The organism is Pseudomonas sp. SMN5 (assembly GCF_052041925.1).
Lineage (GTDB): Bacteria > Pseudomonadota > Gammaproteobacteria > Pseudomonadales > Pseudomonadaceae > Aquipseudomonas.
Window position 1 is genome coordinate 1 of sequence record NZ_JBKGGX010000004.1, and the last position, 57,671, is coordinate 57,671.

Consider the following 57,671-nt stretch of genomic DNA (forward strand, 5'->3'; position numbering starts at 1 on the left):
GGCGTGCACCGGATTCGACGAGCCCATGGCCGCATTGGCCGCCGCGCCCATCGCACTGCTGACCGCCATGGATGCGGCGCCACCCACCAGCATGCACGGCAGCTTGCTGAAGAACTTGCCCTTGCCACCCTTGAGCATCAGCAGCGCGGTCACCGCCAGTCCCACGCCCGGCGTCTTGCCACTGCGAATTTCACGCACCACCACCGAACCGCCGCCAATGGTGACGTTGGAGGAAATCAGCCCGGACGACACGACCTTGGCGTCGCAGGTGCTGCGGTCGCCGCTGCGCACGGCGGGCTGGCCGTTGATGGTGACCTTGTCCGAACCTTCGGCCAGGAACTGCGGCGGCATCGGCGGGTGCTTCATGCACACGATCATGTCCAGCGGCTTGGGCACGGCGCCGGGGGTGGGGGTGGCAACGGTGGGGCGCCACATCTGCGAGAAGAAGCTTTCGGCCATGTCCAGGTAACTGGGCTCGGCCTCGGGTTCTTCCAGCTCGGTGCCGGCCGGCGCGACATGGGACTGAATCGCCCCGGCGGCGCGGGCGGCGGGGATGTTGTTGGTCAGGGTGTCGGTGGCACCGGTGAGGATGTTGGCCTGCACCGTGGGCGGAAAAAGCGCGTTGCCGATGCCCTCGCAAATATCGTTCAGGCCCTTGTCCGCCCCGGTCTTGCTCATGGCCAGGCCCACCACGGCGCCGACGACCGCGCCGAGCAAAAAGCAGCCCAGGCCCCCGGTCGCCACCGTGATGCCGGTGGCGGCAACCACCGCCGCCGTCGCCACGGCCGTGATCGCAATGTTGGCCGCCACCTCCAGTACCCCGCCGAGGATGTCGGCCATCATCGAGGTGTGCTCCAGCGCATCGCCCAGGCGGGCGGCCCAGAGTGCGTCAGACATGCAAGAGGCTCATCAGGCGGGCAGGTCGAACTGCAGGGAAGCCTTGATGGCCGCCCAATGCGCAGCCTCGGCATCGCCGAGCTTTTCGGCCTTGACGTAGCTCAGGGCGAACATCTTGCGGGTGCCGGGCAGCACCAGGGCCAGTTGGAACTGGAAGACTTTTTCGTTGCCCTTGCTGAACTGGCTGCGCAGTTCGATGGCTTCGATTTCCTGGTTGGCGCCCACGCGCACCGCGGCGCCCGGTTGGCAGCGCAAGTCCTGTACCTGTTTCTCCAGGCGCCCCAACTGGTCGTCGAGGTTGCTTTGCAGGGTTTCGCCTTCGGCCAGCAAACTGCGGCTGACGATCAACGAAGTACCCAGTTCGGGAAACTTGAGGATGTTGATCGTCGCGTCCAGCAATTCACTGGGCGGTAGCTGGAACTGGAATTCATTGAGGCGGTAAGTCATTGCGCAAAAATCTCGTGGTTAGCCTTTGGACGACGGGAACGCGGCCTGGATGTTGGCATCGATGCTGCCCTTGACGCCCTGGCCGTCCGGGGTAGCACCCGGGCCGCCGCCGTTGTTCAGGTGCAGCACGCCGCCGGTGTTGAACTCGGCATCGCCGCTGGCATAGAAACTGATCTGCACGCCGGTCAGGTTGATCTGGCCGCTGGCGTTGAGCTCCAGGATGCTTTCACCGCACACCAGGCGCAGGTTCTCGCCCACCTCAATGACGTAGCTCTGGCTGATGCTGTCGGTCTTGCGCTGGCCCACCGACAGGATGTCCTCCTGCTTGACGATGCGCAGGCGGTTGTTGCCGATGGTCACCGTCTCGTTGTGGCCGATGCTCTTGTTGCGGTCATGGCCCACCGAGTGGCTTTCATCCACCTCGACCACGATGTCCTGGTTGCGCTCGGCATGGATGTACAACTGCTCGGCGCCTTTTTTGTCTTCCATGCGGATTTCGTTGAAATTCGCCGGCGTGCCACCCTTGCTCGAACGGCTCTTCATGCCGCTCTGGGTGGCGTTTTCAGGCAGGTCGTAAGGCACCGTCTGTTCAGCGTTGTAGACCCGCCCGGTGATGATCGGCCGGTCCGGGTCACCTTCGAGGAAGCTGACGATCACTTCCTGGCCGATGCGTGGGATCTGCATCGAACCCCAGTTTTTCCCAGCCCAGGATTGCGACACGCGAATCCAGCACGAGCTGTTTTCGTTGGACTGGTCGTGACGGTCCCAATAGAAATGCACCTTCACCCGGCCATACTGGTCTGTCCAGATTTCCTCGCCCTTGGGCCCGACCACCAACGCGGTCTGCGGGCCCTTGACGATCGGACGGTGGGTGATCGGCAGCGGGCGATAGCTTTGCTGGGCGTCGATGCAGGTCAGGCTGCTTTCGAACTGGGCCGAAGGCGCGCCGACACCGGTTTCGCCGCTTTCCTGGGACAGGTAGTAGCGGGCGCCGACGATCAGGTATTCACGGTTCTGGTCCTGGCGGCTGAAGCCGGTGAGGCTGAACAGATGCCCCGAACCCAGGCCCCGGGCGTTGCCCGCCAGCTCGACCTGTTCGTGCAGGGTCTGCAAGGCTTCGATGCGGGTGCGGGCGTAGTGTTCGCCGTCTTCGCTCTGCACGTAGGTGCCGGGATAGTCGTACAGCGGATAGTCGCCGGCGGCGTGGGGCCGTGGCATGGCCGAGCGCACATCGATGCGCGCGCTGGGGCGCTGGAAGTCATAGTCGTTGAGCTCCAGCGAGCCCGGCTGGACTTCCTGGGCCAGATGCCAGTCGTGAATGTGATCGCGCTCGCGATGCTGGTCATTCTTCGGATAGTAGGGCACCGAAGCGTAGCCGGGCGCCGTGGTGTGGGCCCCGTAGGCGTCGGCCAACACCAGCACGTGGCGGCCTTGCTCGTGGCGGAAGAAATAGTAGATCCCTTCCTGCTCCATCAGGCGGCTGACGAAATCGAAGCTGGTCTCGCGATACTGCACGCAGTATTCCCACTCGCGGTAGGGGCGGCTCAGGGCATCTTCGAAATCGGAAAAGCCCAGGTCGCGGAACACCTGCTTGATGATCTGCGGGATGGTCAGGTTCTGGAAAATCCGGCAATCGGAGGTACGGGTCAGCAGCCACAGCCAAGGCCTTAGCGTGGCCTGGTAACTGGCGAACTGGCCCTGGTCGACGTTCTGGCTGCAGCGCGCAACGATGCCGTGGAAATAGCGCTCGCCACCGCCGTCCAGTTGCAGGCTCACGCACATCGGCTTGCCGAGCAACTGGTTGAGGTCGATGGCGTTGTCCAGCGAGTGCAGCTGCAACTCATAGTTGAACAGCCTTCCCAGCTCTTCGCCGCCACCCATGTCCTTGAGCAACAGCACCTCCGGCCCCAGGGGGCTGGTGATCTTTGCCAGGCGTGAGGCTTGGTTGAATAACATCGGTGATCTCGTCGTTGTATGGGCTGCGCCGCTGTTTCCCTGAGGAAACCTGATCCACTGTGGGAGCGAGCTTGCTCGCGATGGCGGTGTGTCAGTCAACCGTAATGCCGGCTGTGACTACGCTATCGCGAGCAAGCTCGCTCCCACAGGGGCCGGTGTACCTTTCAGTCAGGCCGCGTCGCTGAAGTTGTATTGCAATTCGTTATCCACCGCGCTGATCCGCACGCCTGCCATGGCCTTGCCTTCGAGCATGCGGGTCAGGAATTCGCGGCTCATGTCCGGCAGCAGGCTGTTGGTCAGGATGGTGTCGATCATCCGGCCGCCGCTTTCGGTCTCGGTGCAGCGCGAGACGATCAGGTCGATCACCGCATCGTCGTAGTCGAACGCGACCTTGTGGGTGCTTTCCACGCGCTTCTTGATGCGGTTGAGCTGCAGGCGGGTGATGGCCTTGAGCATCTCGTCGCTGAGCGGATAGTACGGAATCGTCACCAGGCGTCCCAGCAGGGCCGGCGGGAAAATCTCCAGCAACGGCTGACGCAGGGCCTTGGCGATCTCTTCCGGCTCCGGCACGTTCTGCGGGTCTTTGCAGACGTCGGCAATCAGCTCGGTGCCGGCGTTGGTAGTCAGCAGGATCAAGGTGTTCTTGAAGTCGATCACCCGGCCTTCGCCGTCCTCCATCACGCCTTTGTCGAACACCTGGAAGAAGATTTCATGCACGTCCGGGTGGGCTTTTTCCACCTCGTCCAGCAGCACCACGCTGTACGGTTTGCGCCGCACGGCTTCGGTCAGTACACCGCCTTCGCCGTAGCCGATGTAGCCCGGTGGCGCGCCCTTGAGGGTGGACACGGTGTGGGCTTCCTGGAACTCGCTCATGTTGATGGTGATGACGTTCTGCTCGCCGCCGTACATGGCTTCGGCCAGGGCCAGGGCGGTTTCGGTCTTGCCCACGCCGGAGGTGCCGGCGAGCATGAACACCCCAATCGGCTTGCTCGGGTTGTCGAGGCCGGCGCGGGAGGTCTGGATGCGCTTGGCGATCATCTGCAAGGCGTGGTCCTGGCCGATGATGCGTTTTTTCAGGTGCTGGTCGAGGTTGAGCACGGTTTCCAGTTCGTTGCGAGCCATGCGGCCCACCGGGATGCCGGTCCAGTCGGCAACCACCGAGGCCACGGCCTGGTAGTCCACAGTCGGCAAGATCAGTGGGTTCTCGCCTTGCAGGGCGCTCAGGCGCTGTTGCAGGTCCACCAGTTGCTCGCGCAGAGCGTGGCTTTCGTTGTCAGAAGCTTCGCTGGCATCTTCGCTGTCCACCACGCCGACGCGCTCGCGCAGGGTCGCGCGGGTGGCGAGTAGTTCATCCACCAGGGCTTTTTCTTCGGCCCAACGACTTTCCAGCTCGGCCAAGCGCTCGCGCTCGGCGCTCAGCAGGCTTTCAGTCTGGGTCTGGCGCGAGCCGATCGCCACGCCGATGGCGTGTTCGCGGGCGATGATCTGCAGCTCGGTTTCCAGTGCTTCGATGCGTCGGCGGCTGTCGTCCACTTCAGCCGGCACGGCGTGCAGACTGATGGCGACGCGGGCGCAGGCGGTGTCCAGCAGGCTCACGGATTTGTCCGGCAACTGGCGCGCAGGAATGTAGCGGTGGGACAACTTGACCGAGGCTTCCAACGCTTCGTCGAGGATCTGCACCTGGTGGTGCTGTTCCATGGTCGAGGCCACGCCGCGCATCATCAGCAGCGCCTTGTCTTCCGACGGCTCGGCGACTTGCACCACTTGGAAACGACGGGTCAGGGCCGGGTCTTTTTCGATGTGCTTCTTGTACTCGGCCCAGGTCGTCGCGGCCACGGTGCGCAGGGTGCCACGGGCCAGGGCTGGCTTGAGCAGGTTGGCCGCGTCACCGGTACCGGCGGCGCCACCGGCACCCACCAGGGTGTGGGCTTCGTCGATGAACAGGATGATCGGTTTCGGCGAGGCCTGGACGTCTTCGATGACTTGGCGCAGGCGCTGTTCGAACTCGCCTTTCATGCTCGCGCCGGCCTGCAACAGGCCAACGTCGAGGCTGCGCAATTCCACATCCTTGAGCGACGGCGGCACGTCGCCGGCGACGATGCGCAGGGCAAATCCTTCGACCACCGCAGTCTTGCCCACGCCGGCTTCACCAGTGAGGATCGGGTTGTTCTGCCGGCGGCGCATGAGGATGTCCACCAGTTGGCGGATCTCTTCGTCGCGCCCGACAATCGGGTCGAGCTTGCCGCTGCGGGCCTGTTCGGTGAGGTCGACGGTGAAGCGCTTGAGCGCTTCCTGCTTGCCCATGGCGCTCGGGGCCATGGCGCCGCTGGCTTCGCCGGGCACGCTGCCGGCGTTGAAGCCGTCGCTGGCGGTCAGGGCGTTTTCCGGCGAGTCGCCAATGTATTCGTCGAAACGCTCGCTCAGGGCTTCGACCTTGACCTTGTCGAACTCCGACGACAGGCCCAGCAGCGCATGGCGCAGGCTCGGGGTCTTGAGGATGCCGATCACCAGGTAACCGGTGCGCACCTGGCTTTCACCGAACATCAGGCTGCCGTAGACCCAGCCGCGTTCCACGGCCTCTTCCACATGGGACGACAAGTCGGTGATGGAGGTCGAGCCCCGTGGCAGGCGGTCCAGGGCATCGGTCAGGTCGCGGGCCAGGCGTGCCGGCTCGACGTTGAACTGGCGGATGATGCGGTGCAGGTCCGAGTCCTGCAGTTGCAGCAACTGATGAAACCAGTGGGCCAGTTCCACGTAGGGGTTACCGCGCAATTTGCAGAACACGGTGGCGGCTTCGATGGCTTTGTAAGCCACGCTGTTGAGTTTGCCGAACAACGCGGCGCGACTGATTTCACCCATGCTCATGGCTCCTTGAGGTCTGTGAGGTGTTGGCCTGTTCGGCGTAATGCCGGGCCAGTATTAGATCGTTGGCATCGGTTTGCGGCTGGCCCAGCCAGGTATTGAACCCCAGGCGGAACTGACCGTTGAGTTGCAGCGCCGGGACTTCGGGCTGTTCCAGGACCAGGTTCAGGTCCCAGTCCAATTCGTGTCCCAGGTATTCGGCGACCCAGGCCACCAGCTCGTTGAATGGCTGCTGGCCGGGGAGCATGCCCATGTAGTCGACCAGCTTGAGCGGCCCCAGGCGAATGCGGAATTTGTGCTGGCGGTCCCACACATAGCGACCCAGGCAGAAGTCGGTGCCCAGCTGGTTGGCGCTGACGCCGACGCGGCTGCGCTCCGGCAGCTCCAGCCATTGGCCGACGTATTCCTCGATCTCCACCGGCAGCCCGAAGTACTCGCTCAGGATCGCCTTCAAACCATCGGGGTAGCGGGTTTGCGCCGCCAGGTGGCCGCTGTAGTGCAGCTTCGCGGTGTCCGGAATCAGGCCCTGCTCGAGCAGGCTCGGCATGCCCCGGCCACTGAAGGACGCCAGGCGTGCCGACCAGTAATCGTCGTCCGGGCGGTCGTGGCTGACCGTCGGCCGCGCTTCGGCCCAGGCCCGGTAGAACAGGCTGAGCAGGCGATGGTGGAACACGTCGAGAAAGCGCTTGCTGGTGCTGTCGCCATTGTTGCGTTGGCGTTCGCGCACGTACTCGGTGAGGTGCAGCGGCAGCGGGCCGTTGGGGCCGCCGAGGCCGAAGAAGAACTGCTCCAGGCGCGCCGGCGCACCATCGACGCCCGGTTGCACCGAAGCCAGGGTGGCCGGGGCGAAGGTGCATTCGGCCTGTTGTCCCAGGCGCAGCGGGTCATCGGCCAGGCGCAACGAATGGCCCAGGCGCGGCAGCTCGGGGGACTCGCACTCAATGCGCCGCAACGCCTGGAAGAAGTCGTATTCCCAGGGTTCCTGGTGCATCGCCTCCAGGGTACTCACAGGGTCGGACGACGTCCGGGCTTGGCTTTCCATCGCATGATCTCGCCGCGTTCGGTGGTACGGATCACCGTCTCGGTAAAACTGTTGATCGACACGTAGCGTGCCAGGAAGCGTTCGAACACGGCGCCGAGCAGAAACACGCCGGTGCCGCGAAACGCGTTTTCATCGAATTCCAGGGTGATCTCCAGGCCACGGCCGAACACGATCGGCCCCGGCATCGGCAAGCGGCGGGTGCAGGCCTTGCTGCTGACCTCGCGCAGGCCTTCGATCTGCAATTGCAGCGCCGCGTCGTTGCTGTCGCCGTACAGGCGCAGCAGCTCGCGCAGGGCGGCGGCGCCTTGGCCTTGTTCGCTCAACGACAAGTAGTTCAGCGACAACTGGCTGATCAGCCGCCAGGCCTTGGCATCGTGGGCATGGCTGGCCCGTGGACGACTCGGCCCGGCCACGCAGCGCACGGCGGCTACCGGCGCGCTGTCGGCCAAAGTGAAGTCGGTCTTGCCGTTGCCCACGCTCATGAACAGCGGCAGGTCACGGTTGGTGCACAACGCGGTCACGCCCAGTTGGCGCAAGTCGTGGCGATAGGGCGCTTGCTGGCTGTCTACCAGGCTGACGAAGGTTTCGCTGCCGATGTAGGTCGAGCGCGGACCGTTTCGTCGTTGATCGCTGGACAGCACCCGTGGCTCACGGCGCACGGTGTAGTAGGCCTGGTCGCGCCCGTAACGAGACGGATCGCGCACCGCGTAGAACGGCAGGAACGGTTGCTCCGGCCCGGTGCCGTGACCGGTGAGGCCAGTGAGCGAATGCACTTCGAAATCCATCGGCCGGGTGCGGTCGGCGATCACGTGGTGCTCGTTGACCCGCTCCGACAGGTGAATGCGGTCCAGGCGCCGGGGGAACAGATTGATCGCCGGGGTGCAGAACGGCAGGAACTGCGTCGCGCTCACGCTGCCTTCCAGGCTCGGATCGTGACGGTCGAACAGCACGATCAGTTCCAGTTCCTGGCCGTCGCAGCGCTTGACCGCCCGGCTCAGTTGGGTGAAGTCGACGAACAGGAAGCGCTGGGGCAGGGCGAAGTATTCCTGCAACAGGCGATAGCCCTGGAACGCCCGCGACACCACCGGCAGCGCCGCATCGGCATCGTCGAAACCTCGCGAGCGCAGTGCGTCCTGCGCCAGGCGCTCGACCCAGTCGCCTCCGGGCTTGCGGGCGAATACCGCGCAGGCGTTGCCGAGCAACTGCTCGTAAAGGCGGAAGGGTTGTTCGTCGGTGCCGCTGAGGTACAGCGGCAGGTTGTCCAGGGCCAGGCTGTTGAACGGCAATTCGGCACCGGTGCGCAGGGTGATGCGCAGGCCGGCCTTGGCTTTCGGTTCACTGGCGGCCAGGCGCCCGAGCACGGTGGACGGGTTGCCGAAGTATTCGGCCTGGCTGACCTGCAACGGCCACAGCGTCACCGCGTGGGCGGTGCGGTACTCGCAGCAGGTCTGGGTTTCGCGTCCCAGGGCGGCCCGCAGGACGGTATCCCGAGGCAGTTGGAAGCCACCGCTCAACGAGCCTTCGTCCGGGTCGGCCTGCATCTGCACCACGGTCATCGACGGCGTGGGCGCCAGATAGTGCGGGTAGGCGATTTCAAGCAAGTTGTGGGTGAACGTCGGGTACTCGGCATCGAGCTTGAGCTGCACCCGGGCGGTCAGGTAGGCAAAGCCTTCGAGCAAGCGTTCGACATACGGGTCGGCGCAGTCCATGCCGGACAACGTCAGCCGACTGGCGATCTTGGGGTATTCCTTGGCAAACTCCGCCGCGCTTTCGCGCACGTGGTGCAGTTCCTGGTTATACAGCTCCAGCAGGCGCGGGTTCATGGGCGCCTCCGCTGGTCAGCGTTGACCACCCGCACATGGCCGGTTTCCAGGTCCAGGTCGGTTTGCAGCATCAGGCGCAGCGGCACCGGCTGGGCCCACAGGTCGCCTTCGATCTCGAAGCTCAGGGCGTTGTGGTTCATCTCCGCCGTCGCCCGGGCCCGGACGCGCAGGGTGTGGCGCAGGATCCGCGGCTCGAACGTGGCGATGGCCTGGTGGATCAATGCTTCGAGGGCCGGGACGTCAACGTTCGACGCGCTGTTACCGGCCAGCGCCGGCAGCCCGAAATTCACCACTGAGGTGCCCGCCGGGGTATGCAGCGTTGCGTCGTGGCCGAGCAGGCAGGTGGTGTTGAGCAGCCACGCCAGGTCGCGCAGCACCGAGGCCTTGAGCTGGGTGAGCGAGAGCACGCGCTTGTCGGCGCTTTCCTTGGGATTGGTCGGATCGTCGTCGGTCAGCCGGTCCAGCAGGGACGGTTGCAGGCGATCGCGGGTGGCGATTTCGGTTACCACGTAAAAAGGGCCACGAAGTTCTTCTGATCGAAAGCGCCCGGCAGGCAATGACCACCGCCAGCTACCATCGAGGCTTCCAGCTGACCAGCCATTTTCCTGATCGCCTGGTACTGAGAACGGCATTCAGTGCTCGGCGCAGGTTCCGGTGCAAAGTGCTGGACGATAATAATCTGGGCGTTATTGAAGTTTTCGACGCGTGGTTTACCTTGGCGATCGACGCCCAGATGGCAAGGCCAGGGCATGTCCAGGGTCAACAGGCTTTGATCCGGTTTACGCAAGGCGCAGCGTTGATCGTGGTTCTCAAGGGTCAATACTTGACCGCCAAGATCGACCTGATTGTCTTGTGCGGTGGTTGTGTCCGGGGCCGTTTCGGCGCAGGCGTACAGACTCAACAGCACGCAACTCGACAGCAGTGAATGCAGCGTACGCTTGATCATGACAGTTCCCAGAACCAGACTTGTTTTGAGCGATGGGCCTGGTCTGCGAAGTCACCCGTGACCCTGCCGCGATTCCACAGATCGATGTGGTCGCCGGTACGCGCTTCCAGGGATTGCCCGTGCCGTGCAAAGCAGTCCTTGAAGAAGATGATCCCGGTCTTTTGAGCGAGCTTGCGCCGATCTTCGGCACTTCCAGAGAGAATCAGCGGACGACCCAGGTGGTGCCGCCAGAGCCAGTTGGCCAGCGATTCCGCGCCCCGCGCGTGTTCGTGCGCGCACTTGGGTTCGGTGTAGGTCGACTTGTTGACCTTGATGGTTTTCTCCGCGTTGAGCGTGACGCTCATGCGGATAGCGCATTGATTGTCCCAAGGGCCGTCGCAGGGCGTTGGCGTATCGGGATAGCTGTTCCACAAATTGATAAACGAAGGCTTGGCCATGACTCAGATACCGCGCTGTAGAGGATTGGATTCGAGCAAGCACCAAACACCCCCGGCGCGTGGCACCGGGGGCGTCTTCGATTACACCTTGGTGTTGGTGCGGATGTTCCAGCCGAACTTGACCGGACCGCCTTCCTTGGTACCGTCGGCTTTCTGCGGTTGGTAGTCCACCAGCACCTTGGCGAAGTTCAGGGTGACGTTTTCGGTCAGGCGATCATCGCTGCCCGAACCGCCAGTGCTCATGGAGGTGATGATCACTTCTTCCAGGTTGATGATCATGTACTCGACCTGGCTCTCGCCACCGGCCTTGCGCACTACCAATTTGACCTTGTCGATGTGCTTGCCGCTGGCGCAGTGCATCATCAGGTTCGGGGTGGCTTTGTCGACCCACTTGGTCAGCGACAGATCCTGAATATTCACCTTGCCCGCGCCACCGCCGGTGCCGGAGTGCATGTTACCGGTCTGGGACATGCCCCAGCTCCAGTTCAGGACGTCGATCTCGTCCTTGTGGGCCTTGTCCATGGACTCGCCCTTGATGTCGCCGATCTTGATGAAAATATCAACAGCCATGTTTTCTCCCTGTGTGGTTTCTAACCACATTGTTTGGTTGACGCTGACCTTGCGAATTCTGTGTTCAACAGCGATCTGCAACCGGATGAAGATCCCTGTGGGACACCCTTTGTGGCGAGGGAGCTTGCTCCCGCTTGGGTGCGCAGCACCCACAAGAAGGGGCCGCTACGCGCCCCAGCGGGAGCAAGCTCCCTCGCCACAGGGTTTGCTCCCACCGAGGGGTACCTAATTCAGCCAGTGCTTACGCACCCTTGGCCGACGGCAGTTTCGATACCAGGCGCAGCGACACGGTCAGCCCTTCGAGCTGGTAGTGCGGGCGCAGGTAGAACTTGGAGTTGTAGTACCCCGGGTTGCCTTCGACTTCCTCGACGATCACTTCGGCCGCTGCCAGTGGGTGCTGGGCCTTGGTGGTTTCGGTGGAGTGCGCCGGGTCGCCGTCGACGTAGTTGAGGATCCAGTCCTGCAACCAGCGCTGCATCTCGTCCTTCTCTTTGAAGGAACCGATCTTGTCGCGCACGATGCACTTCAAGTAGTGGGCGAAACGGCACGTGGCGAACAGATATGGCAGGCGCGCAGCCAGGTTGGCGTTGGCGGTGGCGTCCGGGTCGTCGTACTCGGCCGGTTTCTGCAGCGACTGGGCGCCAATGAACGCAGCGAAGTCGGTGTTCTTCTTGTGCAGCAGCGGCATGAAACCGTTCTTCGCCAGTTCCGCTTCACGGCGGTCCGAAATGGCGATCTCGGTCGGGCACTTCATGTCCACGCCACCGTCGTCGGTAGGGAACGTGTGGGCCGGCAGGTTTTCCACTTCGCCGCCGGACTCCACGCCGCGGATGCGCGAGCACCAGCCGAAGTGTTTGAACGAGCGGTTGATGTTCACCGCCATCGCGTAGGCCGCGTTGGCCCAGGTGTACTTGGAGCTGTCGGCGCCGTCGGTGTTTTCTTCGAAGGCGAAGGCTTCCACCGGATCGGTCTTGGCGCCGTACGGCAGGCGCGCCAGGAAGCGCGGCATGGTCAGGCCGATGTAGCGCGAGTCTTCCGATTCACGCAGCGAACGCCAGCCGGCGTATTCCGGGGTGGTGAAGATCTTGGTCAGGTCGCGTGGGTTCGACAGTTCCTGCCACGAGCCCATGCCCATCACGGTCGGCGATGCCGCAGAGATGAACGGAGCGTGCATGGCGGCGCAGACTTTCGACAGCTCGCCCAGCAGTTCCACGTCCGGTGGCGACTGGTCGAAGTAGTAGTCGCCCACCAGGCAGCCGTAAGGTTCGCCGCCGAACTGGCCGTATTCTTCTTCGTACATCTTCTTGAAGATCGGGCTCTGGTCCCACGCGGTGCCCTTGAATTTCTTCAGGGTCTTGTGCAGGTCGGTCTTGGAGATGTTGAGCACGCGGATCTTGAGTTGCTCATCGGTCTCGGTGTTGTTGACCAGGTAATGCAAACCGCGCCATGCGCTTTCCAGCTGCTGGAACTCTGGATGGTGGATGATCTGGTTGACCTGGGCGGTGAGCTTGGCGTCGATGGCCGCGATGATCGATTCGATCGACTTGATGGCGTCGTTGGACACCAGGTCGGTCTGCGCCAGGGCCTGTTCGGCCAGCGTGCGCACGGCGGTCTCGACGGCTTCACGGGCGCGTTCGGTCTTGGGCTTGAACTCTTGCAGCAGCAGGGACGCGAACTCGCTGGTCTCTTCTGTCGCGCCCAGGTTCTGGACGCCTTCGCGGGCTGTGTTGTCGGTCATGTCATTGATCCTGTGCTGGCTTCGGCGCGCTGGCCAGGGCCTGCAACAGCGCTGGGTCCTTGATCGCCTTCATGATGATTTCTTCGGCACCGGTCTTGCCGTCCATGTAGGTCAGCAGGTTGGCCAACTGGGTGCGCGCTTCGAGCAATTTGTTCAGCGAGTCGACCTTGCGGGCCACGGCCGCCGGGCTGAAGTCGTCCATGCTTTCGAAGGTCAGGTCCAGGCTCAGGTTGCCTTCGCCGGTCAGTTCGTTGGGTACATGGAAGGCTACGCGCGGCTGCATGGCCTTGAGGCGCGAGTCGAAATTGTCGACGTCGATCTCGAGGAACTTGCGGTCGGCCACCGGTGCCAGAGGCTCGGCGGGCTTGCCGGCGAGGTCGGCCATCACCCCCATGACGAAGGGCAACTGGACCTTCTTCTCGGCGCCGTAGAGCTCGACGTCGTACTCGATCTGCACTCGAGGCGCGCGGTTGCGCGCGATGAATTTCTGAGAACTTTGCTTCGCCACGTTGCTGCTCCTGGTCGCTTGAGCGACGGTGTTGGCGTCATCCGGTGGTACCGGCGACGTGACTGCGTGATCCGTTCGCTTTTATTCGCTATCTGGGCCGCGCAGGTTTTCAAATTGACTCATGCCGTCGGGAATCAGGTTGCGCACGATGGCCGCGAAGTCGGCGTGCACCAGATTCTTGGCCCGGTTCAACAGCACCGGCAGCGGGCTGGAGGGCTCATGACGGGTGTAGTAAGCGAGAATCCGGTCCAGGCTGCGCAGCACGTCGTCGCGGTTGTTGATTTCGCCGCTGACGCCGCTCGCGCTGGTCGCGCGCGGCGTGCTCGGTGCGCTGGAAGGTTCAGCGGTCGCTGTGCTGTCGTCGCTGACGGGCTCGGACAGATCACTGTCGCCGCTCTGTGGGGCGAACTGGCCGAGAATCTGCAAGGCCATCTTCAGCGGCTGCTTCAGTGGGCCGAGGTCCACGCCCTGGGCGGAACCGACCTGGTCGCTGACCTGTTGCTCGATGGCTTCGGCCGCGCTGCGGGCTTCCAGCAGCGCCGCCCGGGTGACTTCCAACTGCTCGGGGTCGCAGTCGCGCAAGGCACCGGCGAGCTGTTCGGCACCCAGGCTTTCATCGGCGAAGCTCTGCAGGCCGCTGGCATTGGCGGCGGCGCGCAGGCTGACGGCGCCGAAAGTCCGGGAGCGGGCCAGGATGCTTTCGCGCAGCAGGCGAATGGTGGTGTCGGACGTCAGGCCGGCGAGGGCATTGATGCGCACCGTGGGGTCGTTGTCGTCATCGGCGTCCAGGCGCGGATGCAGGTCGGCCCAATACTGCTTGAGCAGTTCGCTGATCAAGGTCAGGGAGCTGGCCAGGCCGGGAATGCCTTCCAGGGCCAGGGTGCTTTGCAGCAGGAAATGGGTGATGCGCAGGTCTTTGCTGCGTTGCAACAAGTCCAGGCTCTGTTGCCGGATGCTGCGCCACTCGGGCGGTTCGGCCGGCAGGATAGAGTCGCCCATGCTGCGCTCGGGTTGGCCCTTGGAGTCGCGCTCCAGGCGCAGGAAATCCGCGTCATACTCCAGGTCTTCACCGCACGGCGAAGTCGCGGAAACGGCGGCGAGCAGCAACGGCACATCCACTTGGATCGATCTCCCTATCGCCCACTGAAAAATGCGGGCAGTGCATACACAAGTTTCGGATGAAACTTCGCATGTTTCCTGAAGGTAGTGGCCCTATAGATGCTGGATGATCTTAAAGTGCCATCATTTATATTCAAGAAGTTGTGCATTTTTGGTGTAGTACTTATCGCTTGTCAAGGTAAGCTATTTCGCCTCTGTTACAGTTGTGAGGCGCTTAACAACCCTCGCGACTGACAGGTCGAGGACGGCACGGAAGCAGGCTTTTTGTCATGCAGGCCGGGTAATATCAGCCATCATGCTGGCAAAACGCCGTTTCCAGCGTGAGCGCCGGGGCAAAATCACTAGAATCACCGTGTGTGCGATCAGCAAAGAAGTGTTCAGCAAGGAGGCGAGATGCCGCTGTGTTTGACTATCACTAGTTATCACAAGATCACCCCGGGTCAGTGTTCAGAAAAGTCCATGGACCAGGGCGTGATGGCAATTGGCCGTAATTCCAATAACGATTGGGTATTGCCGGATCCCGAGCGCCTGGTTTCCGGCCAACATTGCGTTATTCAATATAAGGACGGTCGCTATTACCTGACCGATAACAGCACCAATGGTGTGGAGTTGGTCAAGGCCGGCATTCGTCTGCGCAAGGGTAACAGTGAGCCGTTGCAAGACGGCGAAGTGATCCGCATCGGCGATTACGAGATCCAGGCGCGTGTCGATTTCAGCCTGCCGGCTAGCGACAGCAACCCGTTCGCCGATTCGTCCAGCAGCTTCGAGGCCCTGATGGGGCGCCAGGCCGCCGCCACGAGTACGCCGGCGTCGATGCCCGTGCCGTCGCCGGCACAATTCCAGGGTGTGTCGGCCATGGACACCATGCCCGACCTGTTCGACTTCCTCACCCCGCCCAGCGTCCCGCCTGCGACCCAGCCCGACCATGTGCCGGCCCAGCAGCACGATTTCCGTCCACCGACACCGATCCCGCGTCCCAGCCCACCGCCCGTGATCGAGCCGGTGGCCGTCAACACCGCCTCGGTGATCCCGGAAGATTGGGACCTGCTCAGCGATAAGCCCGCGCCAGTGGCGATCCCGCCGGTGCCCGTTGCGCCGCTGCCGGTAGCGCCGCCCCCGGTGATCGAGCCGATCCCGACTCCCGTGCCGCCAATGCCGGTGGCTGAAGTCAGTCCGCCGAGCGAACCCGCACCGGTACCTGTTGCGCCAGTCACCCGCGCCGAGGCTCCGGCGGCTTCGTTCGACGCCGCGCAACCTGACCTGCTGCAGGCGTTTCTGCGCGGTGCCGGTCTGGATCAGTTGCGCCTGGACAAAGCCCAGGCCGAAGCGCAAATGGAGAACATCGGGCGCAGCTACCGATTGATGGTCGAGGGCCTTATCGATGTGTTGCGCGCCCGCGCCAGCCTCAAGGGTGAGTTCCGCATCCAGCAGACCATGATCCAGCCGGTGGAAAACAACCCGCTCAAATTCGCCCCGAATGTCGACGAGGCCCTGCTGTTGCTGCTGCGTCACGGCAACCAGGCGTTCATGGCGCCGGACGCGGCGGTGCGTGACAGTTTCGATGACCTGCGCGCTCACCAACTGGCGGTCATGGCCGGTGTGGAGGCGGCCATCAAGCATCTGCTGGCACGCTTCGAGCCGGCGCAACTGGAAGAGCGCATGGGCAAGCCCGGCGGGCTGTCGAGCATTTTCAACGGCTCGCGACAGGCCCAGTACTGGCAGCAGTTCACCGAGCTCTACAGCAACATTTCCCGGGAAGCCCAGGAGGATTTCCAGGACCTGTTCGGCCGTGAATTCAGCCGCGCCTACGAAGAACACAGCACCCGACAGCGACGCCGCTGAGCGTCGTTGCACATAACCCGAACAAGCCAAACAACGGATAGCTCAAACGTCATTGAGGACGCAGGATGATTCACAGGTTTTTACTCGCAGTTGCCACCGCGCTTCTGTTGACGGCGTGCGCCAAGGATGCGGCCCCACCGCAGCCCGAAGAGGCTGAGGCCGACACTGCCGCCGTCGAGCTGCACTTCCACGCCATTGCCGGACTGAACCCCGGTGCGACCGGCCAGCCGGCCCCGGTCCGGGTGCGCATTTTCGAATTGAAAAACGCCGCTACCTTCGGCCGCTCCGACTATTTCGCCCTGGCCGAACGCGCCCAGGCGACGCTCGGCCCCGACCTGATCGATCAGGACGAAGTGCTGATCCAGCCCGGCCAGCAACTGAGCCTGCAACGCGACCTCGATCCCTCGACGCGTCATATCGGCATCCTGGTGGGTTACCGCGAACTGGACCAGTCGCTGTGGCGCACGGTGCTCAACGTACCGGCACGCCAATACACCGAATACCAGATCAGCCTCGACGTGCGCGCCGTGCGCAGCGACGTCGTCGGCGCCCCATCCAGCCCTGCCCAATAAGCAATCGGAGCCCCCATGTCCTGGAACAATCGTGTGGTCTGGTCGGAAGGCATGTTCATTGGAACGCAGCACTTCCAGCAGCATGACCGTTACCTGGAAAACCTCATCGACGCCCGCAGCCGCCCGCTGTCGGCTGGCGCCTGGGGTTTTTCCGAATTGCAGATCGACCAGGGCCTGCTGGCCCAGGGCAAGCTGGCGATCATTTCGGCGCGGGGCCTGCTGCCGGATGGCACGCCGTTCAATATTCCTCATGATGACCTGGCGCCGACCCCGCTGAATGTCGATGACAACCTGCGCGACGGCCTGGTGTACCTGGCCTTGCCGCTCAAGCGTGCCGGCGCCCGTGACACCGTGGACGAAGGCGAGCCCCTGGGCGCTGCGCGCTACGTGAGCCAGGTCAGCGAAGTGCGCGACGACAACGCACCGTTCGAGAATCGTGCGCCGGTGGCCTTGGGCTCGCGGGCACTGCGTTTGTTGACCGCCCAGGATGGCATCGGCGACTACGCCGCCATCGGCGTGGTGCGGATCAAGGAAAAGCGCGCCGACCGCGCTCTGGTGCTGGACGACACCTACATCCCGCCGGTGCTGGATGTGGTCGCTTCCAAGCCGCTGGCGGCGTTCCGCAGTGAATTGCTCGGCCTGCTCCACCAGCGCGGCGAAGCCCTCGCCGGGCGGGTGGTGGCGTCGGGTGCCGGTGGCGCTTCGGAGATTGCCGATTTCATGCTGCTGCAACTGGTCAACCGCGCCCAGCCGCTGATCCAGCACCTGAGCCAGTTGAGCCCGCTGCACCCCGAGCGCTTCTACAGCGAACTGGTGGCCCTGGCCGGGGAGTTCTCGACCTTCACCGCATCCGGCCGACGACCGCAGGAATTCCCGCAATATCAGCACGATGACCTGGCGCTGAGTTACGCGCCGGTGATGCAGGCCCTGCGCGAAGCCTTGTCGATGCTGATCGACAGCAAGGCCACGCCGATCCCGATTGTCGAGAAAGCCTACGGCATCCATGTGGCGATGCTGGCGGACAAGACGCTGCTCGACAGTGCCAGTTTCATCCTGGTGGTGCGCGCCGATGTCCCTGCCGAAACCCTGCGCGGGCGCTTTGGCCAGCAGAGCAAGGTCGGCTCGGTGGAGCACATTCGCGACCTGGTCAACCTGCAACTGCCGGGCATCGGCCTGCTGCCATTGCCAGTGGCGCCACGGCAACTGCCGTACCACGCCGGCTCCACTTATTACGAGCTGGACCGCGGCAGCGACCATTGGCAACAACTGAGCAACTCCGGTGGTTTTGCCTTCCACATCGCCGGCCAGTTCCCAGGGCTGAACCTGGCGTTCTGGGCGATCCGAGGATAAAGCGCGATGAGCAACGACGATCGTACCCAGTTCATGCCAACGCCCGGCGGCCGTGGCGCGGACCCGTTCCGCCCCGATTCCGGTCGCCCGCAACCGGCGCCTGCGGCCGCGCCATTGTCGATGCCGGCTGCACCGGTGCTGACCGGCAAGGCCCGGGGCCTCAATCCGCTGGAGAGCGCCGCCGGCCCGCTGCTGGCTTTGCTGACGCGTTTGCGCAGCACCATTTCCCACCCGGCTCCGGCCAGCCTGCGGGCGCAACTGCTGGCTTACCTGCGCCAGTTCGAAGAGCGCGCCGAGGCCGCCGGCGTGGTACGCAATGACGTGCTGCTGGCCCGCTACGCCTTGTGCACCGCCTTGGATGAAGCGGTGTTGAGCACCCCGTGGGGCGGCACCAGCGACTGGGGCAAGCAGAGTCTGTTGATCACTGTGCACAACGAAGCCTGGGGTGGCGAAAAGGTTTTCCAGTTGCTGGAGCACTGCCTGCAAAGCCCACGCGAACGCTTGTATCTGCTGGAGCTGTTGTACCTGTGCATGTGCCTGGGTTTCGAAGGGCGCTACCGGGTGATGAACGACGGCCGCAGCCAATTGGAAGCCTTGCGTGAGCGCACCAGTGCGGTGATCCGCAGCGCCCGTGGCGACTACGAGCGCGAGCTCTCGCCGCACTGGCGCGGGGTCACCGTGACCCGCGACCGTTTAGCGCAATTCATGCCGCCGTGGATCGCCGTGGCCATTGGCGTGGCGTTGCTGCTGGCGCTGCTGTTCGGCCTGCGGATGAAACTGGCGTCCGACGCCGAGCCGGTGTTCAAGAACATCCATGCCCTGGGAGAAATTCCGGTGCAAGCCATCGACCGTCCCGTGGTCCAGCCCAAGGTCATCGAGCGGCCACGCCTGGCCGGGTTCCTGGCCGATGAAATCAAGGCCGGACGGATCGCCGTGGAAGACGCCGTCGACCGTTCCGTGGTGACGATCCGTGGCGATGAACTGTTCGCCTCGGGCAGCGCCAGCATCAAGGACGATTTCGAACCGCTGATGCTGCGCATCGCCGACGCGGTGCGCAAGGTCAAGGGTCAGGTACTGGTGACCGGGCACAGCGACAATCGCCCGATCGCCACCCTCAGGTTCCCGTCCAACTGGGCCTTGTCCGAAGCCCGCGCCCGGTCGGTGCTGGAGATTCTTTCGGCCAAGACCGGCCAGCCCGAACGCTTCAGTGCCGAGGGCCGCAGCGATACCGAGCCGTTGGCCTCGAACGCCACGACAGAAGGCCGTGCGCGCAATCGTCGGGTTGAAATCACAGTGTTGGCGGAGGGGGTCGAGTGAAGGCGTTTTTCAGTTTTATGATCCGCTGGGTCATCCCGTTGCTGGGCCTGATCGCCCTGAGCCTGATCATCTGGTTCGTCGGCCCGCTGCTGGACTGGCTGGTGCCCGAAGGCCGTCGCTGGGCGTTGATCGTCCTGGTGTTCGCGGTGTGGATCGCCTACCGGGTGTTTCGCATCATCCAGGCCCGCCGGCAGGCCGCCGAGGTCATGCGCAGCCTGGCCGAGCAGACCCCGCCCGACCCCACCAGCATTGCCACTGCCGAAGAGCTCGAAACCCTGCGCCAGCGCATGGACGAGGCCCTGGCGCTGCTCAAGAAAGCCAAGCTTGGCGGTGACGAGCGTCGCAACCTCTACGAGCTGCCGTGGTACGTGATCATCGGCCCGCCGGGTTCGGGCAAGACCACCGCCCTGGTCAACTCCGGGCTGCACTTCCCACTGGCCGCGCAACTGGGCGCCGGTGCAGTGCGCGGCGTCGGCGGTACGCGTAACTGCGATTGGTGGTTCACCGATCAGGCGGTACTGCTCGATACCGCCGGCCGCTACACCACCCAGGACAGCGACGCGACTGTCGACAAGGCCGCGTGGCTGGGCTTCCTCGGCCTGCTGAAAAAACAACGGGCGCGGCGCCCGATTGACGGCGCGTTCATCGCCATCAGCCTGTCCGATCTGCTGCTGGGCAGCGATGCCGAGCGCGCCGCCCATGCCGCAGCGATCCGTCTGCGGATCCAGGAGTTGTACACCCAGCTGGGCGTGCGCTTCCCGGTGTACCTGATGCTGACCAAGCTCGACCTGGTGCCGGGGTTCATGGAGTACTTCGACACCCTGAGCAAAGAAGAACGCGCCCAGGTATGGGGCATGACCTTCGCCCTGGACGACGGCAAGAGCAACGACAGTCCGCTGGCGCACCTGCAAAGCGAATTTGCTGGCCTCGAGCAGCGGCTCAACGAGCGTCTGGTGGAGCGCTTGCAGCAGGAACGCGACCCGGCGCGGCGCGACCTGATCTATGGTTTCCCACAGCAATTCGGCGCCTTGAAGGACTGCCTGCAAAGCTTCCTTGAAGGTGTGTTCAAGCCCAATGCCTTCGAAGAGCGTGTGCTGTTGCGCGGCGTGTACTTCACCAGCGGCACCCAGGAAGGCAGCCCGATCGACCGCTTGATCGGAGCGATGGCCCAGAGCATGAACCTGGACCGTCAGCACCTGGCGCGCCAGACCGGCACCGGGCGTAGTTACTTCATCGAAAAACTGTTCACCGCCGTGGCCTTCGCCGAGCGTGGATTGGTGGGCGTAGACCCGAAAGTCGAGCGCCGGCGCAAGTGGATCGCCCGTGGTGTGCTGGCCTCAACCGTAGTGCTCGTGCTGGTGGTCGGCTCGTTGTGGTGGGTCAGCTACCGCGCCAATCAGGCCTATATTGCCCAGGTCGACCAGAAGGTCGCGCCCCTGGGTCAGGCCGTGCAGAACCTCAGCCCGGCACAACGTGACGTGCTCGCGGTGTTGCCGCTGCTCAATGCCGTCAAGCATCTGGCCGACGATGCGCCGAGCTGGGCCGAAGGCCTGGGCCTGTATCAGGGCGACATGCTCGAAGCCGAGTCCGGCAGCGTCTATCGCAAGCTGCTGATCGCAGTTTTCGCGCCACGCCTGCTGACGCGCATCGAAGAGCAGCTGCACGGCGGCGGCAATTCGGATTTCCTTTACGAAGGCCTGAAGGCGTACCTGATGCTCGCCGACAACGAGCACTACGACCCTGATTTCATCAAGGCCTGGATCGCCCTGGACTGGGATCGTAGCCTGCCGCGAGACTTGCCGGCCGAGCAGCGCCTGGCCCTGAGCGAGCATTTGCAGGCGCTGTTCGAGCGCCGCCCACCGAACGCCCGCCTGGACCCACGGCTGATCGAAGACCTGCGCCGGCAACTGCAACAACTGCCCGTGGCCCAGCGCGTCTACGATCGGATCAAGCGCCAGAAACTGCCCGAGGGCATTCCGGACTTCCGCATCAACGAAGCCGCCGGGCGAGATGCCGCGTTGGTGTTCAGTCGCAAGAGCGGCAAGCCGCTGGGCGAACCCTTGAGCGGGCTCTTCACCGTCAAGGGCTACCGTCAGGGCTTCTTGCTCACCAGCCTGAGCCAGACCGGGACCCTGGCCGAAGAGCAGTGGGTGCTGGGCTTCGAGCAGGCCGACCAGCAGAACGTCGCCAGCCTCGCTGCCGATGTACGCCGCCTGTATTTCCAGGACTACCAGCGCCAGTGGGACGCCTTGCTCGCGGATATCGACTTCGTGCCGATCACCAGCGTGGCCCAGGCTGCCGACGTGCTGCGGGTGATTTCCGGACCGACCTCGCCGTTGAAAAAACTGCTGGTGGCCGTGGCGAAAGAAACCGACCTGCAACAGGACGAACGCCTGCTGGCCGCCCAAGGCGTGCCGGCGGAAGGCGGGGTGGACAAGCTCAAGGAGCGCCTGGGCAGCTTGCTCGGCCAGGAACAGGCGACGCAAAACGCGCCGGCCCAGAGCGATGATCCGATCACGGCGCACTTCGCCGAGCTCAACAGCATTGTCAACAAAAACGAAGGTGAACCGGCAGCCATCGACGGCCTGCTGGCGGACATGAATGCCCTGTATGTGCAGGTCAGCGCCATGGTCGGTGCCAGTGGCGATGCGCTGCTCGGCGAGGCGAAGAATCAGGCTACGGCCGCCGCGACCCGGGTCAGCCTCAATGCCGAACGCCAGCCGCCGCTGGTCCAGGGCCTGGTCAAGTCGGTGGTCAATTCCACCACCAACACCATGATGGGCGGGGTGCGCAATCAACTGAACGCCGCCTGGACCAGCGAAGTGGTGAACATTTATCGCCAGTCCCTGGCCGGGCGCTACCCGATGTCGCCGGGCAGTGCGCGGGACGCGACCCTGGATGACTTCGGTCAGTTCTTCGGGGTCGGCGGGGTGATGGACAATTACTTCCGCAAGTACCTGCAGCCCTACGTCGACACTTCCACGCCGACCTGGCGCTGGCAGCCGGGCGCGGCGCAGAAGCTAGGCATCGCCCCCGGCGTGTTGCAGACCTTCCAGCGCGCAGCGGCCATTCGCGATGCGTTTTTCCGTTCCGGCGGCACCCAGCCGATGGTGCGGTTCGAGCTCAAGCCAGTGGCGATGGATTCGACCATCACCCAGTTCCTTCTAGACCTGGACGGCCAGCAATTGAGCTACGACCACGGCCCGAGCCGGCCGACCGCCATGCAATGGCCCAACCCCGGCAGCATCGGCGTGGTGCGGATCTCGATCATGCCGCCGTCCTCCAGCGGCCGTTCCGGCATCACCCTGGATGGACCATGGGCCTGGTTCCGCTTGCTGGAACAATCGGACCTGACCGCCGGCAACTCGCCGGACCGCTTCAACCTGCGCTTGCGGGTCGATAACGCCAGTGCCTCTTACGAATTGCGGGCCAACAGCGCCTTCAACCCGTTCAAGAGCCGGGTGCTCAGCGGCTTCAGCCTACCGGAGCGGCTATGAGTACGCCGGGCTTCTATGGAAAGTTGGCCAGCCGTGGAGACTTTGTCAGCCGTGGCTTGCCCCAGAGCTTCATCGCGCCGTGGGATTCCTGGCTGGCGGCGGGTCTGCTCGCCAGCCAGACCAGCCTCGGCGAGCGGTGGCTGGACGCTTATCTGGTCAGCCCGCTGTGGCGCTTTCTGGTCGCGCCCGGCGTGTGCGGGCCGGATGCGGCGGTGGGGGTGGTGATGCCGAGTATCGACCGGGTCGGTCGCTATTTCCCGCTGACCGTGGCGTTGCTGCTGGAGCCCGACGCGGATCCGGCGTCGGTGGTCGGCGGTGCGGACGACTGGTTCGAGCGGGTCGAGAATCTGCTGCTGAGCACCTTGAGCGTCGAGGCCAGTTTCGAAGCGTTCAACACGGAGTTGGAGAGCCTGGGCGGCCCGCAATGGCGGCAACGCGCCCCGGGCGGGCGCTTCGCCGGCCTGCATCGCTTCGAGGCCACCGACCCGCAGGCGCGCATGAGTGCGCTCGCCGAGTCGGCCTGTGAAGGCGCCAGCCTGTGGTGGGGCCAGGGTTCGGAGCGCATCGCGCCCGGTTTGATGCGGTGCCAGGGCCTGCCGGCCGCCGCTGATTTTGCGCAATTTTTGCTCGGCCAAGAGGGTGTTGTGTAGATGCGTCCAAGTGCCGGAAAAGCATTCAAGTCTGCAAGCAAGAGCCATGTCGGCATGGTCCGCCAGATCAACGAAGACGCCTGCCTGGACCTGCCGGAAAACGGCCTGTGGGTGGTCGCCGATGGCATGGGCGGGCACGCCGCGGGTGATTACGTCAGCAGCCTGATCGTCGATAGCCTGCGCAACATTGCCGTAGGGCGGTCGCTGGACGAATACGTCGCGGCGCTGCAAACCGACCTGCTGCGGGTCAACGCCGCCGTGCGCGAGGAAACCGCCAACCGGGGCGTGACCATGATGGGCAGCACCGTGGTGGTGCTGGCGACCCGTGACTTGCGCGGCATGTGTCTGTGGGCCGGTGACAGCCGCTTGTATCGCCTGCGCGACGGGGTGCTGGAAAGCATCTCCCGCGATCACAGCTATGTGCAGGATCTACAGGACAGCGGCTTGCTCAGCGAAGCCGAAGCGCGGGTGCACCCAAGGGCCAACATCGTCACCCGCGCCATCGGCGTCGAGGCCCAGTTGAACCTGGCCCTGGTCGAGCTGCTGCTGGTGCCCGGCGACAGTTACCTGTTGTGCAGCGACGGGTTGAACAAGACCGTCGAAGATGAAGAGATCCGCGAAGTGCTGAGCCACGACGAGCCCGGCGAAATCGCCAGCAGCCTGGTGTCCCTGGGCCTGATGCGCGGTGCGCCGGACAACATCACCGTGGTGGTCGTGAAGGTGCCGTCATGAAGTCCGCCATGAACATCCAGATCCCCGGCTACGACATTGAAGGGGAGATCGGCGAGGGCGCGATGGCGAGCGTCTACCTGGCGACCCAGCGTTCGCTGGAGCGCAAGGTTGCGCTCAAGGTCATGGCCGCCGCGCTGGCCGCCGACCCGACGTTCTGCGAGCGCTTCTTGCGCGAGGGCAAGACCCTGGCGCGCCTGTCGCACCCGCACACGGTCACCATCCATGACATCGGCAACGTCGGTGAGCTGTATTACATGGCCATGGAGTACCTGCCCAACGGCACGCTCAAGGAGCGCATCGCCGCCGGCCTGTCGCCGGAGCAGGGCCTGGTCTACATCCGCCAGATCGCCTCGGCGCTGGGCTATGCCCATGGCCTGGGCCTGGTGCACCGCGACGTGAAGCCGGCCAACATCCTGTTCCGCGCCGACGGCACGGCGGTGTTGTCGGACTTCGGCATCGCCAAGTCCCTGGACGACCGCACCCAGTTCACCCAGGCCGGTTTCGCCGTGGGCACCCCCAGCTACATGAGCCCGGAACAGGCGCGCGGCCAGGACATCGACGGCCGCGCCGACCTGTACGCCTTGGGCGTGGTGCTCTACGAAATCCTCGTGGGCGAACTGCCGTATACCGGCAACGATGCGCTGTCCACAGCCCTGGCCCACCTGACCGAGCCGCTGCCGGAATTGCCGGTGCACCACGGGCGTTTTCAGGAGGTGTTGCGCAAGTTGCTGGCGAAGGACCCGGCGGAACGCTTCCCGGATGCCGCCGCGTTGCTGCGGGCGCTGGATAACCTGCCGGCAGATTCCGCCGAGGCGACACTGATCCGTCCGCTGCCCTTGCCGGTATCGAGCAAACCGGCGAGCGATGACCTGGCCGGTTTGACGCCGATGTCCATCGACATCCCGAGTGGCCCCGCGCAGCCGACGCCGCCGCCAAAACCGCCGGCGCCGAGCGTCAGACCGATCCCTCAATCCAGCGTCTCGGAACAGCGCAAGGGCCCGGTGTTCGCCCTGGCTGCCGTCGCGGTGGCCGTAGCGCTGGCATTGGGTGGTGCGGGTTACTGGTGGTTGTCGGGGAATGACGGCGACACCAAGAAGCCGCCGGTGACCTCGACCGCGTCGTCCAGCAAGCCACCGGTCAAGGCTCCTGAAACGCCTCCGGCAAAGAATCCCGAAGCGCCGCCGGTCAAACCGCCGGTAACGCCCCCGGTGAATCCGCCAGACACCGCCCAGGCGGATGGCGGCCAGCGCCCACTGTTGATGGCGGGCAAGAAAACCCTGTTCCAACGGGTGCTCACCAAGCCGGGCGCGACCCTGGCCGACGAACCGGGCGCTGTTTCCGGCAAGGCGCTGCCGGCGTTTTCCGTGCTGTACGTGTACCAGCGCAAAGACGTCAACGGCAGCCCGTGGGTACGCGTCGGCGCCGCCACGGATGGGCGCAGCGACGGCTGGTTGCCGGCCGCCCAGGTCAGCGACTGGAAGCAAAGCCTGGTGCTCAAGTTCACCGAACGCTCGGGCCGTGCGCCGGTGATGTTCCTGCGTCAGCCGGGCGAGGTGGAGAAGCTGCTGGCGAATCCTGCCAACGCCAGGAATGTCCTGCTCAAGGCGCAGCAAAGTCCGACGGACAACCAGCAGGTGCTGGCCCTGGAGCCGGCCGCCAGTGCGGTGCCGCAGAACCAGTTCTACCTGTTGCCGATCTTCGATTCCCGCGAGAGCTTCGATGACAACGGCCAACCGGTGCAGTTGCTCAACGTGGCGTCCATCGACCCCGGCAATTCGCCCAAGGCCACGGGCAACACACCGATCACCACCGCCAATGCCGACGCGTTCCGCACCGCCGTGGTGTTGGTAGTGGACACCACGGTATCCATGCAGCCCTACATCGATCAGGTTCGCGATGTGGTCCACGAACTGCAAAGCCGCATCGCCGAGCGCGGCGAGCTGGACAGCGTCAGCTTCGGCCTGGTGGGCTTTCGCAGCAGCATCAAGAAAACCCCGGGCCTGGAATACGTCGCCAAAACGCTGATTACCCTGGAGCAGGGCCGCGACCCGCAGCGCTTCCTGGAAATGGCGCGGCAGGTCAAGGCCTCCACGGTGTCGAGCCATTCGTTCAATGAAGATGCCTTCGCCGGTGTGATGGAAGCGGTGCAGGGCATGGACTGGTCCGGCTATGGCGGGCGCTTGATCCTGTTGGTCACCGATGCGGGGGCCTTGCGCAAGAACGACCCGTTCGCCGCGACCCAGATGAACGAGGCTGAAGTGCGTCAGGCCGCGCTGGGCAAGCAGATCAAGATCTACGCCTTGCACCTGCTCAGCGACGCCGGCAAGAAAACCCACGCCGGCGCCCAGAGCCAGTACCGCACCCTGACCGCCGACGCCAACCCGCAGATCGGCGACCTGTACATTCCGGTGCCGGGCGCCGATGTGCATAAGCTCGGAGAGCGGGTCGATGAGATCGGTTCAGTGTTCGCCGACCTGGTGCATCAGGTGCGCAGCAACAAGCCGCAAAGCGTGCCGCTGTTAAGCGCGGCGCCGAGCCTGACCGACAAATCCACCGCAGTCGGTTATGCGATGCACATGGACTTCCTGGGGCGCAAGACCGCCAGCCAGGCGCCGCAACTGGTCAGTGCCTGGACCGCCGACCGCGACCTGACCAACCCGGCACTGCCGGCGTTCCAGGTTTGCGTGATGCTGACCAAGCTGCAACTCAACGACTTGCAGCAATCGTTGAAACTGATCGTCGACGCGGCCCGCAAGACCCAGAGCTCGCCCAAGGATTTCTTCCAGGAAATTGCCAGCGCCAGTGCCTACATGAGCCGCGACCCGTCGGCGTTGCGCAAGGGCGGCAACCTCGCCGACGGCGGGATTCTCGGCGAATACCTGGAAGGGCTGCCGTACCGCAGCAAGTCGCTGAACATGACCCAGGACTTGTGGCTGTCCTTGAGCGTGGCCGAGCAGGAAGATTTCATCGATGAGCTGGAGTCGAAGATCCGCCTCTACGAAACCTTCCACAACGACCTGGCGAACTGGGTGCGTTTCGGCGATGCCGAGCCGGGCGACGCCCTGTACCGCGTTCCGTTGTCGACGCTGCCGTGATGCTGAACATGAACGCCGTGCACAAGAGCCGGGGCGCCGGCAGTCAGCGCTACAGCCTGGTGATTCCCCGGCTGCAACTGCGTGCCGGTGAACAACTGGCGGTGGTCGGTCCCAGCGGTTGCGGCAAGAGCACGTTGCTCGATCTGCTGGCGCTGGTGCTGGCGCCGGATCAGGCCGGGCAGTTCGATTTCACGCCGGCCAACACGCCGCTGGACATCGCCGGATTGTGGCGGGCTTCGCAGCAAGGCACCTTGGCCGAGCTACGCAGCCGGCACCTGGGTTATGTGCTGCAAACCGGCGGCCTGCTGGGTTTCCTGGATGTGCGCGGCAACATCGAATTGTCGCGCAAGCTGTTGGGTTTGAAGGATGACGACAGCGTGACGCGCCTGGCCGGGCAGTTGGACATTGCCGATCAGTTGGACAAGAAACCGGCGGACTTGTCCGTCGGCCAGCGACAACGGGTCAGTTGCGCCCGAGCCTTGGCCCATGGCCCGCGGCTGTTGCTGGCGGATGAACCGACCGCGGCCCTCGACCCTTTGAACGCCGAGCGCGTCATGCAGCTGTTGGTGGCCCAGGCCCGGGAGCACGGCGTATGTTGCGTCGTTGCCACCCACGACGAAGCGCTGGCCCGCGCCAGCGGCTTGCAGGTGCGGCGCATCCATTGCCGACGCGATCACGACGGCGGCGTCACCGCCACCCTCGGGGAGGCCTGCTGATGCGCAGCTCCCTGGTGGCCTCGCTGGCCTGGCAGGACTACCGCAACGATGCATGGCTGTCGGCCTGTTCGGTGCTGGCGTTGGTGGCCGTGGTCGCGCCGCTGCTGGTGCTGTTCGGCCTGAAATTCGGCCTGGTCACCAGCTTGACCGAGCGTTTGCAGAGCGACCCTGCCACGCGGGAGATCATCCCGTTGGGCGGCGGTCGTTTCAGCGCCGCGTTCATCGAACAACTGGGCCAACGCAGCGATGTGGCGTTTGCCTTGCCGCGTACCCGGCAGATCGCGGCGACCGCCGACTTGAGCGGCGACGCTGCAGCCGTCACGGTGGAAATGATCCCCACGGCGGTCAACGATCCGCTGCTCGATCATCTGCCGCTGCCCCAGGGCCTGGACCAGGTGGTGCTCAGCCAGACCGCCGCCGAAAAGCTCGGCGCCAAGACCGGCGATTGGCTGACGGCCAGTTTCGGCCGGCAAGTGGCCGGGCGTAGCGAGGCCCAGCGCACCCGGGTCCGGGTGTTGCACGTCCTACCGTTGGAAGCCTTCGCCCGAGACGGCCTGTTCGCACCCCTGGCCTTGCTGGAAGCCGCCGAGGATTACCGCGACGGGCGCGCAGTGCCGGCGTTGAACTGGCCGGGCGATGCGGTGGGTGCGGCCGAGCAACGGGTGTATCCGGCGTTTCGGCTGTATGCGCGCAGCCTTGGCGATGTCGAGCCGCTGCGGCAGTATTTCGCGGCACAGAATCTGTTGGTGTCGACCCAGGCCCAGACCATCGCACAAGTGCAATCGTTGAGCCGCAACCTGTCGATCGTGTTCTGGATCATCGCCGGGCTGGCCTTGACCGGGGCGTTCGCGGCGATTTTTGCCGGCGCCCTGGCGGCGGTCGAGCGCAAGCGTCGGGAATTGTCGGTGTTGCGCCTGCTGGGGGTCTCCACGGCGGCGCTGTTGCTGTTCGTGGTGTTGCAGGCGCTCTACAGCGCCACCCTTGCGGCCCTGTTGAGTGCCGGGCTGTACGGCCTGGCGCAGTCGGGCCTGAACTCATTATTTGCGCAGATGCCCGGCGAGTACGCCAGCCATCTGCTGTTGCGTCACTACTTGCTGGCCCTGGTGGCCGTGCTCGGCGTCAGCGCCGTGGCGGCGGCCTGTGGCGGCTGGCGGGTGGCGCGCATCCAGGCCTCTGAAGGAATCCGCGATGTATAAGTTATTGGGCGCCGCCGTGGCGCTGAGCCTGGCCAGTCTGGCGGCTCTGAGCAATATAGCGAGTGCGGATGAAGGCACTGACAAACTGGACAACCCCAAGCCGTTGCCCGATGACGTCAGCCTGCCGCTGCCGTGCGAAGGGCAGATGGTATTCCGTTACGTCTACATCCTCGCCCAGGGCACCCTGGACGACCGCGAGATCAGCCTCGGCTATCCGTTCAGCGAGGGCGAGGCCGGTTATCAACAGTCGTTCATTTCCGGCTACCGGCGCGACTTCATCAACGGGCAATTCACCCTCAAGGATTTGCCCAAGGACTGGAACCACACCATCAGCCCGCTGATGCCCAAGACCGACGCCAAAACCCCACTCAAGCCGATGCTGTACTTCATCGGCAAGTACGAAGTCACCGCGCGCCAGTACGCCCAGGTCATGGCCCAGGCGCAGTCCCTCGCCAGCGGCGAACCCGCACCGGCCTGCGAAGCCCTGCTGGCCGAGCTGCCCCAAGGCATGGCCGGGCGGCTGCCGAAAGTGAAGCTGTCCAAGTTCGAGGCCGAGCGCTTCTCGGCGGTGTACAGCGCCTGGTTGATGAAATACCACAAGGACCTGCTGCCGGTGAGCGGCCGCGGCACGTCCGCCGAAGACGGCGGCTTGGCCTTCGTGCGCTTGCCGACGGAAGTCGAATGGGAATTCGCCGCCCGGGGAGGGCAGGCCGTGAGCCGGCAGGATCTGGAAGGCCGGTTGTTTCCCCGGCGCCTGGAAGGCAGTGAAAGTGACGGACCGCTGGCCGACTGGGCAGTGTTCAACCAGGTCGCCGGCGGCACCGGGCAGGCGGCGCGGCTGATGCCCATCGGCACTAAATTGCCCAACCCTATCGGCCTGTTCGACGTGGTCGGCAATGCCGCTGAAATGGTCCAGGAATCCTTCCAGCTGGTGCACGCCGGTCGGCGCCAGGGCGCCTATGGCGGCTTCGTGGTCAAGGGCGGCAACTACCTGGAAGGCGAGGGCACGCTGTTCACCGGCATGCGTCGCGAGTATCCATTGTTCGCCGCCGACGGCACCGAGCAAAGTAACGAAACCACCGGCTTCCGGGTGGCGGTCGGGGCGTTGTCGGCACCGCGCTCGCGTTACAAGGAACTGTTTGCCCAGTGGCAGAAGGAAGGGCGCCTGGCGTCGTTGACCGACGCCATTGACGACGCCGAGGACCCGACCAAACGCCTGGACAGCATCATCGCCGCCAGCGCCGACCCACGCCTGCAAGCCGAGCTGGGGCTGGTGAACGAAGAGCTCAAGCGCAACGTCTCGTTGATCGCCCAGCAGCGCGAGGAAGCGGCCGGCAACCTGATCCAGTCTTCGGCCCTGGTGGCCGAGACCGTCAACAACTACAACATCCGCCTGACCAATCTGCAGCGCAGTCATCAGGCGGCCGTGGACGCCAAGGACGAGGCCAGCGCCACGCTGTTCGCCACGGCCATCGACAACGGCCGAAGTGCGTTGGACGGCGCCGTGGCGATCTATATCGACAACCTGGCGACCGGCACGCGCTACACCGATGCCGTGATCCAGGCGCAGTTTCAACGCATCAAGGAGGAGTTGGAGCGCAAGCCGGTACTGGGCAAGAGCCTAGTGGCACGCGCCACGTTATTCGTTCGTCATGTCGGGGATTATCGTCAGCAAAAACGAGCCGACCCGGCGGCGATATTGAAGGAATTGCTCGCATCGGGCGCTCAGAGGTCTTGAGCGCTCGTTGTCAGCGAGCTTGGAAGGGACTCAGGCGGCGATGGGGCCGCGCTGAGCTGGTCAAAAACTTAAAACGAGAACACAACTATGCTTTTCTCCCGTAAACCTTTTGCTTCGGTTTCCAAGCGTAACTTGCTGCTGGTCGCTGTCGGCTTCAGCACCGTCCTGACTGGCTGCGCCACATCGCCGACGTCCAAGGTCGCGTCCAGCACCAAGGTCGAGTACTACCCTAACTGCTACGAGCCGGTGCAGCACCTGCGTGCCACCGAGGGCAACATGACCCAGTCGGTCGTCACCGGTGCCGCCGTCGGTGCTGTCGGTGGTGCGCTGCTGGGTGCCTTGACCGCCGACAAGGAAGACCGTGGCCGCAACGCCGCCATCGGTGCCGCGGGCGGCGCCCTGGCCGGTGGTGCAGTGGGGTACTACAACGAGCGCCAGAAGCAGATCGCCGATGACAACCAGCGCATCGCCTCCTACGCCGCCGACGTCAACAAGCGCGTGGGCGACATCGACCGCAGCACCGCCTACGCCAAGGCTTCCCAGCAGTGCTATCAGAGCGCGTTCACCAAACTGGTCGCCGACCGCAAGGCCAAGACTGTCAACGACACCGAAGGCCGCAAGCGCCTGGCCGAAATCGTCGCCGGCCTGAAAGAGTCCAACGACCTGATCGTTGCGGTCAACGGCAAAGCGTCCGAAGACCTGAACAACTACACCCAGGCTTACGAAAAAGACCTGCAACAAGTGGGCGTGCAGCGTAACGACGTCGTGACGGTGGCTACTGCTGACACTACGCCGGTCGTGGCTCAGACCACCACCAAGAAAAAGAACAAGATCGTACAGCCGGCCAAGAAGAAAGACTTGCCAACCGTGCCGAAAGAAGCGGTCACCACCGAGAAAACCCTGCAGACCGCCAAGGCCAAGCAGGATGAAAGCAAGCAGGTCGCCAGTGCCGGCACCAGCCAGGTCAACAGCATGTGCAAAAACCCGGACCTGGGCGACTGGGCACCGGTTCCTTGCCCGAATGTTTGATTGAGTGGTTGCTGCTGATCATTTGATCACGGCATAAACCCTGTGGGAGCGAGCCTGCTCGCGATGGCGGTCTGATTGTCGGTCGCGGTTTTGTTGACCGGGTACATATCCATTGCTGCGGTCACGGCGGCTGGCGGTTTCGCCCTGACGGCGACTTACTTTCTTTCAGACGCCAAAGAAAGTAAGCAAAGAACGCTTGGCCCCACCACTCGGTGCCTCGCCTGGGCTCGGCATGCCCTCACTCCGGCATTGCTCCATGGGCCCGCCGCGAAGGGCCATCCATGGCCCAGCGCGGCTATCCCGGCATCCATGCCGGGATGCCCACTGCGCAATGCCTGCGTTCGGCCTTCGTGGTTAACGGGGCTCCAAGATCAAAAGCCAAAGCAAAAGCGAGGCGGCCTAACGGCCGACCTGGCTTCTCGCGGCTGTATCTCAATCCAATTGTGGGAGCGGGCTTGCTCGCGAAGGCGCCAGCCCAGACACCCCCAAACCCGTGGCGAGGGAGCTTGCTCCCGCTCGGCTGCGTAGCAGTCGTAAAACCGGCGCATGCGGTCTGTCTGGAAAAATGCAGGGGCCTGCTTCGCAGGCCAGCGGGAGCAAGCTCCCTCGCCACGGTGAGGTTGTGTGGCGCTGAATTAGGGATCGACCCTGATCCCCAGTGGGAGCGAGCCTGCTCGCGATCACGTCAGCCAGACTGTCACTATTACCGGATGATTTCTCCTCGGTCCCGGTGATGTTTCCATGCGTTTAATTTCGTGACTTAGCGGTCATCATGCAAGAAAACCTATTCATCTTCTTCCAATAAGATCCGATGATGGCGTTCCGTCAAAGAATCGTTAAACTGCGCCTGCATTCATCTTTCTCCTCGAGGCGCTGTCGATGAAATTTCGTTTTCTGTTGTGGATGCTGGGGCTGTTGATGGGCAAGGCCAGCCGGACCAATCCGGCGTTCCAGCAACAGTTGGGCGACAAGGAGTTGGTGTTTCAGCTGCAAACACTGGACGGCAAGGTCGCGCGGCATTTCATCGTCAAGGATCAGCGCATCACTAGCCAGTCCGGCACTTATCCGACCCCGGCGTTCGCCATCGCGTTCAAGGACGCGGCCTATGGTTTTGCGACGATGCAGGCCAAGAACAAGCAGTTGGCGTTCATGACGGGGATCCAGGACAAGTCGATCCAGATCAAGGGCAACCCGGCGTTGGTGATCTGGTTTCAGGGATTGACCCGGTATTTGAAGCCGAAGAAACCGAAAGCCTAGCGACTACCCCCGTGGCGAGGGAGCTTGCTCCCGCTGGGTGGCGCAGCCGCCCCAAATGGGCTTGTGTGATCTTCCCGCAATTGTGTGTCGGCGGGTTTACGACTGCTGGGCAGCCGAGCGGGAGCAAGCTCCCTCGCCACAGAAGCTCAGTCGCCTTCAGTCGTCAGGTTGGGCCAGGCGCAGCTTTCAGCTATGGAACTGCGAAGCCAGTTCCCGCAGCAACACCTCAGCCTCCAGCACCTTGCTGACGACATCGTTGGCCTTTTCCCGCGTCAAACCCACACGTTCGAGCAACGCATCGGGGATTTCCTCGTCCGGGCCCGAGCCGATGCTGCGCGCCCGGAGCAGGCGCACGGCCAGGCACACCAGGTTCGGGTAGGCGGCGTATTCGCCGTCGTAGTGCGGGTCATGCTGGAAGCGCAGGGCGGTGGCCAGTTCGTCGGGCATGTCCCAGTAGCGCATCAGCCAGGAGCCGATCTGCTCGCGACTGATACCCAGCAGGTGCTGTTCCACGTAGCTGTGGCACAGGTGAGGGTTGACCTCCAGGTGCCGGCACATCAATGAGAAGTGCGGCGGGAACACGTGGGCCAGCAGCAGGTAGCCGAAGTTGTGCAGCAGGCCGGAGAGGTAGGTCAGGCCGCCTTCAGGGCGCTGGGCGCGCGGCATGGCACGGGTCAGGCCTTCGATGACGGCGGCGGTGTAGATCGACTGCTGCCAGTACGGCGTGGTGTGTTGCGGGTGGTCCTTGGGCAGGCTCAGTGTCTTGCCCAGGGCCAGGCCCAGCGCCAGGTTGATCACCAGGTCGAAGCCCAGCACCCGGACGATGGCGTCTTCCACCGAGCGAATCTTGCCCGGCGATGCGTAGTACGGCGACGCCGCCCAGCTCACCACTTGCGCGGCCAGGGCCGGGTCGGTTTCCACCACGCCGGTGATGTCATCGATGGTTGCGTCCGGATCGACCCGCAGCTTAATGATTTTCTGCGCCGTTTCGGCCAGCGGCGGGATCTCGATGGTTTCTTCCAGGCGCTGCTGGATGCGGCGCGCCGTGAAGGCCTGCACCGCCTGGGTGATTTCCGCGCGGTCGTCGTGCGGACGGTCGAGGTTGGGGGTGATGTTGCTCACGGCTTCGCCGAAGGTGGCGGCGCTGGCCTTGGTGAGCATGGTCTTGAAGGCTTCGCTGGTGACTTCCAGCAACAGCCCCGGCTCGCCGGAGTTGATCAGCAGCTTCGGTTCGCGCAGCAGGCTTTCTTCGTACAGGCAGGGCGAGCTGGTCAGTGCCGGCAGGCCGGGCAGCAGGCTCAGGCTGTGTTTACCGAGCATGCGTTCCAGGCGTTCGGTGGGCACCGCCGTGAGTTTGCGCCCGGTGAGTTCGGCCAGGCGGTTGAGGTCCAGCAGCTGGCTTTGCGGAAACAGCACCATGAGCGCGCCGACGGCGTCGTGCAGCAGAACCGCCTGCACCTTGCGGGCCGGGTTCAGGCCGGGGCGTTCGAGCACTTCGTCAAAGCCGATGCCTAATTTCTCGAGCAGCAGCCGAATTACAGACGGAGCGTGCGGGATTTCGGGGGCGAGGGCAGCTTCTGTCATGGTCTGTATCCGTTTTCCTACAAGTTGGTCAGTATAACCAGCTTGTCCGGCACGCGGGTCCTGAAAACTGAGCGCGTGCTCACACTTGGCCGTATTGCTGCCCATGACGCAGCCAGCGATCCAGCAGCGGGCTGACGTGATCGGGCCAGCGTTCCAGCAGCGCCTGGGCGGCGTCGCGCACGGCGGGGAGCAGATCGGCGTCGCGCATCAGGTCGGCTACCTTGAATTGAAGCAGACCGGTCTGCCGAGTGCCGAGCATTTCACCCGGACCGCGCAATTCGAGGTCTTTTTCGGCGATGACGAAGCCATCGTTGGTTTCACGCATGATGCCCAGCCGTTGGCGACCGATTTGCGACAGTGGCGGGTGATACAGCAGCACGCAATGGCTAGCGGCGCTGCCCCGGCCGACTCGCCCGCGCAACTGGTGCAACTGCGCCAGGCCCAGGCGCTCGGGGTTCTCGATGATCATCAGGCTGGCGTTGGGCACGTCGACGCCGACCTCGATCACGGTGGTGGCGACCAGCAGTTGCAGGGCGCCGGCCTTGAACTCAGCCATCACCGCGGCTTTCTCGGCGGGCTTCATGCGGCCGTGGATCAACCCGACCTTCAACTCGCCGAGGGCGGCGGTGAGGTCCTCGAAGGTGGTTTCGGCCGCCTGGCAGGTCAGTTCTTCCGATTCTTCGATCAGCGTACACACCCAATAGGCCTGCCGACCCTCGGCACAGGCGCTGCGCACGCGCTCGATCACTTCCACCCGTCGGGTATCGGTGACCAGCACGGTATTGACCGGCGTGCGGCCGGGAGGCAGTTCGTCGAGGATCGAGGTGTCGAGGTCGGCGTAGGCGCTCATCGCCAGGGTCCGCGGGATCGGCGTGGCGGTCATGATCAGTTGATGGGGGCACATCCGCCCACCGACGCCCTTCTGGCGCAGGGCCAGGCGCTGTTGCACGCCGAAGCGGTGTTGTTCGTCGATGATCACCAGCGCCAGGTTCTTGAACTGCACTTCGTCCTGGAACAACGCGTGGGTGCCGACCACCATCGGCGCGCCGTCGGCGATCTGCGCCAGGGCCGCCGCACGGTTCTTGCCCTTCAGCTTGCCGGCCAGCCAGGCGACTTCGATGCCCAGCGGTTCGAGCCAGCGCTGGAAGGTGATGAAGTGCTGCTCGGCCAGAATCTCCGTGGGCGCCATCAACGCCACTTGATAACCGGCTTCCAGAGCCTGGAGCGCGGCGAGGGCGGCGACCACGGTCTTGCCGGCGCCGACGTCGCCCTGGATCAGCCGCAACATGGGTTCGGGCTGGCTCAGGTCGTAGGCGATTTCGTTGCCGACCCGCTGCTGGGCGCCCGTTGGAGTAAAGCCCAGGTTGGCCAGGTAGCGCGCCGGCAGCTCCCGGGCCTTGGGCATGGCCGGGGCGCGCAACGAGCGCAGGCTTTCGCGCAAGCGTTGCTGGGACAGTTGATGGGTCAGCAGTTCTTCAAAGGCCAGGCGATGCTGGGCCCAGTGATGACCCAGGGCGAGTTCGTCGATATCGGCATCCGCCGGCGGGTTGTGCAGGTAGCGGATCGCGTCGGCCAGCGGCGCCAGTTGATAGTCCCGGGCCAGTTCGGTGGGCAGCCAGTCGGGCAGGCTGGTGGGGCCGAGCAGGGTCAGGGTCTGCATGCACAGCTGACGCAGGCGCTGCTGGGTCAGGCCCTCGGTGAGCGGATAGACCGGGGTCAGGGTTTCATCCACCGGCGGCGGTTCGTCGCCAGTGATGGCGCGGTATTCCGGGTGGTAGATCTCCAATCCCGACGCACCGGGTCGCGCCTCGCCGTAGCAACGCACACGAGTGCCGCGCTTGAGGCCTTCCTTTTGCGCATTGCTGAAATGATAGAAGCGCAGGCTGAGCCCGCCGGTGCCGTCCTGCAAGCGCACTACGAGGCTGCGGCGGCGGCCCATGACCACGTCGGCACCGCTGACGGTGCCTTCGATCACCGCATCCTGCCCCGGACGCAGATGACCGATGGGTACGACACGGGTGCGATCCTGGTAGCGCAGCGGCAAGTGGAACAGCACGTCCTGGAGGTTTTCCAGGCCGACCTTGGCCAGTTTTTCGGCCATGGCTTCGCCGACACCCTTGAGTGCCGTGACCGGCACCTTCGACAGCTCAGTCATGGCAGCGGCTTACTTGGCGGCGGGCGGCTTGGCCACGGAACACAGGCGGATCGAGTCAGCGAGGATCTCGATGGCCTTGGGTCGCGGGAAGCTGGCGCGCCAGGCGATGGCAACGGTGCGGAACGGCGCCGGCGGCGTCAGCGGGCGGACTTCGATTACGCCGGGTGCGTAGTGATGGCTGTCCACCGCCGACAGCGGCAGGATCGAAATGCCCAGGCCCGAGGCGACCATGTGGCGGATGGTTTCCAGTGAGCTGGATTCCACCGTGGTGTGCTTGGCGCCTTCGCTGCCCTTGGTCAGCGTCGGGCAGGCTTCGAGGACCTGGTCACGGAAACAGTGGCCTTCGCCGAGCAGCAACAGACTCTTGTCGTTGAGCAGGCCGGTGTCGATGGTTTTTTTCTGGGTCCAGGGATGCTGGGCCGGCATCAGGACGTAGAACGGTTCGTCGTAGAGCGGCAGGGTCAGCACGTCGGCTTCGTTGAACGGCAGGGCGATGATGATCGCGTCCAGTTCGCCATTGCGCAGTTTGTCGCGCAGCACGTGGGTAAAGTTTTCTTCGATGTACAACGGCATCTGCGGGGCGACCCGGTGCAGTTGCGGAATCAAGTGCGGGAACAGGTACGGGCCGACGGTGTAGATCGCGCCGACTTTCAGCGGGGCGGTCAGCTGGTTCTTGCCGGCCTGGGCCAGCTCACGGATGCCTTGGGCTTGCTCCAGGACTTTCTGTGCCTGGGCAACGATGCCTTCGCCGACCGGCGTCAGGCGCACGGCACTTTTGCTGCGCTCGAAAATCAGCACGCCGAGCTCGTCTTCGAGCTTTTTCACACCCACCGACAAGGTCGGCTGGCTGACGTGGCACCGCTCGGCCGCATGGCCGAAGTGCTGCTCTTGGGCGAGGGTGACGATGTAGCGTAATTCTGTGAGGGTCATGGCGAGCGTCCGTGAAGTTGCGAGCCAAGCATACCGGCTGCAATCGATAGACGCACGTTATCAGACTGCGGGGTCGGTGCGACACCGGGTAATGTTGGCAGCGTCGTTGCCGGATATGAGTCAGCTACCTTTCGATGCCTCTGTCATGTACCCACTGTGGCGAGGGAGCTTGCTCCCGCTGGACTGCGTAGCAGGCCCCTGATCTGGCTCTGGCTGCTACTGCGCGCCCAGCAGTTTTGGGGCCGCTTTGCGGCCCAGCGGGAGCAAGCTCCCTCGCCACAGGGTTCAATGTGTCTTCTGATCAGCGCCGACGCTTGTCGATGGAATACACAAACGGTGCCGTCAGTTCGATAGTGCCATTGGTCAGCAGCTCGGCCGGTGGCTTGGGCAGCGGTTGGGCGCGGCGGATCATCTCCAGGGTGGCACGGTCCAGGGAATCGGTGCCGGAACTGCCCACCAATTCGAACGACAGCACGTTACCCTCGGCATCCACCACGAAGCGCAGGCGGTTGGTGCCTTCCTTGTTCATCTGCTGGGCCCGGGGCGGGTACTTCTTGTACTTGCCCAGGTGCGCCAGCAGCGTGCCTTGCCAGTTGGCTTTGGCTGCCATTTGTGCGGGCGAAGGGCCGGGCGCCGGTTGCGCCGACTTCTCGGTCGGTGCCTGGGTCGGTTGGGTATCGGCGGGCTTCTGCTCCGACGGCGGTTCCTTCGGCGGCTCCGGCTTTTTTTCCACCGGCTTGGGCTTGGGCGGTTGTGGCTTTGGCTTGGGCTTGACCGGCTTGGGCACCGCGATTTCAGCCTTCGGCGCTTCGGCGAGTTTGGGCAGCGGCAACTCTTCCACCGGTTCCGGAGGGCGCGGTGGGGTGACGACTTTCGGCGGTGCAGGCGGTGGCGGGGCGGGAACCGGTGCCAGCTCGACCATCATTGCCTGGGGCGGCAACTCGATGGGCGGGCGGGACGTCCAGTTCAGCGTCAGAGCGATGGCAAGCGCGTGCACGCCCAGCACCACGGCCAGGCTACCGCTGTAACGCGTCAGCTTTTGGCGCGTCGTGATCATTTCTTCGACGCCGTCTCGAGTCCGACCAGGCCGACCTTCAGGTAGCCGGCGCCGCGCAGCGCGTCCATCACGCTCATCAGGTCGCCATAGTCCACGCCCTTGTCGGCCTGGAAGAAGATCGTCGTGTCCTTCTTGCCCTGGGTCTTGGCATCGAGGACGGCGCCGAGGTTCTCGGTCTTGACTTCGTCTTCGCCCAAAAACAGCCGCTGGTCAGCCTTGACGCTGAGGAACACCGGTTTCTCCGGCCGTGGCGAGGGCTTGGCCGTCGAAGCGGGGAGGTCGACCTTGATGTCCACGGTGGCGAGCGGAGCCGCGACCATGAAGATGATCAACAGCACCAGCATCACATCAATGAACGGTGTGACGTTGATTTCGTGGTTCTCGGCCAGATCGTCGTCTGCGCCTTCTTTCAAATGCAGGCCCATGGCCGATTACCCCACTTTCACCATGTGCGGTTGCGAGCCGCGTTCGGGCGGCAGGTGGTCGAGGTCGCGGCTGACCAGCAGCAGCACTTCGGCCGAGGCGTCGGAAACCTGCGCCTTGTAGCCGGCGATGGAGCGGGCGAAGACGTTGTAGATGACCACCGCCGGGATCGCGGCGACAAGGCCCAGGGCGGTCGCCAGCAGCGCTTCAGCGATGCCGGGGGCCACGACGGCGAGGTTGGTGGTTTGAGTCTTGGCGATGCCGATGAAGCTGTTCATGATGCCCCATACGGTGCCGAACAGGCCAACGAACGGCGCGGTGGAACCGATGGTGGCGAGCACGCCGGTGCCGCTGCTCATGTTGCGACCGCAGGCGGCGACCAGGCGCTCAAGGCGGAAACTCACGCGCTCCTTGATGCCTTCCTTTTCGCGGCTATTGGCCGATAGGCGCATCTCTTCGAGGGCGTCATGCACCAGCAGGTTGGCGAGGGTGCCTTCCTTCGCCGCACTGGCGCTGGCTTCCTTGAGGGTGGCAGCCTTTTTCAAGGCGGCGATCTCGCCGCGCAGGCGACGCTTGGCCCCCAGCAGTTCGAAGCCCTTGGCGATCCAGATGGTCCAGGTGATGATCGAAGCGATGGCCAGGCCGATCATCACGGCTTTCACGACGACGTCGGCGTTCTTGTACATGCCCCAAGGGGACAGGTCGTGGGCCATGCCGAGGGTATTGTCGGCCTCGAGCACTTCAGGCGCGTCGGCGGCGGTGGCTTCGACGGCCTGGGCCGGAGCGCTGGCCGTCGGTGCTGCATCCGGGGCGGCCGTTTCGGTAGGAGCCTGGGTGGCCGTCGGTGCGCTGGCGGGGGTCGTTGCGGGCGTCTGTGCATCGGCGAACGCAGCGACAGGTACCAGCAGCAGGCTGAACAACAGGGCTGCCGCGGCGCCCCAGGCGCGAGGTCGGTTGGTTGGCGAAGCGGAGGATAGAGAGTGTTTCATGCTGGCCGGACCTGAGAGGAAAAGAGAGTTGATGTTCTTCCAGGCCTCGTGGGCCGAGAACAAAAGTGGGGGGCATTATTGCAAGTAATTCTTGTTAACAGAAGTAATAGAGTATCTTTTTTTCTCGCATTGCTAGCCGTCCATCCCCTCCGGGGGCTAGTCTGGGGCTTTACCAGAGGAGTTTTGGATGTCTGCGCCTTCTGTTTTGATCGCCGGTTGCGGTGATATCGGCGGCCGCCTGGCCAGCCAGTTATTGGCCGAGCAATGGCAGGTGTATGGCGTGCGTCGCACGGTTGCAAACCTGCCAGCCGGGGTCATCGGGGTTGCAGGCGATTTGTTCAGTGAGCAGTGTCCAGCCGACTGGCCGACCGGGCCGCTGGATTATCTGGTCTACAGCGCTGCTGCCACCGATCATGACGAGGCGGGTTATCGCCAGGCCTATGTCGAAGGTTTGCAGCATGTGCTGGGCTGGTTGAAGCAGCATGGACAGCAGCCCAAGCGTTTGTTGTTTGTCTCCAGCAGCAGCGTGTACGGGCAGCAGAAGGGCGAGTGGGTCGATGAGACTTCGCCCACTGAAGCCAGCGGTTACTCCGGTCGGTTGATGCTCGAAGCCGAGCAGGTTGCGCTCGACAGCGGCATCCCGGCCAGCCGCGTGCGTCTGACCGGCATCTATGGTCCGGGCCGCGAATGGTTGCTGAGTCAGGTGCGCCAGGGCTATCGCGTGGTGATCGATCCGCCGCTCTACGCCAATCGCATTCATGCCGACGACGCGGCTGGGCTGCTGGCGTTTCTGCTGGAAGCGGATCGACAGGGCAATGCGCTGGACGATTGCTACCTCGGCGTCGACGACGCCCCTGCGCCACTGGCCGAGGTGGTGGGCTGGCTGCGCGAGTACATGGGTGTTACCGAGTGGGCCGAAGACGCCAGCGTGCGCCGCGCCGGCAGCAAGCGCTGCAGCAACGCCCGAGCCAAGGCCTTGGGCTGGACGCCGCGTTATCCGAGCTTTCGCGAAGGGTATGCGGCGATTCTGGAAGGGCGCTGCTGATTTTCCATACGCCACATACCCTTGTGGGAGCGAGCCTGCTCGCGATGAGGCCCTCCATCCAACATCTCCGTTGGCCGGAATGACGCTATCGCGAGCAGGCTCGCTCCCACAGGAGGGATATCTGTTCGGGCTATTGCTTCTCCAACACCCAACGCCGATCACCCGGCGTAAACGATGGCATTTCATCCGCCAGCGCCGCGTTCACTGTCTGGAAGATTTCCAGCGTCTTGCCATTGCGGGCGAAGATCCAGGCATTGCCCTGGCCGTTCTGTTGTAGCCAGATGTTGTCGTTACCGCCGCTCATGGAGGCGCAATCGCCGGCCAGGCACAGTGCGTAACGGTCGGCGCCGGGCAGGCCGCTGACCTGGCCGTCGGGCTGGAACTGCACGCTGGCGCCTTGGCCGGGGCCGTTGACGATGTTCCAGGTGCCACCCAGGTAGGCGGCATACAGCGCCCGCTCGAAGCTGGCGCCGATGGGCGCGCCTTCTGGAACCTGGACCTGCGCCCGATCGAACAATTGCTGCGGTTCGTTTTCAGTGGCGGCCTGGCTCAACTGATCACCGTCACGCTTCAGCTCACTGGCGGAGCTGCCGTAGAACTCGACCTTCCACGCCCCGTCTTCTTCACCCAGCAACTTGCCTTCGACATTTTCAAACCCGTTGGTGTAGCGCGCCTGGCCGGCACGGGTGTTGATGTCCCACTCCAGGTTCGGGCCGTAGGCTTGCAGCGCTTCGCGAAGAGGGCCGCCCTTGGCGGCAGCGTCGATGGCCGCCTGGTTGATCCAGGTGCCGCTGATGTCACGATCGGCCGGGTCGCTGGCGCAACCGCTCAGAAAAAGGGCAAGCAGCGAGAGAGCAAGCGCTTTGCGCATGGCGGAATCCTTTCAAAACGAAAACGGCGCAGCGGGAAGGCTGCGCCGGGCGTGTTACTCGATGACCAGGATGGCATCCATTTCGACCTGCGCACCCTTGGGCAGGGCCGCCACGCCGATGGCCGCGCGGGCCGGGTACGGCTGTTCGAAATATTTACCCATGATCTCGTTGACCTTGGCGAAGTGGCTCAGGTCGGTAAGGAAGATGTTCAGCTTGACGATGTCCTTGAACGAACCGCCAGCGGCTTCGGCCACGGCCTTGAGGTTCTCGAACACCTGCACGGTCTGGGCTTCGAAGCCTTCGACCAGCTCCATGGTTTTCGGGTCCAGCGGGATCTGGCCCGACATGTACACGGTGTTGCCCGCCTTGATCGCCTGGGAATAGGTGCCGATGGCAGCCGGGGCCTTGTCGCTGTTGATGACGGTTCTGGTCATGTATGACTCCTTGTTGTGGAAGGGCTACGCGCGCATGCGGGTGATGCGGATGACGCCGGTCAGGGCGCGCAGTTTCTTGATCACGCGGGCCAGGTGCACGCGGTCGTGCACGCTGACCACCAGTTGGACGACGCTGATGCGGCCATCGCGTTCGTCCATGCTGATTTTCTCGATATTGCCGTCGGCGGCGTTCACGCTGCTGGCCAGCAGCGCGATCAGGCCGCGCTGGTGCTCCAGCTCGACCCGCAGCTCGACATTGAATTCGCCGGTGACATCCTTGGCCCAGGACAGCTGGATGCATTTTTCCGGGTTGTGGCGGATTTCGCTGATGTTGCGGCAGTTTTCCAGGTGCACCACCATGCCCTTGCCAGCGGAGAGGTGACCGACAATCGGGTCGCCCGGAATCGGCGTGCAACACTTGGCGTAGCTGAGCACCAGGCCCTCGGTGCCACGGATTGCCAGCGGCCCTTCGGGGCTTGGCAGCTGTTCGCCTTCACCAAGCAGGCGACGGGCGACGACGTAGGCCATGCGATTGCCCAGGCCGATGTCTTCGAGCAGGTCCTCGACCAGTTCGAGGCGGTATTCATGGAGCATCGCCTGCACGCGCTCGGGCGGGATCTTGTCCAGCGAGCTGTCGAAACCGTTCAGCACTTTGTTCAGCAGGCGTTCGCCCAGACTGATGGATTCGGACCGGCGTTGCAGTTTCAGGGCGTGGCGAATGTGCGTGCGCGCCTTGCCGGTGACCACGAAGTTGAGCCAGGCCGGATTCGGTCGTGCGCCGGGTGCGCTGACGATTTCCACCGTGGAACCGCTTTGCAGTGGCTCGGACAACGGTGCCAGGCGCCGGTTGATCCGGCAGGCGATGCAGCTGTTGCCGACGTCGGTGTGGACCGCGTAGGCGAAGTCCACCGCCGTGGAGCCTTTGGGCAGCTCCATGATCCGGCCCTTGGGCGTGAAGACATAGACCTCGTCCGGGAACAGGTCGATTTTCACGCTTTCGATGAATTCCAGGGAGTTGCCGGCGCGTTGCTGCATTTCCAGCACACCCTTGACCCACTGTCGGGCCCGGGCATGAGTGCTCTTGGGTTGTTCGTCGCCGCTGGATTTGTAGAGCCAGTGGGCGGCGATGCCGTTGTTGGCCATCTCTTCCATTTCGCGGGTGCGGATCTGGATCTCGATCGGTACGCCGTGCATGCCGAACAGCGTGGTGTGCAGCGACTGGTAGCCGTTGGCCTTGGGGATCGCGATGTAGTCCTTGAAGCGGCCCGGCAACGGTTTGTACAAATTATGCACGGCGCCCAGCACGCGGTAGCAGGTATCGACCTTGTCGACGATGATACGGAACGCGTAGACGTCCATGATCTCGTTGAAGGCCCGACGCTTGCCGCGCATTTTCTTGTAGATGCCGTAGAGGTGCTTCTGCCGGCCGCTGACCTCGCCTTCGATGCCGTCGATAGCCAGGCAGTGGCTCAGCGACTCTTCGATCTTGTTGACGATTTCCTTGCGGTTGCCCCGGGCGCGCTTGACAGCCTGGTTGATGCGCGCCGACCGCATCGGGTGCATGGCCTTGAAGCCGAGGTCTTCGAACTCGATGCGGATCGCATGCATGCCCAGGCGGTTGGCGATGGGCGCGTAGATTTCCAGGGTTTCCTTGGCGATGCGCCGGCGTTTTTCGCCGGACAGCACTTCCAGGGTGCGCATGTTATGCAGGCGGTCGGCGAGCTTGACCAGGATCACCCGGATGTCGCGCGCCATGGCCATTGCCATTTTCTGGAAGTTTTCGGCCTGGGCCTCGGCCTTGGTCTCGAAGTTCATCTGGGTCAGTTTGCTGACCCCGTCGACCAGTTCGGCCACGGTTTCGCCGAACTGCGCTTGCAGTGCTTCCTTGGCGATGCCGGTGTCTTCGATCACGTCATGGAGCATGGCCGCCATCAGGCTCTGATGGTCCATGTGCATGTCGGCAAGAATGTTCGCCACCGCAAGCGGGTGCGTGACGTACGCCTCGCCGCTGCGGCGGCGTTGGCCGTCGTGGGCTTGTTCGGCGTAGAAATATGCTCGGCGGACCAGATTGACCTGGTCCGTGCCGAGGTAGGCCGATAAGCGATCGGCGAGGGCGTCTATGCTCGGCATGATGACTCCTGCCGTCTGCTGTGACCCCGCGCCGTGCTACGTCGACCAGGCATAGGCTTAGACCGCCTCGTTGGACTCGTCCTCGAACGCTGCGAACAGCGGTTCGTCCTCGACGATTTCAGCGTTGGCGATGAACTCGTAGCTCATCAGGCCCTCGGCGATTTCACGCAGCGCTACTACGGTAGGCTTGTCGTTTTCCCACTGGACCAATGGCTCTTTGCCGCCGGTGGCCAGTTGACGGGCACGCTTGGTAGAGAGCATGACCAGCTCAAAGCGGTTTTCCACGTGTTCTAGGCAGTCTTCAACGGTTACGCGGGCCATGGTATTCCTCGGAGCGAATGCAATATGCGCGCTGCCCGGTTGGGCGAGCGGACTCGACAGTTTAAAAAAACACCAGCGTTTAGGGAAGCGCTGATTTTTTGAGCAAGCCCCTCGGCGCGCTGCGAGTACCAATGTAAAGCCGTCGCAACGGTTTTGGGAAGGGCTGTTCAGCCCAGCAGTTCGGCCAATAATTTACCGAAACGTTGCTGCTGGCGTTTCTGTTGCAGCTGGTTGGCGCGGAAAATCGCCTTGAGGTCGTCCAGCGCATGGGCGAAATCGTCGTTGATGATCAGGTAATCGTAGTCCACGTAGTGGCTCATTTCGCTGACCGCTTCGCGCATCCGGCCGTCGATGATCTCGTCGCTGTCCTGGCCACGGTTGGTCAGGCGCTGGCGCAGGGCCTGCTGGCTCGGTGGCAGGATAAAGATCGAGCGGGCCTGGGGCATCAGCTTGCGCACCTGCTCGGCGCCTTGCCAGTCGATTTCCAGGATCAGGTCGTGGCCTTCGTCCAGGGTCTGCTGCAGGTAGCTTTGCGAGGTGCCGTACAGGTTGCCGAAGACTTCGGCGCGCTCCAGGAAGTCGCCGTGTTCGGCCATCTTCACGAACTCTTCGCGGTCGACGAAGTGGTAGTTCACGCCGTCCACTTCACCGGGACGCATGGCGCGGGTGGTGTGCGAGACCGAGACGCGAATCTGCGGCTCGGCGTCGATCAGGGCCTTGACCAGGCTGGTCTTGCCGGCGCCCGAGGGCGCGGAAATGATGTAGAGAGTGCCGGTGCTGTGGGTCATGTCGGGTTAGCCTTACTCAATGTTCTGCACTTGTTCGCGCATCTGCTCGATCAACACCTTGAGGTTGACCGCCGCCTGGGTGCTGCGCGGGTCGAAGGCCTTGGAGCCCAGTGTGTTGGCTTCGCGGTTGAGCTCCTGCATCAGGAAGTCGAGGCGGCGACCGGCCGCACCGCCGGACTTGAGCACCCGGCGAACTTCGATGATGTGGGTGCTCAGGCGATCCAGCTCTTCAGCCACGTCGCTTTTTTGCGCGAGCATGACCATTTCCTGTTCCAGGCGCTGCGGGTCCAGCTCGGCCTTCATGTCGGCAAAGCGGTCGAGGACTTTCTGGCGCTGGGTGGCAAGCATCTGCGGGACCAGTTCGCGCAGGGTGGCGACGTCCTCTTCGATGGAGGTCAGACGTTCGTTGATCAACCGGGCCAGTTCCGCGCCTTCACGCTCACGCCCGGCCTTGAGCTCCTTCAGGCCTTGGTTGAACAGCGCCAGGGCCTCGGCGTTCAGCGCCTGCGGGTCGCTCGCGTCACCCACCAGCACGCCGGGCCAGGCCAGCACTTCCAGCGGATTCAGGGCGGCGGGATTGTTGATCAGGCTGGCAACGGTTTCGGCGGCGGCAACCAGTTGCGCGGCCCGTTCTCGATCCACCTGCAAGGTTTTACCGGTGCTTTCTTCGGTAAAGCGCAGGGTGCATTCCAGTTTGCCCCTGGACAGGCCCTGGCGCAGCGCTTCGCGTACGCCGCCTTCCAGGTCGCGAAAGGACTCCGGCAGGCGCAGGTGCGGCTCCAGGTAGCGGCTGTTGACCGAGCGCAGTTCCCAGCTCAGCGTGCCCTGGGGCCCGGCCTTCTCGACGCGGGCGAAGGCAGTCATGCTGTGCACCATGGAGGTTCCTCGCAATGCAGGCCTGTCACGACCTGGTATCTGTGAATAAAAGCCCAAGGGCCGCAAAGGCGCAGGATTGTAGCGCAGTGAACCCCATGCTCCCAAACCGTGCATGCGACAAAGCGCTACAGCCCGTCGGCCGGGCCGTTGCGCGGCCCGGAGCGCCGCGGTTTTTTGAACTGCGCGACGTTTAAACTGCCTTATGGCGGTTCACGGCTTTATAATGCCGGCAGTTTTCCGTCCTCAGTACAGGTGTTCCCTATGAAACGTCCAAGTGGTCGCGCTGCCGATCAGCTCCGCTCGATCCGCATTACCCGCAACTACACCAAACACGCCGAGGGATCTGTACTGGTCGAATTCGGTGATACCAAGGTCATCTGCACCGTCAGCGTCGAAAACGGCGTGCCGCGGTTCCTCAAGGGCCAGGGCCAGGGTTGGTTGACGGCCGAGTACGGCATGCTGCCGCGGGCCACCGGCGAGCGGAACCAGCGTGAAGCCAGCCGTGGCAAGCAGGGCGGTCGCACCCTGGAAATTCAGCGCCTGATCGGTCGCTCGCTGCGTGCGGCACTGGACATGTCCAAGCTGGGCGATGTGACCCTTTACGTCGATTGCGACGTGATCCAGGCCGATGGCGGTACCCGCACCGCGTCTATCACTGGTGCCATGGTCGCGCTGGTCGACGCCTTGAAAGTGATCAAGAAGCGTGGCGGCCTCAAGGGTGGCGATCCGCTCAAGCAGATGATCGGTGCAGTCTCCGTGGGCATGTACCAGGGCGAGCCAGTGCTGGACCTGGACTATCTGGAAGACTCCGCGGCCGAGACCGACCTGAACGTGGTCATGACCAGCGCCGGCGGCTTCATCGAAGTACAGGGCACCGCCGAGGGCGCGCCGTTCCAGCCGGAAGAATTGAACGCTATGCTGGAATTGGCGAAGAAAGGCATGAGCGAGATCTTCGAACTGCAAAAGGCCGCATTGGCTGACTGATCGATTATTCCGGACAAGGAGAATGTCATGAGTGATGAACAAATCCTGCTGCCCCAGCCGAGCAAAGAGGCGCGTCAATGGGCGATGTTTTGTCACCTGTCCGCCTTGCTGGGGATCTGGATTCCGTTCGGTACGCTGATCGGGCCACTGGTGCTCTGGCAGCTCAAGCGTGAGTCCGATCCGTTTATCGATGCCCAGGGCAAGGAAGCCCTGAACTTTCAGATTACTGTGGCGATTGCTTCGGCGATCAGTCTGTTGCTGATGGTCGTGGTGATTGGCTTCTTTCTGTTCGGGTTGATTGCGATCGGTGCGTTGGTCTTGACCATCATTGGCGGGGTCAAGGCCAATGAGGGGCAGGCGTATCGGTACCCGTTTACCTGGCGGCTGGTCAAGTAACGGACCTGTGGGAGCGTGCTTGCTCCCACATTCGTTTTCTCTCGAAAAAAATTGTACCTACCGAAGATCACATGTGGGAGCGAACCCGTTCGCGATAGGAATCTATCTACAAACAGGCGCTCCTACGTTTTTGGTTATTTTTGACTGGGCGGCATTCTGGCTCTCCGAAAGTTATTGGAAAACGGATATTCACACCAACTAAATCAGAATTGTCCGACTTGTAAATCGTACCCATATATGCAAGTCACCTAATTGTTAAAACCATCTTACATTTTCAGTCACAACTAAAAGCACCTGTCCCTATTTATGTCCTTGGCAATAACCTTTATCGATTGCTAAGGTTCCCCACAGTCTTGTTCACCAAGAAATCTATCGACGTATCCCGGCCATTGAAGGCCCTCGGATCTCGAGCGCAATTCGCGTTAAATCAATCTATTCAAGAGACGGGCCCAGGTAAACAGGTTCCCTCTGAATATTCAGCTCAAGAATAAACTCAATGGTTCAACTCGATTTCTATGGAACACTGGTTGCCGCCTCTCTAGTACTTCTGCTGGGTCGCGGACTCGTCGCACGTGTCGGTTTTTTGCGTGCCTATAATATTCCCGAGCCTGTCGCGGGCGGTCTCGTAGTTGCTCTGGTGCTCTTGATACTGCGGTTTCTTGATATTGAAGTACGGTTCGATACTTCATTGCAGACGCCTTTGATGTTGGCTTTCTTTGCCACCATCGGGTTGAGCGCAGACTTCGCCAGCCTGAGAAAAGGCGGGCGTGTCGTGGGGATCTTCCTGTTGGCAGTGACCGGGCTTCTGGTGGTCCAGAACGCATTGGGCATCGGGCTCGCCACGACGTTGGGGCTCGACCCGCTGATGGGTTTGCTGACGGGGTCGATCACCTTGGCGGGTGGGCACGGGACCGGTGCTGCCTGGGGAACGATGTTCAGCGAGAAGTTCGGGTTGGCCTCTGCCTCGGAGCTGGCGATGGCCTCAGCGACGTTCGGCCTGGTACTGGGCGGCCTGATTGGCGGACCCGTCGCCCGGGTGTTGATCAAGCGTGCCCCGAAACCCCGCCCTGAGCCTGAGAAACCCTGGCTACCGAAGGGCTTTGAGCAACCGAACAAGGAGCGCTCGATCACCCCGTTTTCGTTCATCGAGACCCTGGCGCTGATCGCGGTCAGCCTGCTGGCAGGCACTTTGCTCAATGGCTGGCTTCATGACACTGCATTCGAGCTGCCGACCTTCGTCTGTGTCTTGTTCGTCGGCGTCGTGTTGCGCAACGGCCTGTCCGCGCTTGGTGTATATCAGGTGTTCGAGCGGGAGGTGTCGGTGCTGGGAAATGTCAGCTTGTCGTTGTTCCTGGCGATTGCACTGATGTCGCTCAAACTCTGGGACCTGGCGGCGCTGGCGTTGCCGATATTCATCATCCTTGCCGCCCAGGCGCTGGTCATGGCGTTGTTCGCGATTTTCGTGACATTCAGAATGATGGGGCGCAACTACGATGCCGCGGTACTGGCGGCTGGGCACTGTGGTTTCGGCCTGGGTGCCACTCCGACGGCCATTGCCAATATGCAAGCGGTGACCCAGCGCTACGGCGCTTCGCAGATTGCGTTCCTGGTGGTGCCGATGGTGGGAGCGTTTTTCATCGACATCATTAATGTCATCGTGATCAAGTTGTACTTGGCGCTGCCAATGTTTGCCACTGGCTGAAGCCCGAATGATATCGGCCAAAAAAATGCCCGTATCTTGCGATACGGGCATTTTCTTTAGCCGGTCGACTGCCTCGGACTGATTGAGGCCACTGGAAGGCGGCACTCAGATGGTCAGTGTCCAGTCGTAATCCACGATCAGCGGCGCATGCTGCGAGAACCGTGGCTGACGGGGCAGGCGAGCGCTGCGTACGAAGCGCCGCAGGCCTGGCGTCAGCAGTTGGTAGTCGAAACGCCAGCCGAGGTTGAGCATCTCGGCCTGTTCGTTATCCGGCCACCAGCTGTACAGGTCGCCCTCACGGCTGACCTCGCGCAGGGCATCGACATAGCCCATGTTGCCAATGATCTCGTCCATCCATGCCCGTTCCGGCGGCAGGAAGCCCGGGGATTGTTGGCTGTCGCGCCAGTTCTTGATATCCAGCTTCTGTTGCGCCACGTACAGCGAGCCACAGTAAATGTACTCGCGACGTTTGCGCCGCTGTTTATCCAGGTAACGGGCGAAATCGTCCATCAACTTGAATTTCTGATTCAAATCTTCATCGCCGTTCTGCCCCGAAGGAAGCAGTAAGGTCGCGATGCTGACCTTGTCGAAATCGGCTTGCAGGTAGCGCCCGTAGCGGTCCGCCGTCTCGAAACCGAGACCGTTGATGACAGCCTTCGGTTGCAGCCGCGAATACAGAGCCACGCCACCCTGGGCGGGAACTTCGGCATCGCAGGCATAAAGGAAGTAACCATCCAGTTGGAAGGCTGCATCGTCCAGTTCAAAGGCGGAGGCGCGGGTGTCCTGCAGGCAGATGACGTCGGCATTCTGTGCTTGCAGCCAACTGAGCAAACCCCGCTCCACTGCAGCCTGAATACCATTGACGTTCACACTGATGATCCGCATAAATGGCCCCAAAAATCACGTGCGTGTATGATACACGGCGTGTACCTATTTAGCTAAATCCGCGGTATTTGAGGCTTTTTTTCATGCAGGCGTATCAGCGCGATTTCATTCGTTTTGCCATCGATCGCGGCGTTCTGCGCTTCGGTGAGTTCACCCTCAAGTCCGGGCGCACCAGCCCGTACTTCTTCAATGCCGGCCTGTTCAACAGCGGTTCGGCCCTGGCCCAGCTGGGTCGTTTCTATGCGGCGGCCATCGTTGAGAGCGGCATCCCGTTCGACGTGCTGTTCGGCCCGGCCTACAAAGGCATCCCCCTGGCCGCAGCCACTGCCGTTGCCCTGGCCGAACACCACGGCCGTGACCTGCCCTGGTGTTTCAACCGCAAGGAAGCCAAGGCCCATGGCGAAGGCGGGAGTCTGGTAGGCGCGCCGCTCACCGGTGAAGTGTTGATCATCGACGACGTGATCACTGCCGGCACTGCCATTCGTGAAGTGATGCAGATCATCGGCTCCCAGGACGGCGCCAAGGCCGCCGGCGTGCTGATTGCCTTGAATCGCCAGGAGCGCGGCAACGGCGAGTTGTCGGCGATTCAGGAAGTGGAGCGTGATTTCGGCATCCCGGTCATCAGCATTGTCTCGCTGAACCAGGTGCTGGAGTTCTTGGCCGATGATCCACAGCTCAAGCAGCATTTGCCGGCGGTCGAGGCTTATCGGGCGCAGTTCGGCGTCTGAAAAACGCTTCACCTGTGGTGAGAAAGTTTTTGTGGCGAGGGAGCTTGCTCCCGCTGGGGCGCGCAGCGGCCCTCGCTTTTCTTGGGGCCGCTTCGCAGCCCAGCGGGAGCAAGCTCCCTCGCCACAAAAATCCGGCTCCCGCCACAGGCGCTTCCAGCCTATAAGGCGTGATACAAAAAAAGACCCCGCCCAACCAGGTTGAGCGGGGTCTTTTTTTGGGTGTCGTTTAAGACCGCTTGCGATTACTGATCAAAGTACCCACACCGGTATCGGTGAAGATCTCCAGCAGGATCGCATTGGGCACTCGACCATCGATGATCAGCGAGCTGCCTACACCGCCCTGTACCGCTTCCAGTGCACAGCGGATCTTGGGCAGCATGCCGCCATAGATGGTGCCGTCCGCGATCAGGTCATCGACCTGTTGGGTCGACAGGCCGGTCAGGACCTTGCCCGACTTGTCCATCAAGCCGGCAATGTTGGTCAGCAGCATCAGTTTTTCAGCTTTCAGTGCTTCGGCCACCTTACCGGCGACCAGGTCGGCATTGATATTGTAAGACTCGCCGTTGGCACCCACGCCGATAGGTGCGATCACCGGGATGAAGTCGCCCTGGACCAGCAGGTTCAGCAGGTCGGTGTTGATGCCGACCACTTCGCCTACCTGGCCGATGTCGATGATTTCCGGCTGGGTCATTTCCGGCGTCTGGCGGGTGACGGTGAGTTTTTTCGCCCGGATCAGCTCGGCATCTTTACCGGTCAGGCCGATGGCGCTGCCGCCATGGCGGTTGATCAGGTTGACGATGTCCTTGTTGACCTGACCGCCCAAGACCATTTCCACCACATCCATGGTCTGCGCGTCGGTGACGCGCATGCCATCGATGAAGTGGCTTTCGATCGACAGACGCTTGAGCAGGTCACCGATCTGCGGGCCGCCACCGTGGACCACCACCGGGTTGATGCCCACGGCCTTCATCAGCACGATGTCGCGGGCGAAGCCGGTTTTCAGCTCCTCGCTTTCCATTGCGTTGCCGCCGTATTTGATCACCAGGGTCTTGCCGACGTAGCGTCGGATATAAGGCAACGCTTCGGACAGGACCTTGGCGGTATGGGCGGCGGCTTCGCGTTCGAGGGTCATTCAGGGCTCCGGTGATGCTTCAATGAATCAAAACGGTAGTTGGAGATCGGGTGCAACACGTTTGAGTTGGGCGTGGAACACATCCTTGATGCGCTGCAGTTCCGCTTCGTTGTCGGCCTCGAAACGCAGCACCAGCACCGGCGTGGTGTTGGATGCGCGAACCAGGCCCCAGCCTTGGGGATAGTCGACCCGTACACCGTCGATGGTGGTCAGTTCGGCGCCTTCGCCCCATTGAGCGTCGTGCAGTGCATCAATGATGCTGAATTTGCTCTCTTCGGTCACATGGATATTGATTTCCGGCGTAGAAATATCGTTCGGGAAGGTCGCGAACAGCTCTTCAGCGGTGGATTTTTCCTTGCTGAGGATTTCCAGCAGGCGCGCCGCGCTGTAGATGCCATCGTCGAAACCGAACCAGCGCTCCTTGAAGAAGATGTGGCCACTCATTTCGCCGGCCAGCAGCGCGCCGCTTTGTTTCATTTTCTTCTTGATCAACGAATGGCCGGTTTTCCACATCAGCGGGCGACCGCCGTATTCCTTGATCAGCGGGACCAGGCGGCGGGTGCACTTCACGTCGAAGATGATTTCTGCATCGGGGTTGCGCGCCACCACATCCTTGGCGAACAGCATCAACAAGCGGTCCGGGAACACGACGCTGCCGGTATTGGTTACCACGCCCACGCGGTCGCCGTCGCCGTCGAAGGCCAGGCCCACGTCAGCGTTGGTTTCCTTGACCTTGGCGATCAGGTCTTGCAGGTTTTCCAGCTTGCCCGGGTCCGGGTGGTGGTTGGGGAAGTTGCCATCCACGTCGCAGAACAGCGGGATCACTTCGCAATTGAGCGCTTCGATCAGTTGTGGCGCGATCACCCCGGCTGCGCCGTTGCCGCAGTCGACCACGACTTTCAGGCGGCGGGCGAGCTTCACGTCCTTGACGATTTCGTCACTGTAGCGGTCGAGGATGTCGACCTTGGTGATGCTGCCCTCGCCGCTGCTCAGGTCATTGGTCTTGAGGCGCGTGTGCAACGCCTGGATCTGCTCGTTGGCCAGGGTGTCACCGGCGATGACGATCTTGAAGCCGTTGTAGTTCGACGGGTTGTGGCTGCCGGTAAGCATCACGCCGGATTTGCCGGCCAGTACGTTGGCGGCGTAGTACAACGCCGGGGTCGGGACCAGGCCAACGTCGCTGACGTGGCAACCGCTGTCGGCAATGCCCTTGATCAGTTGCTCGACCAGTTCAGGACCGGACAAGCGGCCATCGCGGCCAACGGACACATTCGGCTCGCCCTGGGCCAGGCTTTGTGAGCCAATGGCGCGGCCGATCCAGTAGGCGGTTTCGCCGGTGAGGGTTTCCGGTACCACGCCACGGATGTCGTAGGCGCGGAAGATGCTGTCAGGGAAGATCGGGGCGATTGCGGCTGGGGTGTTCATGGGCGGGCGCTCTATCAGGAAAGTGACTGGACAGGCCGACAACGGGCGTCGGCAGGCTCAAGCTGAAGGGTATGACGGCGTTTTTGACAGAGAGTTCGTGGTGGGAAAATGCCATGAGACAGCGTTACCCCGGCCTCGCTCGCCTAATACCTTGATTCCGGATGGGAAACCTAGCAGAAAGCCATTGCGCATTTTGTAGCCCTGAAACAGAAGCTTAATAGTTGGGCCGGGCAGGACCCCCGGCCTGAGTCGTTTGGATCAGTGGGTCCCGGAATGTCCGAAACCGCCTGCGCCGCGCTGGCTCTCGTCGAATTCCTGCACCAGCTCGAAATGCGCCTGGACCACCGGTACCAGCACCAACTGGGCAATGCGCTCGCCCACGGCGATGTTGAATGCGGTTTGCCCACGGTTCCAGCACGACACCATCAGTTCGCCCTGGTAATCGGAGTCGATCAGCCCCACCAGGTTACCCAGCACGATACCGTGCTTATGTCCCAGGCCCGAGCGCGGCAGAATCAGCGCGGCCAGGCCCGGATCACCGATATACACCGACAGGCCGGTGGGGATCAGCAGGGTCTGGCCCGGTTCCAGGAGGGTGTCTTGCTTGAGCATTGCCCGCAGGTCGAGGCCGGCAGAGCCTGGCGTGGCGTACTGCGGCAGCGGGAATTCGCTGCCGAGGCGGGGATCGAGAATCTTGGCTTGTAGAGCGTGCATGAAAATTAAACCTGGTTCAGCCGTTCGGCGATGAAAGTGATCAGTTGGCGGGCGATCTTGCCCTTGCTGGTCTGGGCGAAAAGGGTGGCGTGCAACTGGCGGTCGATCACGCTGCAGGCGTTCTCTTCACTGTTGAAGCCGATGCTCGGGTTGGCGACGTCGTTGGCCACGATCAGGTCCAGGTTCTTGTCCTGGAGCTTGCGCGCGGCGTAGTCGAGCAGGTTTTCGGTTTCGGCGGCGAAGCCGACACTGAAGGGGCGGTCGGGGCGGGTGGCGATGGTGGCAAGGATGTCAGGGTTGCGCACCATTTGTAATAGCAGGCCGTCGCCGCTCGTAGGGTCTTTCTTCAATTTTTGCGGGGCAACGACCTCGGGACGGTAGTCCGCCACCGCCGCCGAGGCGATGAACAAGTCGCAGGGGATCGCGGCTTCGCACGCTGCGAGCATGTCCCGGGCGCTGACCACATCGATTCGGGTGACTCGATCCGGTGTTGGCAGGTGCACGGGTCCTGTGATCAGCGTGACCCGGGCGCCGGCTTCAACGGCGGCTTCGGCCAGGGCGAAGCCCATTTTTCCGGAGCTGTGGTTGGTGATGTAGCGCACCGGGTCGATGTTTTCCTGGGTCGGGCCGGCGGTGATCAGCACGTGCTTGCCGGTCAGGGCCTGGCGCTGGAAGCAGTCGGCGGCGCACTGGGCCAGGTCGTTGGCTTCGAGCATGCGGCCCATGCCCACATCGCCGCAGGCCTGGCTGCCGGAGGCGGGACCGAAGACTTTCAGGTCGCGGCTTTCGAGCAACTGGAGATTGGCCTGGGTGGCCGGATCGCGCCACATGGCCTGGTTCATGGCCGGAGCGACAGCGACCACCGCGTCGGTGGCGAGCACCAGGGTGGTCAGCAAGTCGTCGGCGATGCCTTGGGCCAGGCGGGCGATCAAATCGGCGGTGGCCGGTGCGATCAAGACCAGGTCGGCCCACTTGGCCAGCTCGATATGGCCCATGGCGGCTTCCGCCGCAGGGTCGAGCAGGTCCAGGTGGACCGGGTGGCCGGAGAGCGCCTGCATGGTCAGCGGGGTGATGAACTCACTGCCGCCGCGGGTCATGACAACCCGCACTTCCGCGCCCTGGTCGATAAGCCGGCGAACCAGCTCGGCGCTCTTGTAGGCGGCGATGCCGCCGCCGACGCCCAGAACGATGCGTTTCCGATACAGCCGCTGCATAGGCCTGCCTTTCGATTTCAGTGGTCAGTGCGAGGCAAACCCCGTGGCAACAGCGGGCCAGGAGGCAAATCGCCTGCAAAAAAGATGGGCTACGATATCACAGCGACCGCTATGGAACAGCGGCGCGCCACTGACCAGGAGGTCCTATGAGTATTCGTGATTGGCCGGCGGCCGAGCGCCCGCGGGAGAAGTTATTGGAATTGGGTTCGGCGAGCCTTTCGGATGCCGAACTGTTGGCGATCTTCCTGCGTACCGGTGTGTCCGGCAAAAGCGCGGTAGACCTGGCGCGACACCTATTGCATCAATTCGGTTGCCTGCGGGGTCTGCTGGAAGCCGATTTACGTACCTTCAGCGCGCAACTGGGGCTGGGCCCGGCGAAATTTGCCCAGTTGCAAGCGGTCCTGGAAATGGGGCGCCGGCACTTGGCCGAGGACTTGCGGCGAGAGTCGGTGCTGGAGAGCCCGCTGGTGGTGCGTGATTATCTCAAGGCCATGTTGCGCCACGAACCCCATGAAGTGTTCGGCTGCCTGTTCCTCGATTCCCGGCACCGGGTGCTGGCCTACGAAGCGCTGTTTCGCGGTTCCATCGACAGCGCCAGTGTCTATCCACGGCAAGTGGTCAAGCGCGCCCTGGCCCACAACGCCGCTGCGCTGATCCTCTGTCACAACCATCCTTCCGGCAACACCGAGCCCAGCCAGGCAGACCGGGTGCTCACCGAGCGGCTGCAAGAGGCGTTGGAGCTGATTGACGTGCGGGTGCTCGACCACTTCATTGTCGGCGACGGGGAGCCGTTGTCGATGGCGGAGTATGGCTGGATGTGAAGCGGCTGCAAGCTTCAAGCTTCAAGCGGCAAGCTAGAGACCTGTGAGTCGCTTGCAGCTTATAGCTTACGGCTTGAAGCTGATTTTCGAATAATCCTGGCGACCAAACGGGCTTACCGAATAACCCTGGACGTCCTTGCGCGTGAGGGCGAAGGCGGTCGGGTGGGCCAGCGGTAGCCACAAGGCCTGCTGCTGGATCTGTGCCTGGGCCTGTTCGTAGAGCTTGGCGCGCACGCCTTGCTCGCCGGTGGTCTTGCCGGCGCTGATCAGCTTGTCCAGGTCCGGGTTGCAGTAACGAGCAAAGTTGGTCCCGGACTTGACCGCCGCGCAGGAAAACTGCGGCGTGAGGAAGTTGTCCGGGTCGCCGTTGTCGCCGGCCCAGCCCATGAAGAGCAGGTCATGCTCGCCGGCCTTGGCGCGGCGGATCAGTTCGCCCCATTCGATCACCCGAATCTCTGCCTGGATGCCGATTTCCGCCAGGTCCGATTGCAACAGCTGCGCGCCCAGGCTCGGGTTGGGGTTCAGCAGGCTGCCGGAAGGACGGGTCCAGATGGTGGTCTGGAAACCTTCCTTCAAACCGGCCTTGGCCAGCAGTTCGCGGGCTTTGGCCGGGTCGTGGGCGTAGCCTGGCAGGTTCTTGGCGTAGCTCCAGGTGTTCGGCGGGTAGGGGCCTTTAGCCGCTTCGGCGGTGCCTTCGAAGACTGTCTTGAGGTAGCTTGCCTTGTCGAAG

General features: G+C 63.2%; 49 protein-coding genes and 1 pseudogene (1 of these 50 running past the window's edge). 19 read left to right on the plus strand and 31 right to left on the minus strand.

Annotated elements, in window-relative coordinates; translation table 11 throughout:
- The 13 genes from ACLEJR_RS04925 to tssA all read right to left on the minus strand — a co-directional run.
- Positions 1-897, minus strand: an 897-nt coding sequence (locus ACLEJR_RS04925; RefSeq protein WP_440812523.1) for a PAAR domain-containing protein, incomplete at its 3' end; no start/stop codon positions are given.
- 12 nt (positions 898-909) lie between these two features.
- Positions 910-1,344: a DcrB-related protein gene (locus ACLEJR_RS04930; RefSeq protein WP_440812526.1), complete on the minus strand. Its 435-nt coding sequence runs from the start codon at positions 1,342-1,344 to the stop codon at positions 910-912.
- Between the two features lie 18 nt (positions 1,345-1,362).
- Positions 1,363-3,300, minus strand: a complete 1,938-nt coding sequence (locus ACLEJR_RS04935) for a type VI secretion system Vgr family protein (protein ID WP_440812529.1) — start codon at positions 3,298-3,300, stop codon at positions 1,363-1,365.
- Positions 3,301-3,468: 168 nt separating this feature from the next.
- Positions 3,469-6,159, minus strand: coding sequence for a type VI secretion system ATPase TssH (gene tssH, locus ACLEJR_RS04940; RefSeq protein ID WP_440812532.1), 2,691 nt, complete (start codon positions 6,157-6,159; stop codon positions 3,469-3,471).
- Positions 6,152-7,204, minus strand: coding sequence for a type VI secretion system baseplate subunit TssG (gene tssG, locus ACLEJR_RS04945; RefSeq protein WP_440812534.1), 1,053 nt, complete (start codon positions 7,202-7,204; stop codon positions 6,152-6,154). The genes tssH and tssG overlap by 8 nt, the downstream gene beginning before the upstream one ends.
- Positions 7,168-9,027, minus strand: coding sequence for a type VI secretion system baseplate subunit TssF (tssF, locus tag ACLEJR_RS04950; protein ID WP_440812537.1), 1,860 nt, complete (start codon positions 9,025-9,027; stop codon positions 7,168-7,170). Before tssF ends, tssG begins: the two co-directional genes overlap by 37 nt.
- On the minus strand, positions 9,024-9,536 hold the full coding sequence (tssE, locus tag ACLEJR_RS04955) for a type VI secretion system baseplate subunit TssE (protein ID WP_440812540.1): 513 nt from the start codon (positions 9,534-9,536) through the stop codon (positions 9,024-9,026). Before tssE ends, tssF begins: the two co-directional genes overlap by 4 nt.
- The gene (locus tag ACLEJR_RS04960; protein WP_440799885.1) at positions 9,530-9,973 is read right to left on the minus strand and encodes a hypothetical protein; all 444 of its coding nucleotides are present in this window, start codon (positions 9,971-9,973) and stop codon (positions 9,530-9,532) included. The genes tssE and ACLEJR_RS04960 overlap by 7 nt, the downstream gene beginning before the upstream one ends.
- Positions 9,970-10,410 carry a type VI secretion system amidase effector protein Tae4 gene (locus ACLEJR_RS04965; protein ID WP_440799888.1) on the minus strand — a complete coding sequence of 147 codons (441 nt, stop codon included), beginning with the start codon at positions 10,408-10,410 and terminating at the stop codon, positions 9,970-9,972. The genes ACLEJR_RS04960 and ACLEJR_RS04965 overlap by 4 nt, the downstream gene beginning before the upstream one ends.
- An 81-nt stretch (positions 10,411-10,491) precedes the next feature.
- A complete protein-coding gene (locus ACLEJR_RS04970; protein WP_440799891.1) occupies positions 10,492-10,980 on the minus strand; it encodes an Hcp family type VI secretion system effector in 489 nt (162 codons plus the stop codon).
- A 241-nt stretch (positions 10,981-11,221) separates the two neighbouring features.
- Positions 11,222-12,718 (minus strand): type VI secretion system contractile sheath large subunit, encoded by a 1,497-nt coding sequence (tssC, locus tag ACLEJR_RS04975; protein WP_440799728.1) that lies wholly within the window; start codon positions 12,716-12,718, stop codon positions 11,222-11,224.
- Position 12,719: 1 nt separating this feature from the next.
- A complete protein-coding gene (gene tssB / locus ACLEJR_RS04980) occupies positions 12,720-13,226 on the minus strand; it encodes a type VI secretion system contractile sheath small subunit (protein ID WP_003177230.1) in 507 nt (168 codons plus the stop codon).
- Positions 13,227-13,307: 81 nt separating this feature from the next.
- Entirely contained in the window at positions 13,308-14,345 is a 1,038-nt protein-coding gene (gene tssA / locus ACLEJR_RS04985) for a type VI secretion system protein TssA (protein ID WP_440799725.1), read from the minus strand.
- 393 nt (positions 14,346-14,738) lie between these two features.
- Between tssA and tagH the strand changes: the two genes are divergently transcribed.
- The 13 genes from tagH (at position 14,739) to ACLEJR_RS05050 (ending at position 33,336) form a co-directional block, all read left to right on the plus strand.
- Positions 14,739-16,187, plus strand: coding sequence for a type VI secretion system-associated FHA domain protein TagH (tagH, locus tag ACLEJR_RS04990; protein ID WP_440812543.1), 1,449 nt, complete (start codon positions 14,739-14,741; stop codon positions 16,185-16,187).
- Positions 16,188-16,252: 65 nt separating this feature from the next.
- On the plus strand, positions 16,253-16,759 hold the full coding sequence (tssJ, locus tag ACLEJR_RS04995; protein WP_440812544.1) for a type VI secretion system lipoprotein TssJ: 507 nt from the start codon (positions 16,253-16,255) through the stop codon (positions 16,757-16,759).
- 15 nt (positions 16,760-16,774) lie between these two features.
- Complete coding sequence (tssK, locus tag ACLEJR_RS05000) at positions 16,775-18,109, plus strand: type VI secretion system baseplate subunit TssK (RefSeq protein ID WP_440799716.1); 1,335 nt, start codon at positions 16,775-16,777, stop codon at positions 18,107-18,109.
- Between the two features lie 6 nt (positions 18,110-18,115).
- Complete coding sequence (locus ACLEJR_RS05005) at positions 18,116-19,426, plus strand: DotU family type VI secretion system protein (RefSeq protein ID WP_440812547.1); 1,311 nt, start codon at positions 18,116-18,118, stop codon at positions 19,424-19,426.
- On the plus strand, positions 19,423-22,923 hold the full coding sequence (gene tssM, locus ACLEJR_RS05010) for a type VI secretion system membrane subunit TssM (protein ID WP_440799710.1): 3,501 nt from the start codon (positions 19,423-19,425) through the stop codon (positions 22,921-22,923). The genes ACLEJR_RS05005 and tssM overlap by 4 nt, the downstream gene beginning before the upstream one ends.
- Positions 22,920-23,573: a type VI secretion system-associated protein TagF gene (tagF, locus tag ACLEJR_RS05015; RefSeq protein ID WP_440812549.1), complete on the plus strand. Its 654-nt coding sequence runs from the start codon at positions 22,920-22,922 to the stop codon at positions 23,571-23,573. The genes tssM and tagF overlap by 4 nt, the downstream gene beginning before the upstream one ends.
- Complete coding sequence (locus ACLEJR_RS05020) at positions 23,574-24,305, plus strand: PP2C family protein-serine/threonine phosphatase (protein WP_440812551.1); 732 nt, start codon at positions 23,574-23,576, stop codon at positions 24,303-24,305.
- Between the two features lie 8 nt (positions 24,306-24,313).
- Positions 24,314-27,400: a serine/threonine-protein kinase gene (locus ACLEJR_RS05025; protein ID WP_440812807.1), complete on the plus strand. Its 3,087-nt coding sequence runs from the start codon at positions 24,314-24,316 to the stop codon at positions 27,398-27,400.
- On the plus strand, positions 27,400-28,116 hold the full coding sequence (locus ACLEJR_RS05030; protein ID WP_440812552.1) for an ABC transporter ATP-binding protein: 717 nt from the start codon (positions 27,400-27,402) through the stop codon (positions 28,114-28,116). Before ACLEJR_RS05025 ends, ACLEJR_RS05030 begins: the two co-directional genes overlap by 1 nt.
- Entirely contained in the window at positions 28,116-29,312 is a 1,197-nt protein-coding gene (locus ACLEJR_RS05035) for an ABC transporter permease (RefSeq protein WP_440812554.1), read from the plus strand. Before ACLEJR_RS05030 ends, ACLEJR_RS05035 begins: the two co-directional genes overlap by 1 nt.
- Positions 29,305-31,050 (plus strand): formylglycine-generating enzyme family protein, encoded by a 1,746-nt coding sequence (locus ACLEJR_RS05040; RefSeq protein WP_440812557.1) that lies wholly within the window; start codon positions 29,305-29,307, stop codon positions 31,048-31,050. Before ACLEJR_RS05035 ends, ACLEJR_RS05040 begins: the two co-directional genes overlap by 8 nt.
- A gap of 87 nt (positions 31,051-31,137) precedes the next feature.
- The gene (gene tagQ, locus ACLEJR_RS05045; protein WP_440812559.1) at positions 31,138-32,079 is read left to right on the plus strand and encodes a type VI secretion system-associated lipoprotein TagQ; all 942 of its coding nucleotides are present in this window, start codon (positions 31,138-31,140) and stop codon (positions 32,077-32,079) included.
- Positions 32,080-32,958: 879 nt separating this feature from the next.
- Positions 32,959-33,336 (plus strand): helicase, encoded by a 378-nt coding sequence (locus ACLEJR_RS05050; RefSeq protein WP_440812562.1) that lies wholly within the window; start codon positions 32,959-32,961, stop codon positions 33,334-33,336.
- Between the two features lie 186 nt (positions 33,337-33,522).
- Here the strand turns inward: ACLEJR_RS05050 and ACLEJR_RS05055 are convergent, their stop codons facing one another.
- From ACLEJR_RS05055 to exbB, 6 genes are all read right to left on the minus strand, one after another.
- The gene (locus ACLEJR_RS05055; RefSeq protein WP_440796171.1) at positions 33,523-34,920 is read right to left on the minus strand and encodes an HDOD domain-containing protein; all 1,398 of its coding nucleotides are present in this window, start codon (positions 34,918-34,920) and stop codon (positions 33,523-33,525) included.
- Positions 34,921-34,999: 79 nt separating this feature from the next.
- On the minus strand, positions 35,000-37,075 hold the full coding sequence (gene recG / locus ACLEJR_RS05060; protein WP_440812565.1) for an ATP-dependent DNA helicase RecG: 2,076 nt from the start codon (positions 37,073-37,075) through the stop codon (positions 35,000-35,002).
- A gap of 9 nt (positions 37,076-37,084) precedes the next feature.
- On the minus strand, positions 37,085-38,005 hold the full coding sequence (locus tag ACLEJR_RS05065) for a LysR substrate-binding domain-containing protein (RefSeq protein ID WP_440796167.1): 921 nt from the start codon (positions 38,003-38,005) through the stop codon (positions 37,085-37,087).
- Between the two features lie 301 nt (positions 38,006-38,306).
- Complete coding sequence (locus ACLEJR_RS05070; RefSeq protein WP_440796165.1) at positions 38,307-39,062, minus strand: energy transducer TonB; 756 nt, start codon at positions 39,060-39,062, stop codon at positions 38,307-38,309.
- Positions 39,059-39,487, minus strand: coding sequence for a TonB system transport protein ExbD (gene exbD / locus ACLEJR_RS05075; protein WP_440796163.1), 429 nt, complete (start codon positions 39,485-39,487; stop codon positions 39,059-39,061). The genes ACLEJR_RS05070 and exbD overlap by 4 nt, the downstream gene beginning before the upstream one ends.
- Before the next feature lie 6 nt (positions 39,488-39,493).
- Positions 39,494-40,474: a tonB-system energizer ExbB gene (gene exbB / locus ACLEJR_RS05080; protein ID WP_440796161.1), complete on the minus strand. Its 981-nt coding sequence runs from the start codon at positions 40,472-40,474 to the stop codon at positions 39,494-39,496.
- A 187-nt stretch (positions 40,475-40,661) separates the two neighbouring features.
- Here exbB and ACLEJR_RS05085 point away from each other — a divergent pair, with 187 nt between their 5' ends.
- Positions 40,662-41,519: an SDR family oxidoreductase gene (locus tag ACLEJR_RS05085; RefSeq protein WP_440812567.1), complete on the plus strand. Its 858-nt coding sequence runs from the start codon at positions 40,662-40,664 to the stop codon at positions 41,517-41,519.
- Positions 41,520-41,649: 130 nt separating this feature from the next.
- Here the strand turns inward: ACLEJR_RS05085 and ACLEJR_RS05090 are convergent, their stop codons facing one another.
- The 6 genes from ACLEJR_RS05090 to ACLEJR_RS05115 form a co-directional block, all read right to left on the minus strand.
- A complete protein-coding gene (locus ACLEJR_RS05090; RefSeq protein WP_440796157.1) occupies positions 41,650-42,390 on the minus strand; it encodes a hypothetical protein in 741 nt (246 codons plus the stop codon).
- A 54-nt stretch (positions 42,391-42,444) separates the two neighbouring features.
- Positions 42,445-42,825, minus strand: coding sequence for a RidA family protein (locus ACLEJR_RS05095; RefSeq protein WP_440796155.1), 381 nt, complete (start codon positions 42,823-42,825; stop codon positions 42,445-42,447).
- Positions 42,826-42,849: 24 nt separating this feature from the next.
- A complete protein-coding gene (gene spoT / locus ACLEJR_RS05100; RefSeq protein ID WP_440812569.1) occupies positions 42,850-44,955 on the minus strand; it encodes a bifunctional GTP diphosphokinase/guanosine-3',5'-bis pyrophosphate 3'-pyrophosphohydrolase in 2,106 nt (701 codons plus the stop codon).
- Between the two features lie 57 nt (positions 44,956-45,012).
- Positions 45,013-45,276: a DNA-directed RNA polymerase subunit omega gene (rpoZ, locus tag ACLEJR_RS05105; RefSeq protein WP_003177259.1), complete on the minus strand. Its 264-nt coding sequence runs from the start codon at positions 45,274-45,276 to the stop codon at positions 45,013-45,015.
- A gap of 167 nt (positions 45,277-45,443) precedes the next feature.
- Positions 45,444-46,064 carry a guanylate kinase gene (gene gmk, locus ACLEJR_RS05110; RefSeq protein WP_440796151.1) on the minus strand — a complete coding sequence of 207 codons (621 nt, stop codon included), beginning with the start codon at positions 46,062-46,064 and terminating at the stop codon, positions 45,444-45,446.
- A gap of 12 nt (positions 46,065-46,076) precedes the next feature.
- Entirely contained in the window at positions 46,077-46,940 is an 864-nt protein-coding gene (locus tag ACLEJR_RS05115; protein WP_440796149.1) for a YicC/YloC family endoribonuclease, read from the minus strand.
- A gap of 261 nt (positions 46,941-47,201) precedes the next feature.
- Here ACLEJR_RS05115 and rph point away from each other — a divergent pair, with 261 nt between their 5' ends.
- From rph to gltS, 3 genes are all read left to right on the plus strand, one after another.
- The gene (gene rph / locus ACLEJR_RS05120) at positions 47,202-47,924 is read left to right on the plus strand and encodes a ribonuclease PH (protein ID WP_024780256.1); all 723 of its coding nucleotides are present in this window, start codon (positions 47,202-47,204) and stop codon (positions 47,922-47,924) included.
- Positions 47,925-47,951: 27 nt separating this feature from the next.
- On the plus strand, positions 47,952-48,320 hold the full coding sequence (locus tag ACLEJR_RS05125; protein ID WP_245139844.1) for a DUF4870 domain-containing protein: 369 nt from the start codon (positions 47,952-47,954) through the stop codon (positions 48,318-48,320).
- A gap of 496 nt (positions 48,321-48,816) precedes the next feature.
- Entirely contained in the window at positions 48,817-50,022 is a 1,206-nt protein-coding gene (gltS, locus tag ACLEJR_RS05130; RefSeq protein ID WP_440812571.1) for a sodium/glutamate symporter, read from the plus strand.
- 105 nt (positions 50,023-50,127) lie between these two features.
- Here the strand turns inward: gltS and ACLEJR_RS05135 are convergent, their stop codons facing one another.
- Positions 50,128-50,907 carry an exodeoxyribonuclease III gene (locus tag ACLEJR_RS05135; protein WP_440796145.1) on the minus strand — a complete coding sequence of 260 codons (780 nt, stop codon included), beginning with the start codon at positions 50,905-50,907 and terminating at the stop codon, positions 50,128-50,130.
- Positions 50,908-50,990: 83 nt separating this feature from the next.
- On the opposite strand from ACLEJR_RS05135, the gene pyrE reads away from it, so the two are divergent.
- Positions 50,991-51,635, plus strand: coding sequence for an orotate phosphoribosyltransferase (gene pyrE, locus ACLEJR_RS05140; protein ID WP_440812572.1), 645 nt, complete (start codon positions 50,991-50,993; stop codon positions 51,633-51,635).
- Positions 51,636-51,861: 226 nt separating this feature from the next.
- Here pyrE and argB read toward each other — a convergent pair whose 3' ends face one another.
- The 4 genes and pseudogenes from argB to coaBC form a co-directional block, all read right to left on the minus strand.
- Positions 51,862-52,767, minus strand: a complete 906-nt coding sequence (gene argB, locus ACLEJR_RS05145) for an acetylglutamate kinase (RefSeq protein WP_440796141.1) — start codon at positions 52,765-52,767, stop codon at positions 51,862-51,864.
- A gap of 27 nt (positions 52,768-52,794) precedes the next feature.
- A pseudogene (locus tag ACLEJR_RS05150) lies at positions 52,795-54,210 on the minus strand (phosphomannomutase/phosphoglucomutase); the annotation flags it as partial.
- A 240-nt stretch (positions 54,211-54,450) separates the two neighbouring features.
- Positions 54,451-54,906 carry a dUTP diphosphatase gene (gene dut, locus ACLEJR_RS05155; protein ID WP_440796139.1) on the minus strand — a complete coding sequence of 152 codons (456 nt, stop codon included), beginning with the start codon at positions 54,904-54,906 and terminating at the stop codon, positions 54,451-54,453.
- Between the two features lie 5 nt (positions 54,907-54,911).
- Entirely contained in the window at positions 54,912-56,120 is a 1,209-nt protein-coding gene (gene coaBC, locus ACLEJR_RS05160; protein ID WP_245139833.1) for a bifunctional phosphopantothenoylcysteine decarboxylase/phosphopantothenate--cysteine ligase CoaBC, read from the minus strand.
- Between the two features lie 146 nt (positions 56,121-56,266).
- Between coaBC and radC the strand changes: the two genes are divergently transcribed.
- Entirely contained in the window at positions 56,267-56,941 is a 675-nt protein-coding gene (gene radC / locus ACLEJR_RS05165) for a RadC family protein (protein WP_440796136.1), read from the plus strand.
- 66 nt (positions 56,942-57,007) lie between these two features.
- On the opposite strand, the gene ACLEJR_RS05170 is transcribed toward radC, so the two are convergent.
- Positions 57,008-57,671 carry the final stretch of an ABC transporter substrate-binding protein gene (locus ACLEJR_RS05170; protein WP_440796134.1) on the minus strand. 926 nt of this gene lie beyond the right edge of the window, so only the last 664 of its 1,590 coding nucleotides appear in the window; its start codon lies off the right edge, out of view; its stop codon occupies positions 57,008-57,010.

Coding starts and splice junctions, on each gene's coding strand:
- ACLEJR_RS04930 (WP_440812526.1), bottom strand. CDS start 1,344: ATGACTTACCGCCTCAATGAATTCCAGTTCCAGCTACCGCCCAGTGAA.
- ACLEJR_RS05090 (WP_440796157.1), bottom strand. CDS start 42,390: ATGCGCAAAGCGCTTGCTCTCTCGCTGCTTGCCCTTTTTCTGAGCGGT.
- dut (WP_440796139.1), bottom strand. CDS start 54,906: ATGCACGCTCTACAAGCCAAGATTCTCGATCCCCGCCTCGGCAGCGAA.
- ACLEJR_RS05085 (WP_440812567.1), top strand. CDS start 40,662: ATGTCTGCGCCTTCTGTTTTGATCGCCGGTTGCGGTGATATCGGCGGC.
- gmk (WP_440796151.1), bottom strand. CDS start 46,064: ATGACCCACAGCACCGGCACTCTCTACATCATTTCCGCGCCCTCGGGC.
- rpoZ (WP_003177259.1), bottom strand. CDS start 45,276: ATGGCCCGCGTAACCGTTGAAGACTGCCTAGAACACGTGGAAAACCGC.
- ACLEJR_RS05030 (WP_440812552.1), top strand. CDS start 27,400: ATGCTGAACATGAACGCCGTGCACAAGAGCCGGGGCGCCGGCAGTCAG.
- tssJ (WP_440812544.1), top strand. CDS start 16,253: ATGATTCACAGGTTTTTACTCGCAGTTGCCACCGCGCTTCTGTTGACG.
- ACLEJR_RS05095 (WP_440796155.1), bottom strand. CDS start 42,825: ATGACCAGAACCGTCATCAACAGCGACAAGGCCCCGGCTGCCATCGGC.
- ACLEJR_RS05065 (WP_440796167.1), bottom strand. CDS start 38,005: ATGACCCTCACAGAATTACGCTACATCGTCACCCTCGCCCAAGAGCAG.
- ACLEJR_RS05125 (WP_245139844.1), top strand. CDS start 47,952: ATGAGTGATGAACAAATCCTGCTGCCCCAGCCGAGCAAAGAGGCGCGT.
- tagQ (WP_440812559.1), top strand. CDS start 31,138: ATGCTTTTCTCCCGTAAACCTTTTGCTTCGGTTTCCAAGCGTAACTTG.
- tagH (WP_440812543.1), top strand. CDS start 14,739: ATGCCGCTGTGTTTGACTATCACTAGTTATCACAAGATCACCCCGGGT.
- pyrE (WP_440812572.1), top strand. CDS start 50,991: ATGCAGGCGTATCAGCGCGATTTCATTCGTTTTGCCATCGATCGCGGC.
- argB (WP_440796141.1), bottom strand. CDS start 52,767: ATGACCCTCGAACGCGAAGCCGCCGCCCATACCGCCAAGGTCCTGTCC.
- ACLEJR_RS04970 (WP_440799891.1), bottom strand. CDS start 10,980: ATGGCTGTTGATATTTTCATCAAGATCGGCGACATCAAGGGCGAGTCC.
- ACLEJR_RS05115 (WP_440796149.1), bottom strand. CDS start 46,940: ATGGTGCACAGCATGACTGCCTTCGCCCGCGTCGAGAAGGCCGGGCCC.
- tssF (WP_440812537.1), bottom strand. CDS start 9,027: ATGAACCCGCGCCTGCTGGAGCTGTATAACCAGGAACTGCACCACGTG.
- exbB (WP_440796161.1), bottom strand. CDS start 40,474: ATGAAACACTCTCTATCCTCCGCTTCGCCAACCAACCGACCTCGCGCC.
- ACLEJR_RS04960 (WP_440799885.1), bottom strand. CDS start 9,973: ATGATCAAGCGTACGCTGCATTCACTGCTGTCGAGTTGCGTGCTGTTG.
- coaBC (WP_245139833.1), bottom strand. CDS start 56,120: ATGCAGCGGCTGTATCGGAAACGCATCGTTCTGGGCGTCGGCGGCGGC.
- ACLEJR_RS05020 (WP_440812551.1), top strand. CDS start 23,574: ATGCGTCCAAGTGCCGGAAAAGCATTCAAGTCTGCAAGCAAGAGCCAT.
- spoT (WP_440812569.1), bottom strand. CDS start 44,955: ATGCCGAGCATAGACGCCCTCGCCGATCGCTTATCGGCCTACCTCGGC.
- tssK (WP_440799716.1), top strand. CDS start 16,775: ATGTCCTGGAACAATCGTGTGGTCTGGTCGGAAGGCATGTTCATTGGA.
- rph (WP_024780256.1), top strand. CDS start 47,202: ATGAAACGTCCAAGTGGTCGCGCTGCCGATCAGCTCCGCTCGATCCGC.
- ACLEJR_RS05050 (WP_440812562.1), top strand. CDS start 32,959: ATGAAATTTCGTTTTCTGTTGTGGATGCTGGGGCTGTTGATGGGCAAG.
- ACLEJR_RS05040 (WP_440812557.1), top strand. CDS start 29,305: ATGTATAAGTTATTGGGCGCCGCCGTGGCGCTGAGCCTGGCCAGTCTG.
- tssH (WP_440812532.1), bottom strand. CDS start 6,159: ATGGGTGAAATCAGTCGCGCCGCGTTGTTCGGCAAACTCAACAGCGTG.
- exbD (WP_440796163.1), bottom strand. CDS start 39,487: ATGGGCCTGCATTTGAAAGAAGGCGCAGACGACGATCTGGCCGAGAAC.
- ACLEJR_RS05055 (WP_440796171.1), bottom strand. CDS start 34,920: ATGACAGAAGCTGCCCTCGCCCCCGAAATCCCGCACGCTCCGTCTGTA.
- gltS (WP_440812571.1), top strand. CDS start 48,817: ATGGTTCAACTCGATTTCTATGGAACACTGGTTGCCGCCTCTCTAGTA.
- ACLEJR_RS05035 (WP_440812554.1), top strand. CDS start 28,116: ATGCGCAGCTCCCTGGTGGCCTCGCTGGCCTGGCAGGACTACCGCAAC.
- ACLEJR_RS05025 (WP_440812807.1), top strand. CDS start 24,314: ATGAACATCCAGATCCCCGGCTACGACATTGAAGGGGAGATCGGCGAG.
- ACLEJR_RS04965 (WP_440799888.1), bottom strand. CDS start 10,410: ATGGCCAAGCCTTCGTTTATCAATTTGTGGAACAGCTATCCCGATACG.
- ACLEJR_RS05135 (WP_440796145.1), bottom strand. CDS start 50,907: ATGCGGATCATCAGTGTGAACGTCAATGGTATTCAGGCTGCAGTGGAG.
- tagF (WP_440812549.1), top strand. CDS start 22,920: ATGAGTACGCCGGGCTTCTATGGAAAGTTGGCCAGCCGTGGAGACTTT.
- tssG (WP_440812534.1), bottom strand. CDS start 7,204: ATGGAAAGCCAAGCCCGGACGTCGTCCGACCCTGTGAGTACCCTGGAG.
- radC (WP_440796136.1), top strand. CDS start 56,267: ATGAGTATTCGTGATTGGCCGGCGGCCGAGCGCCCGCGGGAGAAGTTA.
- ACLEJR_RS05070 (WP_440796165.1), bottom strand. CDS start 39,062: ATGATCACGACGCGCCAAAAGCTGACGCGTTACAGCGGTAGCCTGGCC.
- tssC (WP_440799728.1), bottom strand. CDS start 12,718: ATGACCGACAACACAGCCCGCGAAGGCGTCCAGAACCTGGGCGCGACA.
- ACLEJR_RS05005 (WP_440812547.1), top strand. CDS start 18,116: ATGAGCAACGACGATCGTACCCAGTTCATGCCAACGCCCGGCGGCCGT.
- recG (WP_440812565.1), bottom strand. CDS start 37,075: ATGACTGAGCTGTCGAAGGTGCCGGTCACGGCACTCAAGGGTGTCGGC.
- ACLEJR_RS04935 (WP_440812529.1), bottom strand. CDS start 3,300: ATGTTATTCAACCAAGCCTCACGCCTGGCAAAGATCACCAGCCCCCTG.